Consider the following 56,856-nt stretch of genomic DNA (forward strand, 5'->3'; position numbering starts at 1 on the left):
CCCCCCGCCCGCCTGGGGGGGGGGGGCCGGGGGGGGGGGGGGGCGGGGGGCCCCCCCCCCCCCCCCCCGCTTTTCTGCGACCGGGCACCTGGGTGCCCGGTGGACTCAGCTCAGAAGTCCCAATCCTCGTCCTCGGTGTTCACGGCCTTGCCGATCACATAGCTCGAGCCGGAGCCGGAGAAGAAATCGTGGTTCTCGTCCGCGTTGGGGCTCAGCGCCGAGAGGATCGCCGGGTTCACGTCCGTGACGGAGGACGGGAACATGGCCTCGTAGCCGAGGTTCATGAGCGCCTTGTTGGCGTTGTAGTGCAGGAACTTCTTGACGTCCTCGGACAGGCCGACGGAGTCGTAGAGGTCGTGCGTGTACTGGACCTCGTTCTCGTACAGCTCGAAGAGCAGCTCGAACGTGTAGTCCTTGATCTCCTGGCGCTTCTCCTCCGAGACCTTCTCGAGGCCCTTCTGGAACTTGTAGCCGATGTAGTAGCCGTGGACTGCCTCGTCGCGGATGATGAGGCGGATGAGGTCGGCGGTGTTCGTGAGCTTGGCACGGGACGACCAGTACATCGGCAGGTAGAAGCCCGAGTAGAACAGGAAGCTCTCGAGCAGGGTCGAGGCGACCTTGCGCTTGAGCGGCTCGTCGCCACGGTAGTAGTCCATGACGATGTGGGCCTTGCGCTGGAGGTTCTCGTTCTCGACGCTCCACCGGAACGCGTCGTCGATCTCCTTGGTCGAGCACAGGGTCGAGAAGATCGACGAGTAGCTCTTGGCGTGGACCGACTCCATGAACGCGATGTTCGTGTAGACGGCCTCCTCATGCGGCGTGACCGCATCGGGGATGAGGCTCACAGCGCCCACCGTGCCCTGGATCGTGTCCAGGAGGGTCAGCCCCGTGAAGACCCGCATCGTGAGCTGCTGCTCCTGCGGTGTGAGGGTGCCCCACGACTGGACGTCGTTGGAGAGCGGCACCTTCTCGGGCAGCCAGAAGTTGTTCACGAGGCGGTTCCACACCTCGACGTCCTTGTCGTCCTGGATCCGGTTCCAGTTGATCGCCTGGACGTGGTCGAGGAGCTTGAGCTTCTCGGCGGTCATGGCCTGTCCTTTCGAAGAGTGTGAGATCCGACTACCACTAGAGCATGCAGCTGACGCAGCCCTCCACCTCGGTCCCCTCGAGGGCGAGCTGGCGGAGGCGGATGTAGTAGAGCGTCTTGATGCCCTTGCGCCACGCATAGATCTGGGCCTTGTTGATGTCGCGCGTCGTGGCGGTGTCCTTGAAGAACAGGGTGAGCGAGAGGCCCTGGTCCACGTGCTGGGTCGCGGCCGCGTAGGTGTCGATGATCTTCTCGTAGCCGATCTCGTACGCGTCCTGGTAGTACTCGAGGTTGTCGTTCGTCAGGTACGGCGCCGGGTAGTACACACGCCCGATCTTGCCTTCCTTGCGGATCTCGATCTTCGAGGCCACCGGGTGGATCGAGGACGTGGAGTTGTTGATGTAGCTGATCGAGCCGGTCGGCGGGACCGCCTGGAGGTTCTGGTTGTAGATGCCGTGGGCCATGACCTCGGCCTTGAGCGCGCGCCAGTCCTCCTGCGTGGGGATGTGCACGTTAGCGAAGAGCTCCCGGACCTTCTCAGTCTGCGGCACCCACTCCTGGTCCGTGTACTTGTCGAAGAACTCGCCGGAGGCGTACTTCGACTGCTCGAACCCACCGAACGCCTGGCCGTGCTCCTTCGCGAGCAGGTTCGAGGCCCGAAGCGCGTGGTACAGCACGGTGTAGAAGTAGATGTTCGTGAAGTCCAGGCCCTCCTCGGAGCCGTAGTGGACCCGCTCGCGGGCAAGGTAGCCGTGGAGGTTCATCTGCCCGAGGCCGATCGCGTGGGACTGGGAGTTGCCCTCCGCCACCGACGGCACCGACTCGATGTAGCTCATGTCCGAAACGGCCGAGAGCGCGCGGATGGCGGTCTCGATGGAGAGGCCGAAGTCCTCCGAGTCCATCGTCCTGGCGATGTTCATCGACCCCAGGTTGCACGAGATGTCCTTGCCCACCTGCGCGTAGGAGAGGTCCTCGTTGTAGAGGGACGGAGACGAGACCTGGAGGATCTCCGAGCACAGGTTGCTCATGGTCACCTTGCCGGCGATCGGGTTGGCCCTGTTCACCGTGTCCTCGAACATGATGTACGGGTAGCCCGACTCGAACTGGATCTCGGCGAGGGTCTGGAAGAACTCGCGCGCGTTGATCTTGGTCTTCTTGATCCGCGCGTCGTCCACCATCTCGTAGTACTTCTCGGTGACGGAGACGTCGGAGAACGGCATGCCGTAGACGCGCTCAACGTCGTACGGCGAGAAGAGGTACATGTCCTCGTTCTTCTTCGCGAGCTCGAACGTGATGTCTGGGATCACGACGCCGAGCGAGAGGGTCTTGATGCGGATCTTCTCGTCCGCGTTCTCGCGCTTGGTGTCGAGGAAGCGGTAGATGTCCGGGTGGTGCGCGTGGAGGTACACCGCGCCGGCGCCCTGACGGGCTCCGAGCTGGTTCGCGTAGGAGAAGGAGTCCTCGAGGAGCTTCATGACGGGGATGACGCCGGAGGACTGGTTCTCGATCTGCTTGATCGGTGCGCCGTGCTCGCGGATGTTGGTCAGCGAGAGGGCCACGCCGCCGCCGCGCTTGGACAGCTGCAGCGCGGAGTTGATGCCGCGGGCGATCGACTCCATGTTGTCCTCGATGCGCAGCAGGAAGCACGAGACGAGCTCGCCGCGCTGCTTCTTGCCCGCGTTGAGGAAGGTGGGCGTGGCCGGCTGGAAGCGGCCGGCGATGATCTCGTCGACGAGCTGGACCGCGAGCTGCTCGTCGCCGCGCGCGAGGTGCAGGGCGACCATGCACACGCGGTCCTCGTAGCGCTCGAGGTAGCGCTTCCCGTCGAACGTCTTGAGCGTGTACGACGTGTAGAACTTGAACGCGCCGAGGAACGTCTCGAAGCGGAACTTCTTCCGGTACGCCCGGCTCCAGAGGTCGCGCACGAAGTTCATCGTGTACTGGTCGAGGGTCTCGCGCTCGTAGTAGTCGTTCTTGATCAGGTACTCGAGCTTCTCATCCAGGTCGTGGAAGAACACCGTGTTGGTGTTCACGTGCTGGAGGAAGTACTGCCGCGCCGCGGCCCGGTCGGCGTCGAACTGGATCCGGCCGTCCTCGCCGTAGAGGTTCAGCATGGCGTTGAGCTCGTGGTAGCCCAGGCCCTTGAACTTCGCGGGGAGCTCCTTGGGGTCCACCGGCGCTACGTCCGCGGATGCGAGAGTCGTGTCCAAAATTCGTCCAGTCCCTTCGTGACCCGGGCCACGTCGTCCGGCGTGCCCATGAGTTCGAATCGGTAGAGGTGGGGAACGCCGCACTTGACGGCGACGATGTCGCCCGCTGCGCAGTAGTTGTCCCCGAAGTTCGTGTTGCCCGCGCTGATGACCCCTCGGATGAGGGACCTGTTCTGCGGGTCGTTGAGGAATCTGATGACCTGCTTGGGCACCGAGCCTGCTCCCCCGGTGCCGCCGTAGGTCGGCACGATGAGGACGAACGGTTCCGTCGCGCGGATCGGAGGGTCGTTCGGGTGGAGCGGGATGCGCTCGGCCTCGAGCCCGAGCTTCCCCACGAAGCGGTGGGTGTTGCCCGAGGCGGAGGAGAAGTAGATGAGGCGGCTCGAGACCGGCCGCGCTGCGGGAGGGGATCCCGCAGCCGCGCCGGTCCCCGTCGCAGTGACCGGGGAAGTCATCCCCGCACCCCCTGGGAAGAGACCGGCGGCGGTCAGGCGACCGCGCTCGACGCGGTGGACCCGGCGCCCTGCTGGATCCCCGCGATCTTGTCGGGACGGAAGCCGGACCAGTGGTCCGCGTCCGTCACGACGACCGGCGCCTGCATGTAGCCCATGGCCTTGAGGCGCTCGAGCGCCTCGGGATCCTGGGTGACATCGACGCTCTCGTAGGCGATGCCCTTCTTGTCGAGGGCTCGGTAGGTCGCGTTGCACTGGACGCACGCCGGCTTCGTGTAGACCGTGACGTTCATGGTTGTGTTCCCCTCCTGCGAAAAGTCCTTCTCGGCCGGGCGATCACTGCACCTCTCCCGCTCTGCGGGCGGCCCATAGTCCGGAGCACCTCGGCTGCCTCGATACTACATCTTGTGCGCGTCGCAGCTTGGAACCCCTAGATGTTGTCTTACAAGTATGTCATTACACGGCGTCTGAGTCCACACGAAACCCACAGGGACCGTGCTTTCCCAGGCCCGGATTCACGCGGTTCGCAGACCGTGGTCCACAGGCTGTGGAGGCGTGGATGCACACTCGGATCCGCCGGTGTGTCGTTAATCTCCCGGCGTGTCGTGGCGTGTCGTAGGCTGAACCGCGTGCCGGGCACGAACCGGCCGCGAGAGGAGGCCGCACATGGTCAGCCCCATCCACCTCACGACCCTCCTCGAGGTCGTGAGGCAGGGCTCATTCGCCGCAGCGGCCGAGCGGCTCGGCTACACGCCTTCGGCCGTCTCACAGCAGATGGCGGCGCTCGAGCGGGAGACCGGCGTCGCCCTCTTCCAGCGCAGCGCGAGGAGCATCGTCCCCACCGAGGCCGCCGTGGTGATGACCCGGCATGCCGCCAAGGTCCTGACCGACATCGACGCTCTCCTGGCCGCCACCGCGCGCGCAGCGGAGGCTGCGGGCCGCGAGCTGAGGCTGGGGACCTTCCCCAGCCTCGCGACCTACGTCCTCCCCGCGGTGATGCGCAGCGAACGGTGGCGGCGCCTCGGGATCGACCTGCACGTCTCGGTCGCGGAACCGGGCCAGGCCATCCAGGGCCTCCGCGCAGGCGGGGAGCTCGACGTCGTCCTCGTCTACCAGGTCGGACAGACCGGGCTCGCATGGCCCCACAGCATGGACCGCCAGTGGGTCGGCGACGACGCCTTCCGCGTCGTGGTGCCGGCGGGGTGGGGCATCGCCGAGGGCTCGACCGTCACTGCGGACCAGCTCGGCGGGATGCCGTGGATTGTGCACCATCCGGGCACGGCCGACGCGACGGTGATCGACCGGCTCTTCGCGAGCTTCGGGATGCATCCGCGGATCGTCGGCTACAGCGACGACTTCAACGCAAGCCTCGGCCTCGCCGCGGCGGGGCTCGGGGCAGCGCTCGTGCCCGAGCTCGCCCTGCGGGCCAGGCCGGAAGGGGTGGCCGTCATCGACGTTCCCGAGATCCGCCTCGCGCGCAACATCTTCGCACTCCGTCTCTCGGGCCAGCGCGACACGCATGTGGGACTCTTCCTCGACCTGGTCGCCGAGACGCTCGCCGCCCTCGCCCCCTACGGGGCCAGAAAGTAGGGCCGGCAGCATGGGACACCGCGACGGCTCGGGCCCCGGGTCAACCGTGGGTGATGTGGGCACGGCGGGCGCAGAGGGCCTGGGGACCACTGGACGCGGCCGTGCCTGGGTCGGTGTGTCCGGCTGGAGCTACCGCAGCTGGCGCGGGGACTTCTATCCGGCCGGGCTCCGCCAGGCCGACGAGCTCGCCTACGCCGCCGAGCGGATGACCTCAGTAGAGCTCAACGGATCCTTCTACTCGCTCCAGCGTCCGTCCTCCTACCGCACGTGGCGCGACGCGACTCCCGCACGGTTCCCTCTGGCTGTCAAGGGAGGCCGCTACATCACCCACATGCTCCGGCTCCGCGACCCCGGGACCGCCCTTGCGAACTTCTTCGCCTCCGGGGTGCTCGCGCTCGGCGACCGGCTCGGGCCCATCCTGTGGCAGCTCCCGGAGACCCTGCCGTTCGACCCGGACCTGGTCGGCGCCTTCACCGCCCTCCTCCCCCGGACGACCGCAGCGGCGGCAGAGTCGGCGTCAGGCCACAGCGACAGGCTCCCCGCCGAGCGCGCCCTCACGACCGCCGAACTCGACGTCCCGGTCCTGCACGCCCTCGAGCCGCGCCACGCGAGCTTCGACTCCGAAGAGGCCCGCTCCTTCCTCGCCGAGCGAGGCCTGTGCACCGTGGTGGCCGACAGTGCCGGGAGGTGGCCGACAATGCGGGACGAGACCGGCCCGTTCCGGTACGTGCGGCTCCACGGAGAGCGGGAGCTGTACCGCGGCGGGTACTCTCCCCAGGCCCTCGAGGCCTGGGCGGGGCGCATCCGGGAGTGGACCGCGGAGGGCCTCGACGTCTACGTCTACTTCGACAACGACGCCGATGGGCGGGCCCCGTACGACGCGATGGCGCTCATCGGGCTCCTCGCCTGAGCCGCCCGCATCCGCGCCGGGCATGCTGGCCACCCGCGCAGGCCGGGGCTATCTTTTAGTCATGGAGACGGCAGTGAGCAGGCATTTCGGCGAGATAGCCCTCACACCGGCAGGTGAGCGGCTCATCTCGGGCAGCTACGAGTTCGACGGGCGCAGGATCGACCTCGACCTGTGCCTCGGCGAGCACGACCACCTCGACGAGGCAGCCCTGCACAAAGTCGACTACCGCCTCCGGTTCCTGCCCGAGCTCGTCGAGTCGGCACGGGAGCGGATCGGCCAGACCCTCGAGGACGAGGAGTCGGCGGCGCTCGAGTACATGCACTTCCACCGGGAGAACCTCAAGAACGGCAGGGTCCGCGAGGTGTTCGGCGTCGACACGCCGGCGGAGATCGACGAGGACCGCTTCGTCTCTGCGCTCAGGCTCGCGAGGATCGACATCTTCCCAGGCCAGCCCGAACGCTACTTCGTCCTCGGCTTCACCCTCGGCGAGGGCTTCACGGACGAGGTCCTCGAGGCAGCGGCAGACGAGGACGGGGTAGTCGACGACGAGGTCGTCTGGAGCTGACGGCACCTCCCGCGCGCCGCCCCTTCGCATGGCCGAGGCCCTGCGCGTCCGACGCGCAGGGCCTCAGCTGGCGGGGGCTGGCTCAGGCCTTGGCGGCCAGGCCGTCCTCGGCCACGTGCGCGCGGGCCGTCTTCGCAGCACCCACGAGATTGCGCAGCGAGTCCTCGGTCTCCGCGTAGCCACGGGTCTTGAGGCCGCAGTCCGGGTTGACCCAGAGCTGGCGCGCGGGGACGTGCTCGACAGCGGTCTTGAGCAGTTCCTCGATCTCGCCCTGGCCGGGGACGCGCGGCGAGTGGATGTCGTACACGCCCGGTCCGACGCCGCGGCCGAAGCCGTGGGCCTCGAGGTCGTTGACCACCTCCATGCGCGAGCGGGCGGCCTCGATCGAGGTCACGTCGGCGTCGAGGCCGTCGATCGCGTCGATGATGACGCCGAACTCCGAGTAGCACAGGTGCGTGTGCACCTGCGTCGAGTCCTGGGCGCCGGCCGTGGCGAGGCGGAAGGACTTGACCGACCAGTCGAGGTACGCCGGCTGGTCCGCCTTGCGCAGCGGGAGCAGCTCGCGCAGGGCCGGCTCGTCGACCTGGATGACCTTGATGCCCGCGGCCTCGAGGTCGGCGATCTCGTCGCGCAGGGCGAGGGCCACCTGGTTGGCGGTCTCCGCGAGCGGCTGGTCGTCGCGCACGAAGGACCAGGCGAGGATCGTCACCGGGCCGGTGAGCATGCCCTTCATCGGCTTGTCCGTGAGGGACTGGGCGTACTCGGCCCACGGGACCGTGATCGGGGCCGGCCGGGAGACGTCGCCCCAGAGGATCGACGGGCGCGTGCAGCGCGAGCCGTAGGACTGGACCCAGCCGTGGACCGTGACGTCGAAGCCGTCGAGGTTCTCGGCGAAGTACTGGACCATGTCGTTGCGCTCGGGCTCGCCGTGCACGAGGACGTCGAAGCCGAGCTCCTCCTGGAGGTCGACGACACGCTTGATCTCGTCCTTCATGAGCTTCTCGTACTCGGCCGCGTCGATCGCGCCCTTGTTCAGGCGGGCGCGGGCGCCGCGGACCTCGGCGGTCTGCGGGAAGGAGCCGATCGTCGTCGTCGGCAGCGGCGGGAGGTGGAGGACGGCGTCCTGCGCCGCGGCGCGCGTGACGAAGGCCGGGCGGGAGAAGTCCGCGTCGGTGAGGGCGGCGGTGCGCTCGCGGACCTCGGGGCGGCGGACGTCGGGGGCCTCGGCGCGCGATGCGATGACCCGGGTGGCCTCCTCGATGGCGCCTGCGGCGGAGGCCGGGTCGGCGAGGTACGAGGCGAGGACGGCGACCTCACGGACCTTCTGGTCGGCGAACGCGAGCCAGCTGCGCAGCTGGGCGTCGAGCTGGGTCTCCTCCTCGACGTCATGCGGGACGTGGAAGGTCGAGGTCGAGGTCGCGACGGCGACCGCGAAGCCGTGCTCGGCGCCGGCAGCCTTGAGGGCGTCGAGCTTCTGGGCCGAGGCGGCGAGGTCGTTGCGCCAGATGTTGTGGCCGTCGACGAAGCCGGCGACGACGGTCTTGCCCGCGAAGGCGGCCAGCTCGGCGGCCGAGGGCAGTGCGCCCTTGAAGAGGTCGAGGGCCACGGCCTCCACGCCGGTCGCGGCGACGGCGGCGGTCTGCTCGCCGAGGCCGCCGTAGGGGGCGGAGAGGAGGATGGCCGGGCGGCCCTCGCCCACGGCGGGAGCCGTGAGGGCGGCGTAGGCGCGCTCGACGGCGGCGCTCAGCTGGGCGCTGGTGGTGCCGGCGGCGTCGTCGCCGTCCGCCACGAGCACCGGCTCGTCCAGCTGGACCCACTCGGCGCCCGCGGCGGCGAGGCGCTCGAGGAGCTCGGCGTAGACCGGGAGGACGTCCTCGAGGCGGGACAGCGGCGAGAAGCCCTCCGGGGCGTCGTCGGAGGCCTTGGAGAGAGCCAGGAAGGTCACGGGGCCCACAAGGTACGGGCGGGTCACGGTGCCATTGGCCTTGGCGAGGGCGAACTCGTCGACGACGCGCTCGGAGGAGAGCGAGAAGGAAGTCTCCGGGCCGACCTCCGGGACGAGGTAGTGGTAGTTCGTGTCGAACCACTTGGTCATCTCGAGCGGCTGCTGCTCGGCGTTGCCGCGGGCGAGCGTGAAGTAGGCGTCGAGGCCGAGGCGGCCGTCGGCGTCGTGCAGCGCGCCGAAGCGGGCGGGGACGGCGCCCAGGGCGACGGCGGTGTCGAGGACCTGGTCGTAGAAGGAGAAGGTCCCCGGGACGGCGGAGGGCTCGGTGAGGCCGAGCTCGGTGAGGCGGGCGGCGGTGCCCAGCTGGATCTGCTCGGCGGCGGCCTGCAGCTCCGCGGCGCTGCTCTTGCCGGCCCAGTAGGCCTCGACGGCCTTCTTGAGCTCGCGGCGGCGGCCGATGCGCGGGTAGCCGAGGATGGTCGCGGACGGGAAGGCAGGGGTCTGCACAGACATGGGTGTGGATCCTTTTGGTCGGAAGTGGAAGTCAGGAGAGCGCGCGGCGGCGCGCGGCGAGCGACGGCCGGGCAGGCCGGGGAAGGTCGAGCCGCGCGAGGACCTCCAGGGCCGCGGCGTGCTCGTTGAACGTGTAGAGGTGGAGGCCGGGTGCTCCCGCCGCGAGGGCCGCCTCGGCGAGCGCTGCGCTCGCCTCGGTGCCGATCCGGCGGACCTCGGCGTCGTCGTCGCCAGCGGCGCGCAGTCGGTCCACGAGGACGGGATCCGGGGAGACGCCGCTCAGGGCGGCGAGCTTCTCGATCCGGCGCAGCGACGTGAGCGGCATGATGCCCGGGATCAGCGGGATGGTCACCCCGGCGCGGCGGGCGCGGTGGACGAGCCCGGAGTACTGCTCGGGGTGGAAGTACACCTGAGTGATGGCGAAGTCGGCACCCGAGCGCTGCTTGGCCAGCAGCACCTCCACGTCGTGGACCTCGCTCGGCGACTCCGGGTGCCTCGTGGGGTACGCGGCGACGCCGATCGCGACCTTCCCGGCGGCGAACTGCGCCGAGCGCCGCAGCTCCACCCGGCGGATGAGCTCGATCAGGTCCTGCGCGTACCGCAGGGCGCCGGCAGGCAGGTGGCCGTCGCGCGGCGTGTCGCCCCGCAGGGCGAGGATGCCGCGCACCCCGCGGTCCAGGAGCTCGTTGACGACCCGGCTGAGCTCCTCCGGGGTGCCGCCGACGCAGGTGAGGTGCGCGAGGGGCCGAAGGGTGGTCTCGAGCTGGAGGCGGTCCACGAGCTCGAGCGCCGTGTCATGGTTCGACCCGCTCGCGCCGTAGGTGACCGAGACGTAGTCCGGGTCCGTGGCCTCGAGCTCGCGGATGGTCGCCCAGAGGGTCGCCGAGGCGGCCTCGCTGCGGGGCGGGAAGAGCTCGTAGGAGAGCGCGACGGGGGCCGTCGACACGGTCGAGGGTGCGTCGATGAGGGTAGGCGGAGACATTTGCATCCTTGGCAGTCCGGTCCGACCCGGGGCCAGGCGGCAGGCCTGGACCGGGCGGTGCGATGTTCAAGAGAGGCAGGGGGCCACGCTGTCCCCGGGCTCCGCCGCGGCTGGACCCGGCACGGGACAGTGGCCCTCTGCGGCAAATGTCAGGCCCGCACGGGGGCACCCACATCCCCAGGAGCGGGGATCGCTGACACGTTGCGAGAGGCAACTTCGGTACGACCCTAGGCCGGGCTCCGATCGGGCATCAAGCGCCCGGGCGCAATATGCAGCAATGTGTCCGAGCATGACGCTGCATGACCCCCGCCGTGCCCGGCTACCAGGGGCGCTCGACCGGGGCATCGGGAGGGCTGTCGAGATAGTCCCGCATCTGCTCGCCCTCGGCCCGCTCCTGCTCCCCCGCGTCCGACTTCCGCTCGAGCTGCTCGAGCAGCTCGCGGCGGGCGCGCTCCTCGTCGCTCTCCCCGGCAGTCCCCTCCCGGGGTGCCGCCTCCCCGGTGGCGGGGGCGTCCTGTCCCGGGCGCGGAGACGGCTCCTGGGAAGGCTCTTGGCCGTTCTGGCCGCCAGAGGGGGCCGGGGCGGCGTCCCCGGCCCCGCTCTTGCCCTCGAGCCGCTCCCCGGCCTCCTCGAGCCGTTCCCCCTGCCCCTGCTGGTTCTGCGGACTCTGAGGTTCGAAGCACCCCTCGGGCGCATCGTCCACGACCGCGGAACCCTCCCCGAAGAGCCGTTCGGCCCCGACGGCGTCGCCGGCTGCCCGGGCGGAGTCCCCCAGCTCCTCGATCGCCAGGACGAGGTTCACGCGGACCGTGCACTCGTCGTCGGCGTCGGTGCGGCGCAGGGCCTCCTCGAACGCGGCGCGGGCCTGCTCGTGCTCGCCGGCAAGGACATGGGCGTCCCCGCGCGCGAACCACGACTTGTGGGTCTCGACGACGTCAGCGAACCCCATGCCGTCCGCGGCGAGGGAGACGCCCGGCCCGTCCTCGGCGTCGAACGCCCAGATCGCCTGCTGCGCGAGCCCGGTCATGAGCAGGAGCTTCGCGGCGACGGCGAGCGCAGCGAGCGAGGGCACCGCGCCCCACGCGAGGAGCACGCGGCGCCGGCGGAGGCGTCTGCTGCGGGCGGCGGGGGGCTCGTTCATGGCCGCCTCCTCGTGGGGAGCGCCTGGGCGAGCGCACGCGCTGAGCGGGCGATCTCCACGAGGGCGAGCCCGAATCCGGCGAGCGCGAACATCCAGTAGAACTCGAAGCGGCCGAACAGCCCGGATTCCTCGGTGGCCCGCAGCTGGCCCGGCGCCGCGGCGGCAAGCGCCTCGTCGACGGGGTCGCCGGGGGCGCGGTGGGCGTAGGGGACCCCGAGCTCCTCGGCGATCGTCCGCAGGGCGGCCTCGTCGATGCGGGACAGCGCGTCCGTGTCCGTAGCGGGGTCCTGGATGAAGTCCTCGCTGCCGTCGGCGAAGGGCGGGTTCTCCCGCATGCGCCCGCCCGAGGACGTCCCGTAGCCGAGGACCGCTCCCCCCTGGACGAGCGCGCGGTCGATGCCGAGCGCCGTGGCCGGCTCCGCGCTCGTCTGCTCGCCGTCGCCGAGGTAGAAGACGATCCGCGGCCGTTCGGGCGCCTCCCGCGCGGAGGCCTCGAGCCGCTCGCGGAGCGCCTCGCCCCCCGCGGAGATGCTCGAGCCCTTCGAGTAGAGCCAGTAGCCGGGGCGCATGACCTCCGCCGCGCTCTCGAGGGCCGAGGGGTCAGAGGTGAGGGGCATCCGCACTGTGCCGCGCGTGTCGAAGGTGACGAGGGCGAACTTGGCGCCCGCGAGGCGTTCGCCGATCGCCGCGATGTCCGCACGCATCCCCTCGAGGCGCTGGGCGCCGGCATAGTCCTCGGCCGTGGAGCTCGTGGAGAGGTCGACGGCGAAGAACACGTTGACCTCGTTCACGGCGGCCTTCGCCTCGGCCCCCGGGACCCCCGGCCGCCATGCCGCCGTGAGGAGGCAGAGCACGAGGGCGGTGCGCAGGATCCAGGCCCGGCGGTCCCGCCCCGCACGCACGGCGCGCCACGCGGGAACCGCGAAGGCGGCGAGGACGAGGACCGTGGCGGCGAGCGTTGCCGCCGCGCCGAGGGCCGGGTGGAGGGTCATGAGCGGATCCTCGCGAGACCCACGGCGAGGACCGCGCCGGCGGCGAGCGCGATGCCGAGGGGCAGGTCCGGCCGGTCCGCGACGAGTCCGCGCGCCGGTCCCTTGGTGGCGGCCGACTCGGTGGCCTGGATCTCGCCGATGATCGTCCGGGCCGCCCTGGGGCTGCGCAGGGGGAAGTACTGCCCGCCGGTGGACTCGGCGGCCCGGCGCAGCTCGAGGGCCTCGTCCTCAGCCGAGGGGCTGCCGAAGTCCGCGGGGTTGAGCGCGTACACCCGCACGCCCTTCGAGGCGGCGAGGTCCGCGGCCTCGGGCAGGGTGAAGACGGGCGTGCCGGCCAGATAGTTGTCGGTGGAGAAGACGATGGACCGGGAGCGCTGCTCCGTGTCCAGCCGGGGGAAGTCCTGGACGCACGCGGCCAGTCCGTCCCCGATGAGCGAGGTGCCGTGGCCGGCCTGCGTCCCCTCGAAGAAGGCCGGGTCGCCTCCCCGCCGGTCGAAGGCCTCCTCGGCGCGCGCGAGCTGCTCCTCGATGTAGGCGTAGTCGTCGGTGAGCGGGAAGACCTGGATGCCGCTCGCGTCGAAGACCGTCATGCCGATCCGCTCGCCGCGGAAGTCCCTCACCATGGACGCGAAGACGTCCACGATAGCGGCGTCTGCCCGGCTCATGGACCCCGAGGCGTCGAGGCACAGCATGATGTCGCGGCTGCGCTGCTCGGGGCGCTGGGCCGAGGTCAGGGCCGGGCGGGCGGCCGCTGCGAGCAGCGCCCCGGCCACGGTGAGGGCGGCGAGCACGACGACGGCGAGCCAGGCGCGCTCGCGGCGCACCAGGCGCTGGTAGCTCGGCAGGGACGCAAGGCGCTCTCCGTGCGCGACCGGGGCGGCGTCGTCGTGCGCGCGCCTGGCCCTGTGCAGCGCGAGGCCGAGGACGGCCGCGGCGGCGAGCGCCCCGGGGACGAGGACCCACGGCTGGATCAGGTCCATGTGCGCACCACCGTCCTGGCGGTCTCGAGCGCGGCGCGGGCGTCTTCGGGCCCGGCAGCCGAGAACTCGCCCGGGTAGAGGCTCTCGACCGCGGCGGCCGCCGCCGGGATGCCCTGGTCGCGCAGTTCCTCGAGGGTCATGCGCGAGGCGCGGATCCCGGTCGCACCCTGGACGAAGTCCCGCACTGCGCCGGAGACCTCCTGGATGGCGCTGCGGGGGCTGATACGGCCCGAGGCGAGGAGCCCCTCGACCTCGTCGATGCGGGCCAGGCACGTGCGGCGGAGGCCCGGCGGCGCGTGGTACAGCGGCACGGGGAGGTCTCCCGTCCTCGGCGCCCGGGTGCTCAGCACCGCATACGCAAACCACACGGCCGCCGCTGCCGCGAGCGCGAGCCCGAGGAACAGCCAGAAGCCCGAGTACCCGAGGGGCCCGTAGAAGGGCTGGTCAGCGGGCACGGCGATGCCTCTCCAGGAGGCGGAAGAGGGCCGGGATGACGTCCTCCGGGGTGTCCGCGTGGACCTCGGCGATCCCGAGCCGCCGGAGCGCCCCGGCGCGCGCCGCGGTCCGCTCGGCCATCAGGCGGCGGTAGTCCTCTTCCACCTCCGGGGCGCGGGCCAAGAGGCTCAGGAGGAGCCCGCCGTCGGCCACGTCCCGCGCGCGTCCGGGGGCGCCCGCGCCGGCGAGCTCGGCGTCGCGCACGGTGAGCCAGAGGATCTCGTGCTGCACGGCGAGGCGGCGCACGAGGGCGGCGTCGCGCTCGTCGAACGCCGCCTCGTCCGCGACGACGAACATGAGGCCCCTCGCGCGCACGGTCCGTACCGCATGGTCCAGCTGGGCGGTGAGGTCGCTGGGACCGGAGCCCGGCCCCGCCGCGCCGTCGAACGCGCGCAGGAGCCGCTCGAGGTGCGCCTCGCCCGAGCGCGGCGCGACGGACTGGGACGACGCCGCGTCCCCGGCGACGAGCGCGACCCGGTCGCCGTGGCGCTGCGCGAGCCAGCCGATCACGCCGAGGGCGAGCAGGGCGATCTCCTTCTTGGGGCCGCCGCCGCGCGCGAGGGCGGACATGTTCCGCCCCGTGTCCGCCACGAGGAGGACGTTCTGGCGGCGCAGGGCCTCGTACCGGGTCACGAGCGGCGCTCCGACGCGGGCCGTGGCCTTCCAGTCGATGTCGCGGACGTCGTCGCCGGGGATGTAGGCCCTCAGGTCGTCGAAGTCGAGGCTGCGCCCGCGGAACGCCGAGCCGTACTGGCCGTCGAGCATGGTCCGCGCCCGCCGGTGGGCGAAGAGGGCCATCGTCGTCCTGACCCGCGTCACGAGGCTCCCCATCACGGTGCCTACGGGGTCGGGACGGCGGCCACGGCCGCGTCGATCACGGACTCGACCGGGACCTGCTCGGCGACCGCCTCGAAGCCGAGGATGACGCGGTGCCGGAGGATCCGGTGGGCGAGGGACTTGACGTCCTCGGGCACCACGTAGTCGCGGCCGGCGAGGAGGGCGGCGGCCCGTGCGGCGGCGCTGAAGGCGATGCTCGCCCGGGGGCTCGCCCCGAACTCGACGAGGGAGGCAAGGCGTGCGTCGATGTACTGCGCGGCGTGGCGCGTCACGTAGGCGATGCCCACGATGTAGCGCACGATCGCGGGGTCGAGGTAGACGCGCCTCGCCGCGTCCTGGAGCGCGCGCACGTCATCGAGCGACGCTGCCGGCGCGGGCTGGCGGCCGGCGTCGAACACGCCGCGGTCGATCCGGGCCAGGACCTCGGCCTCCTCCTCGGGCGTGGGGTAGTCCAGGACGTCCTTGAGCATGAAGCGGTCCATCTGCGCCTCGGGCAGCTGGTAGGTGCCCTCGTGCTCGATCGGGTTCTGCGTGGCGAGCACGAGGAACGGCTCGGGAAGGGGGTGGATCTCGCCGCCGATGCTCGTCTGGCGCTCCTGCATGGCCTCGAGCATGGCGCTCTGGGTCTTCGCGCTGGAGCGGTTGATCTCGTCCAGGAGCACCACGTTGGCGTGGACGGGTCCGAGCTGGGTCCTGAAGACGGCGTCCCGGGCGTCGTACACCTGGGTGCCGACGATGTCGCTCGGCAGGAGGTCCGGCGTGCACTGGATGCGGCGGAACTGCGCCCTGACGGAGTGCGCCAGGGCGGAGGCGGCGGTCGTCTTCGCCAGGCCGGGGACGGACTCGAGAAGGATGTGGCCGCCCGTGAGCAGGCCGATGAGGAGGGTCTGCCGCAGGCGGTGCTGGCCCACCACGACGGCCTCGAACTGTGCCTTGACGGCCGCGACCGTGTCCTGGCTCCAGGCGAGCTCGGCGGCTCCGAGGGGCTCCCTCTCCTTCTGCTGCAGCACCGTCTCCCCCTCCTGTGCGCGGGCGGCAGGCGCCCACCGCGCTGGGGCCGCGCCGGACGCGCAGCCCGCTGAAGGCCATGCTACCGGTGGATGCTAGGCGTCGAGCAGGAGACGGTCAGCACGCGGCGCGAGCGCACGCTCGAGGACGAGGCACGCTCCACCGACGGCGCCGACGTCCTGGCCGAGCGACGTGCCGGCAAGCTCCACGCGGTGGATGCCGCCGGTCGCAAGGCGCCCGTTGACCATGTCCGGCATGACGCGCAGGCAGAAGGCCGCCACGGGCTCCCAGTACGGCCCCCCGAAGACCATCCGCTCGACGTCGACCAGGTTTCCGACCACGCCTGCCGCGTGGGCCATGCTGCGGGCCGCCTCGCGCAGGACCCCGACGGCGGCCGGCTGGCCCTCGTCCGCAAGCGCGCACAGGCGCAGGAAGCCGGTGTGGAAGTCCGCGGCCGTCGGCTCGGCAGGTAGGGGTGGGAGGGCGCCGAGCGAGATGGCCTGGGCGAGGAGCCGGACCGGCTCGAGCACCGTGCCGATCGTGCCTCGCAGTCCGCAGCCGTCGAAGCACTCGGGGCCGTCCGGGTCCACGATGATGTGCCCGATCTCGCCGGCGTTGCCGGAGCTGCCCCTGTACACCTCCCCGCCCAGGACGAGGCCGCAGCCGAGCCCCGTGCCGAGGTAGAACACCGCGAAGCTCCCGGAGGCCTCGGGTCCGCCCGCCCAGGTCTCCGCGACCGCGACGGCCGTGACGTCCTTGTCCATGACAGTCTCGAGGCCGGTGGCCGTCTGGAGCATTGCCTGGAGGGGGACGTCGCCCCATCCGCGCAGGAGGGGCGCTCCGACCACGGCCCCGCGGACAAGGTCGATGGGGCCCGGCGCCGCCACCCCGGCCCCCGCGACCAGCTCGCGCGGGACGCCCGAGGACGCCAGGAGGGCTTCGACGCATTCGGCGATCGCTGCGACCACCTCGTCGGGACGGTGTCCCTCGGGGGTCGCGAAGGCATCCTTGGCCACCACGGCGCCCACGAGGTCCAGCAGGACGACGGTGACGATGCTCGGGTCGAGGTGGACGCCGACCGCGTACATCCCGGCGGGGTTGAGCCTGAGGATCGTGCGGGGCTTGCCGGGCCCGGAGCCCTCCTTGCCTGCCTCGACGATGAGCTTCTGGTCCAGCAGGCGACGGGAGATGTTCGAGATGGTCTGGGGCGAGAGCCCCACGATCCGGGCGAGCTCCACCCGGCTCAGGCCGTTCTCCGAGCGCCTGATGGCATCGAGGATGACCGTGAGGTTGAAATCGCCCATGCGCGGCAGGTTGGTCCCGCGCCGGGCGGCGTGCTGGCGGGGCTCGGTCACGGTCCTCTCCTCTCATGCGGCGGGGGCTCGGCGCCCCGGTGCCGACGCCGGCTGTCCCGGTGACAGGCGCCGTCGGACTCTGGGGGATGCATCACGCACAGGGTACGTTACTCCCTGCCGCCGCCGTTCCCCTGCAAGGGGCGGTGGAAGCCCGGGCGCGGCGGGGCGGCCGCCGGCGGCGGCTGCTCAGCGGGCGCGCCGGACGGACCGGGTCACGGTGAACTTCCTGGCGCGTCCGGCTGTCTCGGTACGGCCCACCTCGCGCACTAGCGCTGCGCGGTAGTCCAGGTGGCTGTTCGCCACGCACCACAGCTCGCCGCCCGGCCTCAGGAGCCGACCGGCCGCCTCGATGAGGCGGATCCCGGCCCCCGCGTGGACGCTCGCCCCGAGGTGGAACGGAGGGTTGAGGAGCACGACGTCGGCGGCCGCCTCGGGCAGCGACCCTCCCGCGTCGTCGTGCTCGACACGGACGCGGTGGCCGATCCCATTGGCTTCAGCCGTGGCACGGGCCGAGCGGACGGCCGCCGCCGAGCGGTCGGTCGCGACGACCTCGGCGTCGGGGTGCCGGAGCGCGTAGGCCGCCGCGAGCGCGCCGGTCCCGCAGCCCAGGTCCACCGCGCGGCCGGCCGGGATGCGGTCGAGGAACCCGAGCAGGTACCTCGTGCCGAGGTCGAGGCGGGGTCCGGCGAAGGCGCCGCCGTGGGCGCACAGCGTCAGGGCCACGTCGTCGTGCCGCGCGCACACGGGGAACGCGCGGTCGGGCGGCACCGGGAGCGCCCCCTGGGCGGTGAGGACCCGCGACTTGTGGGCGGCGAGCCCTGCGGTCACGGAGGCGAAGCGGGCGGCGAGCACGTCGTTCATGGCCAGGGCCATGTGCTTGACGCGGCCTCCGGCAAGGAGGAGCACGTCCGGCTCCGCCCAGCGCGCCACCGCGTCAGCGGTCTCCTCGAGTTCCGCGAGCCCGCGGGGCAGCTGGGCGACGACGAGCCGCACCCCGGCGAGGAGGCCGGCATCGAGCTCGTGCACGGTGAACGTCCCGGCGAGGCCGAGCCGCGCGGCGTTGGCCGCGAGCGCGGCGCGACCGGTCGCGAGGTCCTGGTGGACCCGGACCCCGGTCAGGCCCGCGGCGGCGAGCTGGAGCGCAAGGGCCCCGTAGGCGTCGCCGATGACCGCGATCTCGCTGCCCGCGAGCGCGCGGCCCGGCGCAGAGACGTGCTCGAGCGCCCGTGCGGCCAGAAGCCGGTCGGTGGCGTCGTGCGCCTGGAGGTTCGGGGCCTCGACGTCGGGGAAGCGCCCGAGCAGCTCGAACGGGAAGGCGCCTCCCGGGCCGGGAGGATCGGTCTCATGCACCCGTCCACCTTAGCGGCGGGCGAGCCACGCGAGGGCGGCCGCGGCGGCCCGGTAGCCCGGCATGCCGTGCGCGCCTGCCCCGGGCGGGGTCGCGGCGGAGCACAGCCACGCTCCGGGGACGCCGGTCGCGTACGGGTCCGCAGTGAGCCGGGGCCGTGCCAGGAGCTGGAAGCCATCGTTGGCACCCGTGCCGATGTCCCCGCCCACGTAGTTCGCATTGTGCGCCTCGAGGGCCGCTGGCCCGCGGACCGCGGTCGCCCGGATGCGGCCGCGGAAGCCGGGCGCGAACCGCTCGATCTGCGCGATGAGCGCCTCCGTCGCGTCGCCCGCGTACGCGTGGGGGACGTGGGCGTAGGCCCATACCGGATGGATGCCTCCGCGCGAGCGGCCCGGATCGTCGAGGTACTGCTGGCCCACGAGGACGAAGGGACGCTCGGGCATACGCCCCCGGACCGTGTCCGCCTCGGCTGCCGCGATCTCCTCGAAGGTCCCGCCCACGTGGACCGTGCCGGCCTCGCGCGCGTGCTCGCTCCGCCACGGGATTCCGCCCTCCACGGCGAAGTCCACCTTGTACGCGGCCGGGCCGTGGCGGTAGCGGCGGTACGCGGCCGCGGTCCGCCGCGGCTGGCGCGGGCCGAGCAGGCGGGCGGCGGCGCCCGGGGCGAGGTCGAGCATGGCCACGTCGGCGCCGTCGAGCTCCTCGAGCGAGGTGACGCGGCGCCCTGTCTCGATCGTTCCCCCGAGCGCGCGCAGGCGCGCGGCGAGCGCGTCCGTGATCGCGCGCGAACCGCCCTGGGCGATGGGCCACCCGACCGCGTGCGCCGACGCCCCGAGGACCAGGCCCACCGAGGCCGTGAACGGCGCGTCGAGCCGTGCGAAGGCGTGCGCCGCGAGCCCGCCGAAGAGCGCGCGGGCCTCGTCGCCGCGCCACCGGCGCACCACCGCCGAGGCCGGCAGGACGGCGTCGAGCCCGAACCGCGCGAAGCGCACCGGATGGGAGGGGACGCGCAGGTGCGGGCCGAGGAGGTCGTCCAGGAGCGGGCCGAAGCCGCGGGCCACCCGTCCCACGAGGCCGTCCCACGCAGGGCCGTCCGCCCCGAGGCCTTCCGCGGTGCGCGCGGTGTCCTTCCAGAGCACAGCCTCGCGGCCGCCGTCGAGGACATGCGCGAGCTGGACCCGCGGCCACAGCCAGCGCAGGCCCTCGGCCTCGAGGCCGAGTCCGGCCAGGAAGGGGGACGCGACCGCGAGGGGGTGGATCGCGGAGCAGTCGTCGTGCAGCAGGCCCGGGAGCGTGAGCTCGCTCGAGCGGCATCCGCCCCCGATCGTGTCCGCCGCCTCGAGGACGCGCACGGACACCCCGTTCCCGGCCAGGTGCACGGCGGCGGCCAGCCCGTTGGGCCCGCTCCCCACGACGACTGCGCTGCTCACCCGTCCATCTTGCCACCGCCCCTCGCGCCCTGGCCCGGGTTCGCGGGATGATCCGTCCATGGAACGGTCCGAGGGAGCGGGCGGGGCGGCACGGGGCGGGGCCCCGGGAGCGGGTCCGGGCGGCTCCGGGCGGTCGGGCGCGCCCGCGAAGGCCGCGCCAGCGTGGCCCGCACGCTGGCTCCTCCCGTGGCTCGCACCGTGGCTCGGCCGGTACGAGCGGGCATGGCTGCGGCACGACCTCCTCGCTGGCGGCGCGCTGTTCGGCCTCCTCATCCCCTCCGGCATGGCCTACGCCCAGGCCTCCGGCCTGCCGCCCGTCGCGGGCCTCTACGCGACGATCGTGCCCATGGCCGTGTACGCGGTCGTGGGGCCGAGCCGGGTCCTCGTCCTCGCCCCGGACTCGGCGCTCGCACCCATGATCGCCGCGGCAGTGCTCCCCCTCGCCGCCGGCAGCGGTGAGCGGGCGCTCGCGCTCGCCGGCCTGCTCGCGGTGCTCATGGGCGCGGCCATGGTGCTCGGCTCGGCGCTGCGCCTCGGGGCGGTGACCGGCCTGCTCTCGCGCCCCATCCGCCTCGGGTACCTCGCCGGGATCGCGTTGGTCGTCATCGCCTCGCAGCTGCCCACGCTGCTCGGGGTGGAGGCCGATGGCGGCAACTTCTGGGAGCGGTTCGGCGCAACCGCCGCCGCGGTCGCCTCAGGCGGGGTGAACGCGGCCGCGGCCGGGATCGGCGCCGGCGTCCTCGCCGTCATCCTTGCCGGACGGCTCATGGGGCGCCGGCTCGCCGGGGTGCTGCCCGGCGTCGTGCTCGCGACCCTCCTGACCTGGGCCGCGGGCCTCTCAGACCGCGTGGAGGTGGCTGGCGCCCTGCCGTACGGGCTCCCGGCGCCGGCCCTCAGTGGCATCACCGCGGAGGATGTGCTGGCCCTCGCGGCGCCTGCGGCGGGGATCGCGCTCATGTCCTTCGCGGACACGGGCGTCCTCTCGCAGAGCCTCGCACGGCGGCGGGGCGAGCGCGTCTCGGGCAACCGCGAGCTCGCGGCCGTGGGGATCGCGAACGCCTCGGCAGGCCTGCTGGGCGGGTTCCCCATCTCGGGCAGCTCCTCGCGGACGCCCGTCGCAGTCGAGGCCGGAGCAAGGAGCCAGCTGGCGGGGCTCGTCGCGGCCGGGCTCGTCGTCGTCTTCATGCTCGCCGCCCCAGGAACCACCGCGCACCTGCCGACCGCGGCGCTGGCCGCCGTCGTGATCGCCGCCGTGGTGGGCCTCATCGACTTCGGGGCGATCGCGAGGCTCGCCCGGGCCAGCCGCAGCGAGACCGTGCTCCTGGGCGTGGCGTTCCTCGGCGTGACCACCCTCGGGGTCCTCACCGGCATCATCGTGGCAGTGGGGCTCGCCCTGCTCGAGTTCGTCCGCCGCGCCTGGAGCCCCTACCGTGCCGAGCTGGGCGACCTGCCGGACGTGCCCGGCTACCACGACCTCTCGCGCCATCCCGAGGGCACGAGGGTGCCCGGGCTCGTGATCGCGCGCTTCGACGCCCCGCTGTTCTTCGCCAACGGCGCCGTCTTCACGGAGTTCGTCCGCTCCCTCGTCGAAGACACGCTCGGCGACGGCGGGGCGGACGGCGCCGAGGAAGGAGGCACGGCGCGCGGGGTCCGCGGCGTGACGCATGTGGTGCTCGCAGCGGAGCCCATCACCGGGATCGACACGACCGCCTTGGACGACCTCGTCGATCTGGACGAGTGGCTCGCGGACCGCGGCATCGAGCTCGTGTTCGCCGAGCTCAAGGGGCCGGTCAAGGACCGGCTCAAGCGTTTCGGGACGCGGGCCCGATTCGGGCCCGACCACTTCTATCCCACCGTGAGCGCCGCCGTGCGTGCGCTGCGCGCCGACCGCGACGAGCCCACGGACGGCGAGGAGCGGCAGGAACACTCCTGACGCCCCGCGCGGGGGCCGCGCCCTTCAGCCCGCCGAAGGCGCGTCGAGCTCGAGGGTGCGCAGCCAGCCGCTGGGGCCGGGATAGCGCCACAGGAGGCCCTCGAACGTGAACCTCATGGCCGGCCGGCGCCGAGGAAGCGGGCGGCGGGGACGGCCAGGCCGGCGCCGATCTCGCACGGCGTGCGCTTGAGTCCCTTCACCGCGAAGGAGTGGTCGGCGCCCTCCTGCCACTCGAGCGCCGCGGTCGGGAGCCTGGACACGACTCCCTCGAGCAGCTCCGGGGTGGCGAGCGTGTCCCGCGTGCCCTGGAGGAAGAGCATGGGGAGGGTGAGCCCGTAGAGGTGCTCGTCGCGCACCTTCTCGGGCTTTCCCGCAGGGTGCAGCGGGTAGCCGAGGAACACGAGCCCCGTGGGGGCCATCGCGCCTTCGGCGACCGCCATGGAGGCCATCCGGCCCCCGAACGACTTGCCGCCGGCCCACAGCGGCAGCCCGGCAGCGCGGCGTCGTGCCTCTGCGAAGGCGGCTGCCCAGACCGGGATGGCCCTGGGCGCGCGGTCCGGGAGCTTCCTGCCCGCCTCCATGTAGGCGAAGTTGAACCGCAGCGTGGCCACACCGAGCCCTGCGAGGGCGTCGCAGAAGCCCACCATGAACGGGTGGTCCATCCCGGCCCCCGCGCCGTGGGCCACAACGAGGGCCGTCTCCGCGCCCGCCTGCAGGGTCCAGACGCCGGAGACATCCCCCGCGGGCGTCGCGATCGTGATCCGTGTGCCGTGCCCGCTCATCCCCCCATGATGCCTGCGCGAGCGCGTCCCATGTGCCTACAGTGGCGTCCATGTCCGACCGCCGCGCAGAAGACCTGCCCCGCATCCTCGCCAACACGCGCGATCTCGCGCGCGACGGCACCGCGTCTGGGGCCGTCTGGAAGCTCGCCATGGGCGAGCGGGACCTCGATGCGAACGTCATCGCCCTCGGGCCCGGGGACGGCATCGGCGAGCACGCGGGCCCCGGCCTCGACGTGATCCTGCACGTCGTCTCGGGCTCCGGACTCCTCGCCACCGAGGGAGGGGACGTCGAGCTCGAGCCGGGCGGCATCGTCTGGCTCCCCCGGCGCACGCGTCGGGCCTTCACGGCCGGGCCGGAGGGCCTGGCCTACTTCTCCGTGCACCGGCGCAAGCCAGGCCTCGGGCTTTCACTGCGGCCCGACGGCTCCTGAGACTTCCGTCGTTTTGATACATCTTATTTCGCGGATTGATATATTAGGTCACACTGGAGGTGGGTCCGCCGGAGGACCGATCGTCAGACTCGATGAGGAGTGAAGCATGCAGCAATTGGCGCACCGGCTCGAACGCCTGGGCACCGAGACCGCCTTCAGCGTCGCGCAGGCCGCGGCCGCGTGGAAGGCCCAGGGGAACCGCGTGTACCCCTTCCACCTCGGCGACATCAACATCCCGACGGCCCCGCACATCGTCGAGGCGATGAACCGGGCCATCGCGGACGGCTACACCGGCTACTGCCCCGGCCCCGGCATCCCCCAGCTGCGCGAGGCCCTCGCCGACGATCTCGGCTCGCGGCGCGGCATCAGCTTCACCCCCGACAACGTCGTCGTGATGACGGGCGGCAAGCCGGTCATCACGAAGTTCCTTCAGGCGGTCATGGACCCGGGCCAGGAGGTGCTCTACCCGAACCCCGGCTTCCCCATCTACGAGTCGCAGATCGAGTACCTCGGGGGCACGGCGGTGCCGTATCGCTACCTGCCCACGAGCGGGGGCTTCGCGATCGACCTCGACCAGGTCCGCGCGTCGATCACCCCGAACACGGTCGCCATCATCTACAACGACCTGCAGAACCCCATCTCGGCAGAGTCGACGGCGGCCGAGCGCGAGGCCATCGCACAGCTCGCCCAGGAGCACGACCTCTGGGTGCTCTCCGACGAGGCCTACTTCGAAACGCGCTACGAGGGGGTCTCGAGCTCGATCGCGTCGCTCCCCGGCATGGCTGAGCGCACCGTGATCCTCTACACGTTCAGCAAGAAGTTCGCGATGACCGGCTCGCGCCTCGGCTGCGCCGTGGCCCCTGTGGAGATCGCCAAGGTGCTCAGCACGCTCAACACCAACGACGAGTCGTGCACGACGCACTACGTGCAGTGGGCCGGCATCGAGGCCCTCCGCGGTACCCAGGAGCCGGTCCAGCAGATGCTCGACGTCCTGCGCGAGCGCCGGGACGCCGCCTGCGGGCTCCTGAACGCGATCCCCGGCATGCACGTCGCCGTGCCGCAGTCGACGTTCTACCTGTTCCCCGACGTCACCGACGCCATGTCGCGGCTGGGCTTCACGGCCGTCGGCGACTTCGCGGCGGAAGCCCTGTACAAGACCGGCGTCTCCTTCTGCACGCGTGAGCACTTCGGACGGCGCCAGCCAGGCGAGGATCGGCAGTACATCCGGCTTGCCTACTCGGGGATCGACGTCGCCGACATCCGCGAGGGCCTCGGCCGCCTGCACGCGTGGATCGAGACGGCATGAGCCGGGTCGTCGTCACGGGGCGCATCCCCGACGCCGCCATCGAGAAGCTCCGCGCCGAGCACGAGGTCGACGCCTGGCAGGGTCCGGAGTCGATCGGCCGCGACGAGCTCCTGCGCCGTGTGGCCGGCGCCGAGGCGATCGTGAGCCTGCTCACCGAGCGGGTCGACGCCGAGCTGCTCGACGCCGCCGGCCCCCGGCTCAAGGTGGTCGCGAACGTCGCGGTCGGCTACGACAACATCGACGTGCCCGCCTGCACCGAGCGGGGCGTCGTGGCCACCAACACGCCCGGCGTGCTCACCGACGCCACCGCGGACATCGCGCTGGGCCTCATCCTCATGGCGACGCGCCGGCTGGGTGAGGGCGAACGGCTCATCCGCTCCGGCCAGGCCTGGAAGTGGGGCATGTCCTTCCTGCTCGGCAGCAGCCTGCAGGGCAAGAAGCTCGGCATCGTCGGCATGGGCGGCATCGGCCAGGCGACCGCCCGCCGGGCCAAGGCCTTCGGCATGGAGATCGTCTACCAGTCGCGCAGCGGGATCGACCACGCGATCGCCGCCGAGCTGGGCGCACAGCGGGTCGATCTCGACGAACTGCTGGCCGTCTCGGACGTCGTCTCGCTGCACTGCCCCTACGGGCCTGCCACGCACCATCTGATCGGAGCGGAGCAGCTCTCGGCCATGAAGGGCTCGGCGTTCCTGGTCAACACCGCGCGGGGACCGATCGTCGACGAGGCGGCGCTCGCGGCCGCGCTCCGCGACGGCGCGATCGCCGGCGCCGGGCTGGACGTCTACGAGCACGAGCCGCAGGTGCACCCCGCCCTGCTCGAGCTCGAGAACGTGGTGCTCCTTCCGCACTTGGGCTCCGCCACGGTGGAGACCCGCACTGCGATGGCGATGCTTGCCGCCGACAACGCGCTCGCCGTCCTCAGCGGCGCACGGCCCCCGACGCCGATCGGCTAGCGGGCGCCTCGGCGTCCGCGAGCAGCGCGGCACCCGCGCGACGAGCACGGGCCCCGTCCAGGACCACGGGGTTCGTGCTCGTTCGTCCTCAGGCGGGCGTCACGGAGCGAGGTTGTCGATCATCGCCTCGAGGGCGCGGACCGTCCGTTCGTACTCGCCGTCGTCGAGCCCCCGGACGGTGACCGAGCGCAGTCCCTCGACGGCCTCCCGCGCGGACCGCAGCTCGGCCCTGCCCGCATCGGTGAGCCGGTACATGCCGCCCTTCTCCGCAACGAGTCCGCCGCTGAGGAGCGGCTCGAGATGCCGTTCGGACGTCTCGCCCGCCTGCGCATCGAGGAAGGGGGCAATGGCCTCGTCGAGCTGTCCGACCGTCTCCTGGCCGTCGGCGAGGACGTTCAGCAGCTGCCACTGGCGCCTGCTGAGCCGGTGGCGCTCGAGGGCCTCCTCGAAGCGTTCCTCGAGCAGTCGGTCAAGGGTGCGGAGCAGTAAGCCCAGAGGCTTCTGGGGTGCGTCCATGGCGTCCTCCTTGGGGCGGCAGGTCCACTGTGCCCGACGCCCGCCGCCCGGTCTAGGGGCCTTCGGTCCGCTGTCGGATCCCATGGCTGCGCCTGCGCAGGTGCCCATGACGAAAGAAAGCGATGGGACGGTCTCATCGACCGTCCCATCGCCTTCTGTCTTGCGTGGTGGAGGTAAGGGGATTCGAACCCCTGACCTTCTGCATGCCATGCAGACGCGCTACCAACTGCGCCATACCCCCGTGGAGCTGAGGGGACTCGAACCCCTGACCCCCTGCATGCCATGCAGGTGCGCTACCAGCTGCGCCACAGCCCCGAGAGTGCATCCCAGACGCTTCGAAGGACCTCAAGATCGCTTCTCCGGCGCCCGGAGCAACTCGAACATCTTAGAACGTGCGGGCCCCTGCGCACAAATCGGAACGGGTCCCGGCCTCAGCCTTCCTCGAGCGTGATCGGCACGGGCAACGTCCCCGCGTTGTGCTCGCCGAGGCGCCAGCGCACGGCGCCGTCGTCGGCGGGGCGCCGCTCCTCGAGGACGGACCACGAGCAGTTCGACAGCCCCGAGAGCGCGCCCCACAGGCCGTGCGGCAGGCCGAGCAGCTCGGCGAGTCCCACGCGGATCGCGCCTCCATGGCTCACGACGACGAGCGTGCCGTCCGCGGGCAGCACCCCGAGCGCTCGGGTGACGGCCGCGCGGACCCGGGCAGCGACGTCGAGCCTCGTCTCCGCACCTCCGGCGGGGACCTCGACGTCGCCCTCCTCCCAGCGGTGGAGGGCATCGCCATCGAGGGCACGGATCGCGTCGAACGTGTGGCCCTGCCAGTCCCCGGCATTGGTCTCCCGCAGCCCGGAATCGAGGGCGACCGCGAGCCCCGTGACGGCCGAGAGCGCCTCAGCGGTGTCGCGGGTGCGGGACAGGTCCGAGGACACGATCGCGTCCGGGGAGAGCGCCGCGAGGCGCAGGGCGGCCTCGGCTGCCTGCTGCCTGCCGACCTCGTTGAGCGGGATGTCCGTCTGGCCCTGGAAGCGGCCCGCGGCGTTCCAGTCGGTGCGGCCGTGGCGCCAGAAGACGATCCGGCGTCCGCGCGGCCTCCCGCCGCTCAGCTGACGGCCGGGGACCCGGCCCCGGTTCCGTCGAGTCCCAGGTCCACCGCCGGGCAGTCCTTCCACAGTCGCTCGAGGGCGTAGAAGGCACGGTCCTCCTCGTGCATGACGTGCACGACGATGTCGCCGAAGTCGAGCAGGACCCAGCGGCCCTCGGACCGGCCCTCGCGCCGGACGGGCCGGCGGTCGAGCTGGGCGATCAGCTCGTCCTCGACATTGTCGACGACCGCGTTGACCTGGCGCTCGGTCGGGGCCGAGGCGATGACGAAGACGTCGGTGATCGCGAGGCGCTCGCTCACGTCGACGGCCACGATGTTCTCCGCGAGCTTGTCCGCGGCGGCCCTGGCCGCCGTACGCGCCATCTGGACGGCGGATTCTGTTGCGCTCACTCTTCTCCTTGGTGGGCTGGGGTGGTGATCGCCCGGTGTCCGCTCACGGGCACTCGAGCATGGTCACAGGACGATGATGAGGATGGCGATGATGAGTGCGAGGACGCCGGCTGCGCCGATCGCCAGCAGGATGAGCCGCTCGCGCTCCGCGCGTCCCACGCCCGCCTGCTCGGCGTCCAGGACGTCGAGCCCGTGGGCGGTGCTGGCCGCCACGGGGGCAGCTTCCCGGCCCGTAGGGGACTCGGCCTCCTCGCCGCCGGCCTGCGCCCGGATCGCCGAGAGCGGCAGGTGCGTCGTGGACGGCGGCTTCATGACCGGGTGGGGCACACCCGGCACCCGCACGAATTCGAGCGGGGTCACCATGGCCAGGTTGTCCGTCGACGCCGGTGCCGGCGCCTTGCGCGCCGAACTCGCCTCGCGCCTGTTCTCCTCCGCGAGCCGCTGCTTTGCCTGGGCGCGTCGGTTGAGCACTGCCGCGCGCTCGGCCATGGCGACCTGCTCGGCGAGCACCGCCGGGTCGATGTCCGTCCCCACGCGGCTCTGCCCCTCGAGCATGGCCGCCTGGTTCTTGGCCTGCTCCTTGAGCAGCTCTCGCGCCTGGGCAATCTGCTCGTGGCTCAGACGTCGGAAGGAGCCGGTCTCGGGTCCGATGGGCAGCGGGACCGTGAGCCCGTCAGGGACCACTCCCTGCATCGCGGTGGGCGGCGCCGGGTCCACGCCGGGCACGGGAGCGCTCGGCGCTGCCTTCGCCTCCCGGTCCTCTCCGGGGCGCGGTGCCGAAGGCTCCCCGGGAATCGGCACCACCGGGATGGGCCCTGCCGCCGGCGATGCCTGCGGGGCAGCGGGGGCCGGACGCCCGGAGGGCCCGGGTTCGGGACCGGGGCGACTGCTCGGTGCGGGAGTCCGCCCGCCGGACTGCTCGGGGCCCGGGGCCCCGGTGGGCCCGGACTGGGCCTGCTCGCGCAGCGTCCGCCGGCTCGGGAGCGTCGCCGCGCTCTGGACGGCCTGCTCCTTCTCGGCCAGTTCGCGGAGGGCCCTGCGCGCCGCACGGTCCCGCGCGCGGGCCTGCGAGCTGCGCTCCGCTGCATCCTCCCGACCGCCCTCTGCGCGGACGGCGTCCGCGGGGGCGTCGAGCGCGCGGCGTGCGCGGACGGCACGGGTCCGGGCCGTGACGGCCTCTCCAGGGCCCGGGCCGCCGGCTCCTTCGGGGCCACGGCCGTCTCCAGCGCTCCCCTCACTGCGTGCAGCGGCATCCGCTGCAGCATGCGCGGCCGCCAGCCCTTCGGCGTGGGCGCGGACCACATCCTCCTCGGCCTGCGCCTTGGCCTGGGCCTCGGCGGCAGCCTGCTGGGGACGGAGCACGGCGTTCTCCGCGGTCTGCGCCGCTTCCGCGCGCCGCCGTTCGCGCCTGCTGAGCGGCTTGTCCTCGGCGCTCATGGCTGCGGCACCCCCAGGCCATCGGCCCGGCGGGTGGCATCCGGGGCACCGTCGTGCCGCCCGTGCCCGCGGTACAGGCCGTACTTGGCGATGTACTGCACCACACCGTCCGGCACGAGATACCACACCGGTTCGGCGGCGGCGACGCGCGCCCTGCAGTCCGTCGAGGAGATTGCCATGGCCGGGACCTCGAGGAGGCTCACGTCCTTGCGGCCGAGGTCGTGCAGTTCGTGTCCCGGCCGCGTCACGCCGACGAAGTGGGCAAGGGACCACAGCTCGTCGACGTCCTTCCAGGACACGATCTGCGCCATGGCGTCGGCGCCGGTGATGAAGAACAGGTCCGCTTCGGGCCGCAGCTCGTGCAGGTCCCGGAGGGTGTCGATCGTGTACGTGGGCCCGGGCCGGTCGATGTCCACCCGGCTCACGGTGAAGCGCGGGTTGGAGGCGGTCGCGATGACCGTCATCAGGTAGCGGTGCTCAGGAGTGCTGACACGCCGCTTCGACTTCTGCCATGGCTCGCCCGTCGGGACGAACACCACCTCGTCCAGGTCGAACTTCGAGGCGACCTCGCTCGCGGCCACGAGGTGGCCGTGGTGGATCGGGTCGAAGGTGCCGCCCATGACGCCGAGGCGGACCCGTCGTCCGCCTCGGTCGGTCTGCGCCGGGGCCACTGCGTGAGGGCTCAGTGGCCCTGGCCGCGGTCGTGCTTGTTCGGGTGCTGGCGGTGCGGGTCCGCGTGCTCCTCGACGGCCTCGTGGCGGCGGCCGAGGCTCGTGAACGACATCGTGACGAACATCATGGCCACGAGCAGCGCGAACATCACCACGCCGACAACCCACGGCTCGGCAATCAGGGGCGCCTTCTCCTCGTGCGCTGCGGCCTCCCCGCCCACGGCCAGTGCAGTGCTGATCAGCGATGCCAGCATGGTCTCCCTTTCGATCGGATCTGGGACGGCCCCGGCCGGCAGCGGACGCCCGTCCCCGGCCGGCCAGGCCGTCATAGTGCTTGGTTCATCCTACCCCGCAGCTCAGCCGCGGACCTGACCCTCGCCCTGCACGATCCACTTCGTCGTCGTGAGCTCGGTGAGGCCCATCGGACCGCGCGCATGGAGCTTCTGGGTGGAGATCCCGACCTCCGCGCCGAGGCCGAGCTCGCCGCCGTCCGTGAACCGTGTGGAGGCGTTGACGATCACGGCCGCCGAGTCGATCTCGGCGATGAATCGTTCGGCGTTGGCGAGGTCGTTGGTGATGATCGCCTCGGTGTGCCCCGTGCTCCAGCGCCGGATGTGCTCGAGCGCCTCGTCGAGCGAGTCGACAGTCGCGACCGCGAGGTCGAGGTCCATGTACTCGGTGGCCCAGTCCTCGTCCGTGGCGGCGGCCGCCTCGACGCCGGCCGGCAGGGACGCCCGGGTCCGCTCGTCCACGTGGAGGCGGACACCCTTGGCCGCGAGGGCCCGCACGACCTCCGGCAGCGCCGTGCTGTCCCGGTGCACGAGGAGCGTCTCGACCGTGTTGCACACGCTCGGGCGCTGGGTCTTCGCATTGACCAGGATGTCCACGGCCATCTCCTCGCCCGCGCTCGCGTCGAGGAAGATGTGGACGTTGCCCTCTCCGGTCTCGATGACCGGCACGGTCGAGTTGAGCACGACGCTCTGGATGAGGTCGCGGCCACCGCGCGGGATGAGGACGTCGACCCGGCCGCGGGCCTTCATGAGCACGTTCGCGCCCTCGCGCCCGTAGGCGTCGATGCTCTGGACGGCGTCCTCCGGCAGGCCCACCGCCGCGAGGGTGTCGCGCAGGATCCCGACGAGCGCCGTGTTCGTGTGGGCGGCGGCGGTGCCGCCGCGCAGGACCACCGCGTTGCCGCTCTTGAGGGCCAGCCCCGCGATGTCCACCGTGACATTCGGGCGCGCCTCGTAGATGGCCGCGACGACGCCCATGGGGACGTTGACCTGGCGCATCCGCAGCCCGTTCGGCAGGGTCTGCCCGCGTACCACGTTGCCCACGGGGTCGGGCAGCCCGGCGAGGTTCTCGAGGGCCGCCACGAGGCCGTCGATGCGTGCGGGGGTGAGCGCCAGCCGGTCCAGGAGCGCCTCCGACGTGCCAGCGGCACGGCCGGCCTCGAGGTCCTTCTCGTTGGCGGCGAGGACGGCGGCCTGACGCTCCTTGAGCGCTGCCCCGATCGCCCTCAGGGCGCGGTCCTTCCAGGCGCGGTTCGCGCGGGCCATCTGGCGCGACGCCCGGCGGGCCCGGTCGCCGACCGCGTGGACCGCCGCCTCGACGTCCGACGGCGAGGGCGCCGGCTGTGCCCCGGCAGGCGCCGCCGTGGCAGCGGTGGTCTCGGCGTGGACGGTTTCGGGCGCAGCCTCGCGCGCGGTGTCAGTCATGCATCAAGTCTACCGAGGGCCGCCCGAGGAGGATGCCGTGCGCGTCACATCTGCCCGCACGCACCCGCCCGACCGGCCCTGCCGGGAACGGCCCCGACGGCTCATACGAGGACGAGGTCGTCCACGTGCACCACGACCCGCTCGTACTCGCGGCCGAGCTCCGCGCCGAGTTCGCGCGTCGAGCGTCCGAGCATGGCCGGAAGCTCCTCGGCCGAGAAGTTCACGAGGCCACGGGCGATGACCGTCCCCGCGGCGTCGGCGAGCTCCACCGGGTCCCCGGCCTCGAACTCCCCGCGCACCTCCGTGATGCCCGCAGGGAGCAGCGAACGGTGGCGGTCCCGCACTGCCCGGACGGCGCCGTCGTCAAGCACGAGAGTGCCGCGCGTCGCCGCGAGGTGGGCGAGCCACAGGAGCCGCACCGGCTTCCGCCGGCCGTTGACGCTGAACCACGTGCCCACATCCTCGCCGGCAAGCGCGCGCCTGGCCGCCGCCGTCGAGGTGACGAGTGCTGGGATGCCCGAGCCCGCCGCGATCCCGGCCGCCTCGACCTTGGTGGCCATGCCGCCGGTGCCCACCCCGGCCTTGCCCGCCGTGCCGATCCTCATCCCCGCGAGGTCCTCGGGGCCGCGCACGTGCTCGATCCGCACGCCGCCCTCCGAGGGCGGGCCCGTGTACACGGAGTCGACATCCGAGAGGAGCACGAGGGCATCCGCGTGGACGAGGTGGGCGACGAGGGCCGCGAGGCGGTCGTTGTCGCCGAAGCGGATCTCGTGCGTCGCCACCGTGTCGTTCTCGTTGACCACGGGGACGACGCCGAGGTTCAGGAGCCGCTCGAGCGCACGGTGCGCGTTGGCGTACTGGGTGCGGCGGACGAGGTCCTCGGCGGTGAGCAGCACCTGGCTGACCGTCACACCGTGCGCACCGAAGGCCTGCGTGTACCGGGCCATGAGCAGTCCCTGGCCCACGCTCGCGGCCGCCTGCTGGGTCGCGAGGTCCCGTGGGCGCCGGGCAAGGCCGAGGGGTGCGAGGCCGGCCGCGATCGCCCCGGAGGAGACCAGCACGATCTCCGTCCCTGCGTTGGCACGCTCGGCGAGCGTGTCGACAAGCGCCGCGAGTGCCTTCTCGGAGATGCCGCCCCGGATCGTGGTGAGCGAGGACGAGCCCACCTTGACCACGATCCGCTGGGCCTCGGGCAGCCATTCACGGCCTGCCTCGGCCGGCCGGAGCGCCTCAGAGGCCATCGCCATCCGCAGTCTCCCCCTCGGCTCCGCCGGCACCCTCAGGGCCCCGCGCGCCGCGTCGCGAGGACTCGGTCCAGATGCCCGCACGCCGCTCGGCCTCGAGTTCGTCGCGCGCGGCGGCCCTGGCCGCCTTGCGGTCCTCGTAGTCCTCGCGCTTCTGGGCGCGCGTCGGGCGCTCCCAGTCCGCGAGCCGCAGATCGGTGCCGCGCGGTCCCGTGAGGATCTCCGCGCCGGTCATGAGAGTGGGCTCCCAGTCGAACACGACGCCGTCCTCGCCGCCGATCACGACCGTGTCGCCGGCCTTCGCGCCCGCCTTGAAGAGGGCGTCCTCGACGCCGAGGCGCGTGAGCCGGTCCGCGAGGTAGCCGATGGCCTCCTCGTTCGCGAAGTCCGTCTGCTTGACCCAGCGCTCGGGCTTCTCGCCGCGGACGCGGAAGAGCGGCTCGAGCGCGCGCTCCTCGCGCTTGACCGTGAAGCCGGCCTCGTTCACGGCGCGGGGGCGCAGGACGGCGGGGGCCACCTTGGGCGGGGCCGCCTCGACGGCATCGCGCGCGCCCTGGACGATCTCCGCCATCGCGAAGCCGAGCTCCTTGAGCCCCGCGCGGCTCGTCGCGGAGACCTCGAAGACCCGGTAGCCGCGGCGCTCGAGCTCAGGGCGCACCATCTCCGCCATGTCGCGGCCGTCGGGGAGGTCCACCTTGTTGAGGGCAATCAGCTGCGGGCGCTCGTTGAGCGGCACGGCATCCCCCTCCGTGCCCGCGAAGCCCATGTCCACGGAGTACTTCTCGAGCTCGCGCTCGATCACCGCGAGGTCGTCGAGCGGGTTCCGGTCCGCCTCGAGCGTGCCGCAGTCCAGGACATGGACGAGCGCGGCGCAGCGCTCGACGTGCCGCAGGAAGTCGTGGCCCAGGCCGCGGCCCTCGCTCGCGCCCTCGATGAGGCCCGGGACGTCGGCGATCGTGAAGCGGACGTCGCCGGCCTGCACCACGCCGAGGTTGGGGACCAGGGTCGTGAAGGGGTAGTCGGCGATCTTGGGCCGGGCCGCGGACATGGCGGCGACGAGGCTGGACTTCCCGGCGGAGGGGTAGCCGACGAGCGCGATGTCCGCGATCGTCTTGAGCTCGAGCACGATGTCGCGCTCGTCGCCCTCGAGCCCGAGGAGCGCGAAGCCCGGGGCCTTGCGCTTGGCCGAGGCGAGCACTGCGTTGCCGAGGCCGCCCTGGCCGCCCTCTGCGGCGACGTACTCGGCGCCCTCCCCCACCAGGTCGGCGAGGACCTCGCCGTCGCGCGTCTTCACGACTGTGCCGTCCGGGACCGGGAGGACGAGCGTCTCGCCCTGGTGGCCGGCGCGGAAGTCGCCCATGCCCGGACCGCCGTTCTCGGCGTGGCGGTGCGGCGAGTGATGGTAGTCGAGCAGCGTGGTGGTCTGCGAGGAGACGCGGAGGACGACGCTCCCGCCGTTTCCGCCGTTTCCACCGTCAGGGCCCGCTAGCGGCTTGAACTTCTCGCGCTTGATCGAGACGCACCCGTGCCCCCCGTTCCCGCCCGAGACGTGCAGCACGACGCGGTCAACGAAGCTCGCCACGGTATATCTCCTTAATCGCCGGGTCATCCCCGAGTCTAGTGGTCGTGCCGGGACCCCGCCCTGACACGGCAAAGGGTGGAGCGGACCTCTGGCCCACTCCACCCTCTGCGCGGTGCGCCCCCGTCAGGGGCGCTGTGCAGCTGCTGCCAGCTGCTCGGTTCTGTCTGCGTCCCTGAGACGCTACGCGGTGACGATGTCCACGACGCGGCGGCCGCGGCGCGTGCCGAACTGCACGGCCCCTGCCTCGAGCGCGAACAGGGTGTCGTCCTTGCCGCGGCCCACGCCGTTGCCGGGGTGGAAGTGCGTGCCGCGCTGGCGGACGAGGATCTCGCCGGCGTTGACGGTCTGGCCGCCGAAGCGCTTGACGCCGAGGCGCTGCGCGTTCGAGTCGCGGCCGTTGCGGGTGGAGCTTGCGCCCTTCTTATGTGCCATGAGCTATGCCTCCCTGGGGAATTCTGGAAATCTGGGATGAACCGGGATGGTTCAGGCGGAGATGCCGGTGATCTTGACCTTGGTCAGCTCCTGGCGGTGGCCCTGGCGCTTCTTGTACCCGGTCTTGTTCTTGTACTTCTGGATGACGATCTTCGGGCCGCGCAGGTCCTCGAGGACCTCGGCCGTGACCTTCACCTTGGCCAGCTCGGAGGCAGCGGAGGTGACCTTCTCACCGTCGACCAGGAGCAGCGCAGGCAGCTCGATGGTGCTGCCGGCGGCGCCGGCCACGCGGTTGAGGGTCACGAAGTCTCCGACGGAAACCTTCTCCTGTCGGCCGCCAGCGCGGACAATCGCGTACACCACTTGGGAACTCACTTCTCTCGACAATATTTCTAAGCTCTTTGCGCGCAGCGCCTCCCGCCGTGCCGTGCACGGGTTCTGGCGCCAAACTGTGCTTCGTGCCGTGAGTCCGCGAGGGGAATCCCTGGGAATGAGACCCAAGTGACGGCGAAAGCACCGAGGATCAAGAATACGCTAGTCCTCTGTCCGGCTGCAAATGGGCGGATTCGGCCTCGACGGCCGGGAACCACTGGCACCGGAAAGCACGCGTCCTCAAGTCTAGCCCACGAAGGGGGCCCTTCCGGTCACGCGAACCGGCGCGGCGCGTCGAAGAACTCCCTCTCGTACACCGCCGAGGCCCCGAAGGCTTCGCGCATGGCCGCCCGCTCGGCGCCCGACCCCGACCGTCCGGCCGCGTCGGTGAAGGCGACTGCGCGCCGCGTGGCCTCGGCGAACGCCTCATCGGCGTAGGTTCCGATCCACGCGCCGTAGGGGTGGTCGCCCGGGTCCGCGCGCGCCGCGTGGCGGCCGCTGAGGGCAGCCCCCACCTCGGCGTAGATCCAGTAGCACGGGAGCACCGCCGCGGCGAGCACGGCGTAGCTTCCCGAGGCGGAGACGGCGAGCAGGTGGTCCGTGTAGGCCTTCGTGACCGGCCCCATGGCACGCTGGGAGGCCTCGGCGGGGTGATGCGCGAGCCAGGTCCGGTGCAGCTCCGCCTCGACCTCCAGGCACACCCGCGACCCCTCGGCCCAGAAGGCCTGCTCGGCCTCGCTCGGCGCGAGGGCACTCGCCCTCGCGAGGACACGCGAGTAGGCGTTGAGGTAGAGGGCATCCTGGGCGAGGTAGTAGGCGAAGTCCTCCGGCGAGAGGGTTCCCGCCGAGAGCTCGGACACGAAGGGCAGCGCTGCGATCTCGGCCCGCACCTTCTCGGCGTCGCGCCACAGTGACTCGGCGAACTCCCCCGGCGCGAGCGGCACCGCCGCCCTCGCATGGTGGAAATGGTGCACGGGTCCGTGCCCGTGGCCGACCTCGAGCTCGTCCGAGGCCTCGAGAGCCCCACGCAGCCACTCCTTCACCACTGCGAGGGAACGGGCCCAGTCGCCCGTCCGCGCCTGAACCGTCGCAAGGGCCGACGAGAGCGAGCAGCCCGTCCCGTGCGTGTTGCGCGTGTCCACACGGGTCCCGGGCAGCTCGACAACGCTGCCACTGCCGGCCACGCGGGCGTCCACGAGCGCGTCGGGGCATGCCGCGCCCTCGAGGTGGCCGCCCTTGACGAGCACCACCGCACCGGTCCGCTCCGAGAGCCGGCGCCCCTGGTCGAGTGCTTTGTCCCACGAGGCCGCGGTCGGCTCGCCGAGCAGTGCGGCGAGCTCGGGCAGGTTCGGCGTCACGAGGTGCGCCTGGGCGAGGAGACAGCGCAGGGCGTCCTCGGCGTCGGGCGCCAGGAGGCGGTCACCGCTCGTGGCGACCATCACCGGGTCCAGCACGACGACGCCGGGCCGGGTCCGGGCGAGCCACTCGCCGACCGTGCGGATCACCTCCGTGTCGGCGAGCATCCCGATCTTGACGGCGTCCACCGTGATGTCGCTGCCGACCGCCTCGAGCTGGGCCGCCAGGAACTCCGGCGGGGGCGTGTGCACGGCGGTGACCCCGCGCGTGTTCTGCGCCGTGAGCGCCGTGATCGCGCACATGCCGTAGCCGCCCATCGCGGCGATGCTCTTGAGGTCGGCCTGGATGCCGGCTCCGCCCGACGGGTCGGAGCCGGCGATGCTCAGCACCCGGGGGATGCCCGGGCCGCGGCCTCCGGCGTCGGCCGCCACTACAGTTCCGAGGCCGGGACGCCGACCCCGAGGATGAGGGGGCCGTCGTCGGGGCCCTCGTCGGTGGCGGGCCGGGCGTCGCCGGCCGCGGCCGGGGCGCTGGCGGTCCGGGTCTGGCCCCCGACGGCGCCTGCGGACGCGTCCACGCGCGTCACCTCCGCCGAGCCCTGGCCGCTGCGAGCGCCCCTGCTGCGGCGGCGCCGCGTGGGCCGCTCGTCCTCGGCGGCGGAGCGCTGCTCCCCCGTCAGGGCGTCGAACGCCTGGGCCAGGACATCGAGGCTCAGCGCCGGCTGCGGCGCCGGTTCCGGGGCCGGTACGGCCTCGCCGTGCGGCAGCTCGATCTTCTCCCCGCCGATCGTCAGGACAGCCCGGCCGCCGGCATCGACATGGGGCACCGGGAGCCCGAGCACGGGCTGCTCCGCAGGAGCCGGCGCGGCGAAGGCCGCGGGCACCTCCTTCTGCCCTGTGGCATCCGTGCGGCGATCCTCAGGGCGGCGCGCCCCCGTCCGCGGCGCACCCGTCGCGGCGGCTGCGGCCTCCGGCCCGCGGACCGGGCGCATGGACGGGGCGACGGGGGCGGATTCCGGACCGGGCTGACCGTCGGCTGCGGAATGCGCAGCGAGCGCCGCCACCTCGTCATCGTGGGCGTGGGCAGCGTGCGCCGCGGCCGCCACGGCGGCGAGCGCCGCACGAGTGGCCTGAGCCCGGGCCTGGCGGTCGGCGTCGTCCTGCTGCGGAGCAGGTGCCGGCGCCGCCGGCGCCTCGCCGTTCTGCGCCCCGCCGCGGCGGCGGCGCTTGCGCCCGCTGGCACCGCCGGATCCCTCACCGCGCGGCTGCTGGGCCTCCGGGGACGGCGGGGCCGCGCGGACGCCCCGCTCGACGGGCTCGTCGTGGGTGATCACGCCGCGTCCGCCGCACACCTCGCAGTTCTCACTGAAGACCTCGAGGAGGCCCGTGCCCATGCGCTTGCGCGTCATCTGCACGAGGCCCAGGGAGGTCACCTCGGCCACTTGATGCTTGGTCCGGTCCCGGCCCAGGCACTCCACGAGGCGCCGCAGCACGAGGTCGCGGTTGGACTCGAGCACCATGTCGATGAAGTCGATGACGATGATGCCGCCGATGTCCCGCAGCCGCAGCTGGCGGACGATCTCCTCGGCGGCCTCGAGGTTGTTCTTCGTCACAGTCTCCTCGAGGTTGCCCCCGGAGCCCGTGAACTTGCCTGTGTTGACGTCCACCACGGTCATCGCCTCGGTGCGGTCGATCACGAGGGAGCCGCCCGAGGGCAGGAAGACCTTCCGGTCCAGCGCCTTGTGGATCTGCTCATCGATCCGCCAGCTCGTGAACACGTCGTCCTCGCCCTGGTACTTCTCGAGCCGTCCGAGCAGGTCCGGGGCCACATACGTCACGTAGGCCTCGATCGTGTCCCAGGCTTCCTCGCCGCTGACGATCAGCTTCGAGAAGTCCTCGTTGAACACGTCCCGGACGACCTTGATGGTCAGGTCCGGCTCGCCGTAGAGCAGTTCGGGGGCGAGCGTCTTGGTCGAGGTCGCCTGCGACTGGATCGACTCCCACTGGGCGCGGAGCCGGTTGATGTCATGCGTGAGCTCTTCCTCGCTCGCGCCCTCCGCGGCCGTGCGCACGATCACGCCGGCGTCCTCGGGCAGCCGGTCCTTGAGGATGCGCTTGAGCCGGTTGCGCTCCACGTCCGGCAGTTTGCGGGAGATCCCCGTCATCGAGCCTCCCGGCACATAGACGAGGTAGCGGCCCGGCAGCGAGATCTGGCTCGTCAGGCGGGCACCCTTGTGTCCCACCGGGTCCTTCGTGACCTGCACGAGGACCGCGTCCCCGGACTTGAGGGCGTTCTCGATCCGGCGCGGGGCACCGTCGAGGCCCGCGGCGTCCCAGTTCACCTCGCCGGCGTAGAGCACGGCGTTGCGCCCCCGGCCGATGTCGATGAAGGCCGCCTCCATCGACGGCAGCACGTTCTGGACCTTGCCGAGGTAGACGTTGCCGATGAGCGAGTCCTGCTGCGTCTTGGACACGAAGTGCTCGGCGAGGATGCCGTCCTCGAGCACCGCGATCTGGATGCGGTCCTCCTTCTGGCGGACCACCATCTGCCGCTCGACCGACTCGCGGCGCGCGAGGAACTCGGCCTCGGTGATGACCTGACGGCGGCGGCCCGACTCCCGCGACTCGCGGCGGCGCTGCTTCTTCGCCTCGAGGCGCGTGGAGCCCTTGACGCTCTGGACCCGGTGCGACGTAGGCTCCGACGAGCGCGGCGCCCGGACCTTCGTGACCGTGTTCGGGTCGTCGTCCTCGCTCAGTTCGAGGTCCGCGTCCCCACGGCGGCGGCGACGCCGACGGCGCGAGACGATCCCGTCGGCGCTGGCCCCGGACTCGGCCTCGGCACCGCCCTCGTCCTCGTCCTCGTCGCCGTCATCCGGGCCCTCGCCCTGCCCTGCGTCCTCGCCGGCACGCGCGCGCCCACGGCGGCCGCGGCTGCGGCGGCGCCTGCGCGAGGGCGTCTCCTCCTCGTCCTCGTCCTCGTCCTCATCGGCGCCTTCGGGCTCGGGCCGGGCGATCGCGCTGAGGTCCGGGGCCTGGAAGATGACCGAGGTCGGCGACACGGCGTCGCTGAAGAGCGCCGCGAAGCCGCTCCGCTCAGCCTGCCGCGCCTGCGCCTGCTCGGCGTCCTCGGCCTGCTGCGCCTCCTCGGCAGGCGCGGTCCTGCCGGTCGGCTCGGCTCCGCGGGCGACCTCGGCAGGGGTGGACCCGGCCTGGGCTGACTCAGCCGTCGCGGCTTCTGCGCTGGCAGAGGCCGGCTTCGATCCGCGCCGACGGCGTGCCGGGGCGGCCTGCACCTCCGCGGCTGCCGGCACCTCTGCAGCTGCGCCCCTGCGCGGCTCGGGCGCCGGTGCCGCGGCCTCTTCCGCCGCTGCGCTCGCTCCGGGAGCAGCGGCGCGGGCGGGAGCCGCAGCTGCACTCGCACGACGCCGGGCACGCACCGTGCTCTTCGCGCGCGTCACCGGGGCAGCCTCCTCAGCGGACTCAGGGGTGGGTGGGGCCTCCACGGCCGCGGGCTGCTGCGCCGAGGCCACCGGCTCGGCTGCGCTCCCGGAAGCGGACTTCGAGTCCGCCTTGGCCGCCGCGGCGCGGTTCGCACGACGGCGTGAACGCGCCGGCGCCGTGGCCTCCGCCGGCGCTGCCTGTCCAGCGTCTGCCTGTCCTGCGTCTGCCTGTCCTGCGTCTGCCAGCGCAGCACCTGCCGGTGCTTCTGCTGCCGGCGCTGCCTCTGCAGCGTCTCCGGCTGCCGCTTCCGGAGCCCCGGCGGAGGCGGCGGGCTCTTCGCGGTCCTCCTCCATCGCAGGCGCCTTCTTGCGGGAACGCGTGGCGCGCTTGGGCTTCTCGGGTGCGGCCGCCTCCGTGGCGCGCTGCTCTTCGCTCGAGGCGCCCTCCCCGGCCGACGGGCTGTCGCTGGGCGGGATGGCCTCGCTGGCCGGGATGGCCTCGCTGGCGGTCTCGGACGCGGGGGACGCTTCCACGGCTGCTGCCGTGGCCTCGGATGAAGCCGCCCGGCGCCGGGTCGCGCGCTTCCGCGGTGCAGGGGTCTCCACGGCGGGTGCTGCTTCAGGGGCCGTCTGTTCGGCCGACTGCTCGTTATCCATCTGTACGTGCTCCAAAAGGCCGCCCCGGCAGCCCCCACATCCGGCGCCGCGACGGCTCCACGAGCCGGCACCCGCAGGCGCCGGCAGAAGTCAGTCCTGTACCCGCGCAGCGTGAGCCGCGCGAGCCGGTGCCGCGTACAACCCGCCTCCCGTCAGGGCCGGCCAGGTGCCGCTCAGACCCGTTCCCCGCGCTGATCGGAGGATCGCTGCGGAGACTCACGGTGGGCCGGCGGTCTTTCTCGCTGTGCACCGGACCGTCCGCCGCATGTGGGACAGCGTCCGGCCACTCGCATTGTCTCACACGGCTCCCCTGCCCGCTCGGAAGCGCGGGTGTCCGCGGGGTGCATCCTGTGGGCTGCCTCCAGCCTCAAGGCCTACAATGCGAGGGCGTCAGTCGAGGAAGGACCGCTTCACCCCATGACACCACAGACCAACGCCGCACCCGCGAGCGCGAGCACGGGCAGCGGCTCCCCCGAGCCCGATCTGTCGCTGCCGGGAGCCCTCCGCCGCATCCCCTTCGCCTGGACCCTCGCCGCACTGAGCGTCGTCGGATGGCTCGCCTCCGGCGCCCTCGTCCTGGAGAAGATCGAGAAGCTCAAGAACCCCGAGCACGTGACCGTGTGCGACGTGAACCCCTGGGTCTCGTGCGGCGAGGTGATGGACACCTGGCAGAGCTCGGTGTTCGGGTTCCCCAACATGTTCATCGGGATCGTCGCGTTCGCCATCACGCTGACGACCGCGATGGGCATCCTCGCGGGCGCCCGGTTCGGGCGCTGGTACTGGATCGGCCTGCAGGTCGGCGTGACAGCTGGCTTCGCATTCGTCGTGTGGCTGTGGAGCCAGGCGCTCTACGCGATCGGCATCCTGTGCCCCTTCTGCATGGTCGTATGGGCGGCCATGATCCCGATGTTCGTCCTCACGACCGTGCGCAATGCGGTGCACGGCATCATCCCGGTGCCCCCGGCATTGGCCAGGGCGCTGCGCGACTGGACCTGGGTCATCGTGGCCGTCCTCTACCTCGGCGTGATCGCCTCGGTCTTCTTCCGCTTCATCCACATGTTCGTTCCCTCGACGATGTAGCACCGGCCCTGGGCAGACCGCCTCACGGGCTGCCTACCGCCTGTGCGGCGCGGCCTGGCCGAGGCGCATTGCGGACGACGGCGGCCGGTGACTCCCAACTGGGAGTCACCGGCCGTCATCGTCCGCGTACCCGGAACCTCGGAACAGCGGCGCGATCTGTACCCGAGACGTCACATCGCCGAAGCGATCTGTACCCGGAACGGGTGGGTCAGGCGCCGAACCAGATGCCGATCTCGCGGGCGGCCGACTCGGGCGAGTCCGAGCCGTGCACGAGGTTCTGCTGCACAGCCAGGCCCCAGTCGCGGCCGAAGTCGCCGCGGATCGTGCCGGGAGCCGCCGTGGTCGGATCCGTGGCGCCGGCGAGGGACCGGAAGCCCTCGATCACGCGGTGGCCCTCGAAGACCGCCGCGACGACCGGGCCGGACGCCATGAACTCGAGGAGGGGCTCGTAGAAGGGCCGTCCCTCGTGCTCGGCGTAGTGCTCGGCGAGGAGCTCGCGCCCCGGCACGAGCTGGCGCAGGTCCACGAGGCGGTACCCCTTGGCCTCGACCCGGGCCAGGATCGTCCCGGTCAGGCCGCGGGCAACGCCATCCGGCTTCACGAGGACGAGGGTGCGTTCAATGCTCACAGATGCTCCTGGGTAGACGTGCTGGGGGTCAGGGGCCAGTCTACTGACCGGCGGACGCCCCCGCGTCACCCTCCGGCTGCTCGGGGGCGGCAGTTGGCCGGGCGGTCGACTCCTCTGGGTGGTCGGCCTCCCAGACGGCCTGGGCGCGGTCACGCTCGGCGTTCTCGCGGTCCAGGCGCATGCCGGTGCGGACGGCGTACCACCAGGTCAGTGCGAAGACCGCGCCGACCACGAACATCATCGGCTCGAAGATGCCCAGGGCGATGAGCACGCCCTGGAGCGCCCATCCGAGGCCCATGCCCCACGGGCGCCTCAGGACCGCGCACGCGAGGACGAACAGCACGGCGAGCGTGAGGCCCGTGCCGAGTACCGCGACCGCGCCGAGCTCCCTCCCGCGCAGGCCGAAGACGACGAGCGTGGCGAAGAAGACCACGAACGCCTCCGTGGCCAGGGTCAAGGACGCGAACATGACCTTGATGCTCCGCCGCTTCCGCGGCATCCCGGGGCGCCACTCGCGCTGGGCCTTCGACAGCCGCGCCATCACTCGCCGCCCTTCAGGAGCAGGCGGGCCTCGCCCACCACCGTGATCGATCCCGTGATGAGCACGCCCCCGCCGAAGTCGCCCACGGCCTCGGCGCGCTCCACCGCGTACTCGATCGCGTCGTCGAGCTTCTCCGCGACATGCACCGCGTCCTCGCCGAAGCCGAGGTCGATGGCGAGCTCCGCGAGCTCCTCGGCGGGGATGGCGCGCGGCGAGCCGGACTGCGTGAAGCAGTACTCGACAGGAAGGTCGGCGAGCTCCTCGGCGAGGGCACGGAGCATCTGCTCCGCGTCCTTCTCCCGCAGGACCCCGATGACTGCCACGAGCGTCGAGAAGTCGAACGCCTCCTTCAGCGCGGCGGCGCTCACGCGGATCCCGTCCGGGTTGTGCGCGGCGTCCAGGACGATCGTCGGGGCGGTGCGCACCACCTCGAGCCGCCCGGGCGAGGAGACCTGGGCGAAGGCCTCCTGGAGGACCTCCCGGTCCAGCTCGCGCTCCCCTCCGCCGAGGAAGGCCTCGAGCGCGGCCACGGCGACCGCCGCGTTCTGGGCCTGGTGCTCGCCGTGCAGGGGCACGGCGAGCTCCTCGTAGCGCCCGGCGAGCCCCCGGATGGTGACGACCTGGCCGCCCACGGCCACGGCCCGAGACTCGACGCCGAACTCGACTCCCTCGAAGCGGAAGGCGGCGCCCACCTCGCGCGCCTTCTCGAGGAGCACCTGCGCCGCCTCGGGCGGCTGCGCGGCGCTGACGAGGAACCCGCCGCGCTTGATGATGCCGGCCTTCTCCCGCGCGATGTCCTCGACCGTGTCGCCGAGGAGGTCCGTGTGGTCGAGCGAGATCGGGGTCACGACGGAGACTGCGCCGTCGGCGACATTCGTCGCGTCCGTGATGCCGCCTAGCCCCACCTCGATCACGGCGACGTCCACGGGCTCGTCCGCGAAGACGGCGAAGGCGAGGATGGTCACGCACTCGAAGTAGGTCAGGCGGGGCTGGGCCGCGGCGACCAGCTCGGCGTCGACGATCGCGAGGTAGGGCGCGATCTCGTTCCAGATCCGCACGAACGTCTCATCGGCGACCGGCTCGCCGTCGATGCTGATGCGCTCCGTCACCTTCACGAGGTGCGGGCTCGTGTACCGGCCCGTGCGCAGGCCGTGGGCGCGCAGCCCTGCCTCGATCATGCGTGCCGTGGACGTCTTGCCGTTCGTCCCCGTGAGGTGCACGACCGGGAACGCGCGGTTCGGCTCGCCCAGGACGTCCATCGCGCGGTAGAGCGGCGCGAGGCGCGGCTCCATCCTGTTCTCCGGCGCCCGGGAGAGGAGCTCGGCGTAGACCTCCTCGACGGTGGCCAGCTCGGGCAGCTGCTCGGTCACAGGGCCTCCTCCCCCGTCACAGGGGCGGACGACGCCGGGCTCGCAGCGACGGCGACGACGGTCGCCGACGGGTCGGCGTCGGCCTCCACGAGGGCGAGCGCGACGCTGAGCGTCTCGCCGACGATCAGCGGCTCGTGGGCGCGCGCCGCGGCGAGCACCCCGGGACGGGCCGAGACGGTGGTCCGGACGCGGTCGCTCACGTTGAGTCCGGCGTCCTTGCGCGCCTGCTGGACGAGCCGCACGAGGTCGCGGGCGGTGCCCTCGGCCTCGAGCTCGGGCGTCACGAGCGTGTCCAGGACGACGAACCCGCCGCCGGGCAGCATCGCGACCGCAGCCGCCTCCCCCGCCCTCGCCGGGTCGACGACCGTCTCGAGCGTGTACTCGTGCGGCTCGAGGGCGAGGCCGCCGGAGGTCACCGTCCCGTCCTCGGCCACCGACCAGTCGCCGGACTTCGAGCCCTTGATGGCCTGCTGCACGCCCTTGCCCAGACGGGGTCCCGCGGCACGGGCGTTGACCACGAGCCGGCGCTCGATCCCGAACTCCTCCTCGCTCGCCCCGGAGGCGTCGAGGATCCGCACGGACTTGAGGTTGAGCTCGTCGGCGATGACGGCCTCGCTCCCGGCGAGTGCCGCGGCATCGGGCACGACGACGGTGAGCCCGGCGAGCGGGAGGCGCACCCGCAGCTTCGCGGCCTTGCGGAGGGATGAGCCCGCCGAGCACACGGCCTGGGTGCGGTCCATCTGGGCGACGAGCGCGGCGTCCTGCGCGAAGAGCGAGGCGTCCGGCCAGTCCGTCAGGTGCACCGAGCGGCCGCCCGTGAGTCCGCGCCAGATCTCCTCGGCCACGAGCGGCAGGAGCGGCGCCGCGACGCGGCACACGGCCTCGAGCGCCGTGTATAGGGCGTCGAACGCATCGCGGTCCTCGTCGAAGAAGCGCTGGCGGGAGCGGCGCACGTACCAGTTCGTGAGCATGTCCAGGTACTCCCGCAGCGCGTCGCACGCGCTCGAGATGTCGTACGCGTCCAGCTGCTCCTGGGTCTGGGCCACGAGCCGACCGGTCTCGGCCAGCAGGTAGCGGTCCAGCGGGTCGGAGTAGCCCTCGTGCCTCAGCTCCGCCTCATAGCCGGAGTCCCCCGCGGCGTTCGCATACAGCGTGAAGAAGCTGTACACGTTCCACAGCGGCAGGATCACCTGGCGCACGCCGTCCCGGATGCCCTGCTCGGTGACGATGAGGTTGCCGCCGCGGAGGATGGGGCTCGACATGAGGAACCAGCGCATCGCGTCCGAGCCGTCGCGGTCGAGCACCTCGGAGACGTCCGGATAGTTCTGCAGGCTCTTGGACATCTTCTGCCCGTCAGAGCCGAGCACGATCCCGTGGCTCACCACGTTGCGGAACGCGGGCCGGTCGAACAGCGCGGTGGCGAGGATGTGCAGCGTGTAGAACCAGCCGCGCGTCTGGCCGATGTACTCGACGATGAAGTCGCCCGGGTTGTGCGTCTCGAACCAGTCCTGGTTCTCGTGCGGGTAGTGCACCTGGGCGTACGGCATCGAGCCCGAGTCGAACCACACGTCCAGGACGTCGGGCACTCGGCGCATGGTCGAGGCGCCCGTCGGGTCGTCCGGGTTGGGACGGGTGAGCTCGTCGATGAAGGGGCGGTGCAGGTCCGGCTGACCGTCATGGTTGAGCGGCAGCCTGCCGAAGTCGCGCTCGATCTCGGCGAGCGAGCCGTACACGTCCGTGCGGGGGTACTCGGGGTTGTCCGAGACCCACACCGGGATGGGGCTGCCCCAGTACCGGTTGCGGCTGATAGACCAGTCCCGCGCGTTCTCGAGCCACTTGCCGAACTGGCCGTGCTTGACGTTGCCGGGGATCCAGGTGATCTGCTCGTTGAGCTCGATCATGCGGTCCTTGATCTTGGTGACCTCGACGAACCAGCTCGAGACGGCCCGGTAGATGAGGGGATTCCGGCAGCGCCAGCAGTGCGGGTAGCTGTGCACGTAGCTCGACTGTCGCAGGAGCCTGCCCTGCTCGCGCAGCACCCGCGTGATGGGCTTGTTCGCCTCGAAGACCTGCAGGCCGGCGATCTCGGCCAGCGGGGCGGAGCCGTTGGCGTCGTTGGCGAAGAGCGGCAGGAACCGGGCGCCCTCGTCGACGGAGAGGATCACGTCGATCCCCGCAGCCTCGCAGACCTTCTGGTCGTCCTCGCCGTAGGCCGGGGCCTGATGGACGATCCCGGTGCCATCGGTGGTCGTGACGTAGTCCGCGACCACAATCTGCCATGCGTTCCGGGTGCCCCACACCTCGGCATCTGCGAAGTAGTCCCACAGGCGCTCGTAGCGGATGCCCGCGAGCTCGGTGCCCGCGAGCGTGCGCTCGACCGCCGCGGCGGCGGCAGCGGCGCCGTCGGCCCCGTCACCGTAGCCGAGGTCCTTCGCGTAGGCGGGAACCAGGTCCTCGGCGAGGAGGAAGCGCGCGTCGGGGGCGAACTCGGAGACGCTGCTCCCGGCGGCCTTCCCGCCGGCGCCGCCAGGGCCCGCGGGCACGACGGCGTAGCGCACCTCGGGGCCGACCGCGAGCGCCGCGTTGGTCGGCAGGGTCCACGGCGTGGTCGTCCAGGCGAGGGCGAGGACGCCGGCGAGCTCGCGCGAGAGCTCCGAGTCTCCGGCGAGCAGCGGGAACGTCACCGTGACGGTCTGGTCCTGACGGTCCTTGTAGACGTCGTCGTCCATGCGCAGCTCATGGTTGGACAGCGGCGTCTCGTCCTTCCAGCAGTAGGGCAGGACGCGGTAGCCGTTGTAGGTCAGGCCCTTCTCGTAGAGCGTCTTGAAGGCCCAGATGACGCTCTCCATGTACTCGACATTGAGCGTCTTGTAGTCGTTCTCGAAGTCCACCCAGCGGGCCTGGCGCTTCACGTACGCCTCCCACTCGTGGGTGTACTTGAGCACCGAGGCGCGGCACGCATCGTTGAACGTGTCGATGCCCATCCTCTCGATGTGGGCCTTGTCGCTCATGCCGAGTTGCTTCATCGCCTCGAGCTCGGCGGGCAGGCCGTGCGTGTCCCAGCCGAAGCGGCGCTCCACGCGGCGGCCCCGCTGCGTCTGGTAGCGGGCCACGAGGTCCTTGGCGTAGCCGGTGAGGAGGTGGCCGTAGTGGGGCAGCCCGTTGGCGAACGGGGGGCCGTCGTAGAAGACGAACTCATTGGCGCCGTCGCGCCCCGCCTCGCGGTTGTCGATCGAGGCCTGGAAGGTGCCGTCCTCGTCCCAATAGGTGAGGATGCGCTCTTCCACCTCGGGGAAGCGCACCGCAGTCGGCACGGCTGCGCCGGGCGCCTGCGCGCCATCAGCTGTTGTAGTGGCCTTGGGGTACACGCTCACTCGGATCCTCGCTCGAGACTCCACGGATGCGAGGACGGCCGACGCCCGGATCCGCCGGACGGCACCGCGGTACCACCTCACTTGCCCCTCCCCGCAGCGGGGACAGGCCTCTCATTCACGGCTGTGACGGGCCGCCCGTCCGGTTCTACTGGGCGCCGCCCGCACGGGGCGCGCGCTGTTCTTCCGGAAGCTCGCCGGTGATGGCCGGGTCTGCGCTTTGCACACCATCCTACCTGCGCGCGGGCGCCGGGCGCGAGGCGGCGCGCTCGTGCGGAAAGGCGCTCGGGAGCGGCCCGCGATCAGGGATCGCGCACAGGGACGGCCCGCGATCAGCGGCCGTCGAGCAGGCCCAGCAGCACGACGGCCTGGTTGTGCTGCGAGTCACGGGCAGAGTAGACGAGGTCTACGGCGTCGTGGTCGCGGACAGCGCGGACCAGCACGGCGAAGGCCTCCGACCCTTCGAGCTCCCCGCGGTACCTCCGGGCGAACTCCTCGAAGCGCGCGGGGTCGTGGGCGAACCACGTCCTCAAGGCCGCCGAGGGCGCGGCCTCCTTGAGCCAGAGGTCCACGCCGGCGTCCTCCTTCGAGAGCCCCCGCGGCCAGAGCCGATCGACGAGGATCCTGAAGGTGCCGGGCGGAGACTGCTCGTACACCCGCCGCACCCTGCACGCGCCCATGCCCCCCATGCTAGGACGGGGCCGGCCCCGCGTCCCGCCACGTCCCACCGCGAGTGCCGATCCATGGAAGAATTGGGGCCATGCCTGAAGCAGAGACCACGGGTACAGACACGCCCGGAGCCACGAGCCAGATGCCGACCAGCGTTCCCGACAAGCCGGCCCTCGAGGGCCTCGAGCCCAAGCTCACCGAGCGCTGGCTCGCGGAGGGGACCTATCGGTTCGACCCCGAGACAACGCGGGAGCAGGTCTACTCGATCGACACTCCCCCGCCCACAGCCTCGGGCTCGCTGCACGTCGGCCACATGTTCTCCTTCACCCAGACGGACCTCCTCGCGCGCTACCAGCGCATGACGGGCAAGAACGTCTTCTACCCCATGGGCTGGGACGACAATGGCCTCCCGACCGAGCGCCGCGTCCAGAACTACTACGGAGTGCGCTGCGATCCCAGCATTCCGTACGACGCCGACTACCGGCCTCCAGCGCAGCCGGCCAAGAACCAGCGCGACTTCGATGTCGTCTCGCGACGGAACTTCATCGAGCTCTGCGAGGAGCTCGCGGTCGAGGACGAGAAGGTCTTCGAGCACCTCTTCAAGACCCTCGGCCTCTCGGTCGACTGGGACCTCACCTACCGCACGATCGACTCGACGTCCCGCGCTGTGTCCCAGCGGGCCTTCCTCAAGAACTTCGCCGACGGCGACGCCTACCTTGCCGAGGCCCCGACCCTCTGGGACGTGACGTTCCGCACGGCCGTGGCGCAGGCCGAGCTCGAGGACCGCGAGGTCCCGGGCGCGTACTACCGCTATGCCTTCACGACGCCCTCCGGCGAGCCCGTGCACATCGAGACGACGCGTCCTGAGCTGCTCGCGGCGTGCGCGGCCCTCGTCGCGCACCCGGACGACGAGCGCTACCAGCCCCTCTTCGGCACGAAGGTCGCCTCGCCGCTCTTCGGCGTCGAGGTCGAAGTCAGGGCGCACCCGCTCGCGAAGCCGGACAAGGGCTCCGGCATTGCCATGGTGTGCACGTTCGGCGACCTCACCGACGTCACGTGGTGGCGCGAGCTCCAGCTGCCGACCCGCGCGATCATCGGCCGCGACGGCCGCATCCAGGGCGAGACCCCGGACTGGATCACCTCCGAGGAGGGCCGGGCGGCCTACGCGGAGATCGCAGGCAAGACCGCGTTCTCCGCGAAGGAGGCGGTCGTCAAGATGCTCTCCGAGCGCGGCCTGCTGGACGGCGAACCCAAGAAGATCCTGCACCCCGTGAACTTCTACGAGAAGGGCGACAAGCCGCTCGAGGTCGTGACGAGCCGGCAGTGGTACATCCGCAACGGCGGGCGTGACGAGGACCGCCGCGCGACCTTCATCACGCGCGGCCGTGAGCTCGAGTGGCACCCGGCGTTCATGCGCTCGCGCTACGAGAACTGGGTCGAGGGCCTCAACGGCGACTGGCTCATCTCGCGCCAGCGCTTCTTCGGCGTCCCGATCCCCGTGTGGTACCGCCTCGACGAGGACGGCAACCCGGACTACGCCTCGCCGCTCGTCCCTGCCGACGACGCGCTGCCCGTGGATCCCGTCGCCGAGCCGGCACCCGGGTACGACGAGTCCCAGCGGGACGTGCCCGGCGGCTTCACGGGCGACCCGGACATCCTCGACACGTGGGCCACGTCCTCGCTGACGCCGCAGATCGTCGGCAAGTGGAGCCGCGACGACCAGTTCTACGGCAAGGTGTTCCCCTTCGACCTGCGCCCGCAGGCCCACGAGATCATCCGCACCTGGCTCTTCGCGACCGTGGTCCGCGGCGAGGAGCTCCACGGCGAGGTGCCGTGGAAGCACGCCGCGATCTCCGGCTGGGTCCTCGACCCGGACCGGAAGAAGATGTCCAAGTCCAAGGGCAACGTCGTGGTGCCGACCGACATCCTCGAGGAGTACGGGGCGGACGCCGTCCGTTACTGGGCCGCTTCCGCCCGGCTCGGCGCCGACACGGCCTTCGAGGTGGCGCAGATGAAGATCGGGCGCCGCCTCGCGATCAAGATCCTCAACGCCTCCAAGTTCGTCCTCGGCCTGGGTGCCACGGAGGCGGACGTCCTCGCCGACGGTTCCGACCCGGTCCTCGTCAATGCGCTCGACCGCGCCCTGCTCGCGCAGCTGGCCGGCGTCGTCGAGGAGGCGGGCGCCGCTTTCGCCGCCTACGATCCCGCGAAGGCACTGCAGCTCACCGAGTCGTTCTTCTGGCAGTTCACGGACGACTACGTCGAGCTCGTCAAGGACCGCGCCTACGGCGCCCAGGGCGAAGAGCAGAAGGCCTCCGTCCTGGCGGCGCTCGCCACGACGCTGGACTCGCTCCTGCGCCTCTTCGCGCCGATCCTGCCGTTTGCGACCGACGAGGTGTGGAGCTGGTGGCGCTCGGGCTCGGTCCACCGCGCCGCGTGGCCGGCCCCCGTGGCCGTGCCCGACGGCGACACGACCATGCTCCCCACGGTCGGCGCCGCGCTCTCCGGCATCCGCAAGGCAAAGTCCGAGGCCAAGGTCAAGCAGCGCACCGAGGTGCTCTCCGCCGTCGTCTCCGCGCCGGCCGAGCAGCTCGCCCAGCTTCAGGGGGGCCTGGGCGACCTGCGCGCGGCGGCCAATGCGCGCGCGATCGAGCTCGTGGACGGTGCCGAGGAGCTCACCGTGAGCTCGGTCGAGCTCGCCCCGGCCGAGGCCTAGGCACACTGAAACGGCGGCCAGCCTTCCGGGCTGGCCGCCGGATCGGGCACCTCCGAATCCGGGCACATCCGAATCCGGGCACATCCGAATCCGGGCAAAGGGGAAGCCCCATCAGCGAGAACGTTGGTGGGGCTTCGACTTTTCGGCTGCGCGGTGACGTTCTTGCAGTCTGGTGGAATCCTTGGCATCCAGGTCTTACCGACCCGTCACTGGCGGTCAGTCGCCGGCTATGCCTGAGGCTGCGTCGGACGACTGTCACTGAATCTTCGGTTTCCACGTCCTCATCCTCTCGGATGAGGTATCTACGATTGTGGCCCACGCCACATCCGGGCGCAAGGGGGTCGGCGGAACTACAGGACTGTAGTTCCGCCGGCGGTCACTGGGCCTTGGGACGCTCCGTCCGCGTCCGCTTGATCTCGAAGAAGTGCGGGTACTCCGCGAGTGCCACCGAGGCGTCCCAGATACGCCCTGCGTCCTCGTCCCGAGGCACCCTGGTGAGGACCGGGCCGAAGAACGCCGTCCCATTGAAGGCGACGATCGGGGTGCCGACCTCCTGGCCGACCTTCCCGATCCCCTCCTTGTGGCTTGCACGGAGCTGCGGGTCGTACTCGTCCGAGTCGGCGAACCGGGCGAGCTCGGCCGGGAGTCCAACGCGATCGAGAGCGGTGCGGATCACCTCGGGGCGGTCACCCACGCCCTCCTCATGGATGAGCGTGCCCATGGCATCGTAGAGGGGTTTGATGTGCTCGCGGCCGTGGAGCTCGGAGGCCGCGACGATGACCCTCACCGGCCCCCAGTTCTCGTCGAGGAAGCGCTGGTAGTCGTGCTCGAGCTCGCGGCCCTCGTTCAGCACCGACAGGCTCATCACGTGCCAGTCCATCTCGATGCTGCGCACCTTCTCGACCTCGCCGATCCAGCGAGACGTGACCCACGCGAACGGGCAGGCAGGATCGAACCAGAAATCGGCCTTCTGCTTCGGCGACTCATCGGACATGGAAGTGCTCTCCTTACGTCGGTGCAGGGGCATGCCCCAGCGGAGCGGCCCTCACGGGAACCGTCCTGGGGTCAGGCGGACTTGGTCCGCCGCTTCGTGACGACGCTGTGCGGGATGAGCGTCGGTTCGGCCTTGCCGAGGACGACGTCCTTGGTCACCACTGTTCCGCCGATGTCGTCACGGCTCGGGAGGTCGAACATGACCGGAAGGAGCACCTCTTCGAGGATTGCGCGCAGGCCGCGCGCCCCGGTCCCCCGCTCGAGGGCGAGGTCCGCAATCGCCTCGAGGGCCTCCTCCTCGAAATGGAGCTCGATGCCGTCGAGGTGGAACATCTTCTCGTACTGCTTGACCAGGGCGTTCTTGGGCTGGGTGAGGATCTGGATGAGCGCCGCACGGTCCAGGTTCTCGACCGTGGTGATGACGGGAAGCCGTCCGATGAACTCGGGGATGAGGCCGAACTTGAGCAGGTCCTCGGGCATGACATCCGCGTAGGTGCTCTCGTGCTTGGTGATCGAGCTCAGCGGCGCGCCGAAGCCGATGCCCTTCTTGCCGGCCCGCTGGCCGATGATCTCCTCGAGCCCAGCGAACGCGCCGGCCACGATGAAGAGCACGTTCGTCGTGTCGATCTGGATGAACTCCTGATGCGGGTGCTTCCGCCCGCCCTGCGGGGGCACGGACGCGACCGTCCCCTCGAGGATCTTCAGGAGCGCCTGCTGGACACCCTCGCCGGAGACGTCCCTCGTGATCGAGGGATTCTCGCTCTTGCGCGAGATCTTGTCGATCTCGTCGATGTAGATGATGCCCTGCTCGGCCTTCTTGACGTCGTAGTCGGCCGCCTGGATGAGCTTGAGCAGGATGTTCTCGACGTCCTCGCCCACATAGCCCGCCTCCGTGAGGGCCGTCGCATCCGCCACGGCGAACGGGACGTTCAGGCGCCGGGCGAGCGTCTGCGCGAGGTAGGTCTTGCCGCACCCTGTAGGCCCGATGAGGAGGATGTTCGACTTGGCGACCTCGACGTCGTCATGCGCGTCGGCGAGCGATCCCGGCTTGGACGACTGCGCGGACTGGATCCGCTTGTAATGGTTGTAGACCGCGACGGCGAGGGCGCGCTTCGCGGGCTCCTGGCCGATCACGTACTCCTGGAGGAAGTCGAAGATCTCCCGCGGCTTGGGAAGCTCGAACGAGCCGAGGTCCGAGACCTCGGCGAGCTCCTCCTCGATGATCTCGTTGCAGAGCTCGATGCACTCGTCGCAGATGTAGACCCCGGGCCCGGCAATGAGCTTCCGGACCTGCTTCTGGCTCTTGCCGCAGAAGGAGCACTTCAGCAGGTCTGCGCTCTCGCCAATCCGCGCCATTCGTCGTTTCCCTTCATGCCAGAAGCTGTGACCTTCCCACTGTAGGCCACTGGGGCCCCGCGCGCAGGAAGAACGACGCCGGTGTCCGGGATCATTCCCGGGCACCGGCCGTCCTGCCTGCCCCAGCGGAGGGTCAGCGCGTGATCGCGCTCTGACGGATCTTGCGGGACTGGAGCACCTCGTCCACGAGGCCGTACTGCTTCGCCTCTTCGGCCGTGAGGAACTTGTCGCGCTCGATGTCCGCGCTGATCTCCTCGGGCGTCTTGTTCGTGTGCTTCGCCCACGTCTGCTCGAGCCACTCGCGCATGCGCAGGACCTCGCGCGCCTGGATCTCGAGGTCCGAGGCCTGCCCGCCCGCTCCGCCGGAGAGGGCCGGCTGGTGGATCATGACCGTCGAGTTCGGCAGGGCGAGCCTCTTGCCCGGGGTTCCGGCTGCGAGGATCACCGCCGCCGCCGACGCGGCCATGCCGAGGCACACCGTCTGGATCTCGGGCCGGATGAACTGCATCGTGTCGTAGATGGCAGTCATCGCGGTGAACGACCCGCCGGGCGAGTTGATGTACATCGTGATGTCGCGGTCGGGGTCGTTGGCCTCGAGGACGAGCAGCTGCGCCATGATGTCGTCGGCGCTCGCATCGTCGACCTGGACGCCCATGAAGATGATGCGGTCCTCGAAGAGCTTCGTGTACGGGTCCTGCCGCTTGAAGCCGTAGGGGGTGCGCTCCTCGAACTGCGGGAGGACATAGCGGCTCGTGGGCAGGTGCGCAGGGTTGACGCCCATGCTGTAGTTCATCTCTTGCTCCTAGGTGTTCCGGGCGTCTCGTTACTTGTCGGTGCCGCCGCCACCGGACACGTGCCCGGCCCGTTCGGCGATCTTGTCGAAGAAGCCGTACTCGAGGGCCTCCTGCGCCGTGAACCACTTGTCGCGGTCGTTGTCCTTGAGGATCGTCTCGACCGGCTGGCCCGTCTGTTCGGCCGTGAGGTCTGCCATGACCTTCTTCATGTGCAGGATGAGCTCGGCCTGGATCTTGATGTCGGAGGCCGTGCCGCCGATCCCGCCGGAGGGCTGGTGCATGAGGATGCGCGCGTGCGGGGTCGCGTACCGCTTGCCCTTGGTGCCGGACGAGAGGAGGAACTGGCCCATCGAGGCCGCGAGCCCCGTGGCGACCGTCACGACGTCGTTCGGGATGAACTGCATCGTGTCGTAGATGGCCATGCCGGCCGTCACCGATCCGCCGGGCGAGTTGATGTAGAGGTAGATGTCCTTCTGCGGGTCCTCTGCCGAGAGGAGCAGGAGCTGGGAGCAGATGGCATTGGCGTTCTCGTCCCGGACCTCCGACCCGAGCCAGATGATCCGCTCCTTGAGGAGCCGCTGGTACACGTAGTTGTCCTGGCCGTTCGCCTCGACGGGCGTGGCCAGCCGGGGCGTGCTCTCCTGCTGGGTGGTCATGGTGCGATCCTTCTCCATCTGCTGCAGTGTGCGATTGCTGCTACTGGGACACTAGCCGCTTTCCGCGGCGCGGTGGCACGGCGGGGGCGGCTGTTCGCTGACGGCGCATACCCCAGCCCGCCACGGAAAGCGCGACGGCCGCCGCGCCAGGAGACCTGGTCGCGGCGGCCGTCGTGGACGCTCCCGGGGGCGCGCCCCAGGATGCGCTGGCTCGTGCCGTCCTAGAACTTGACGGCGGCCGGGTCGTCGCTCGGGACGACGTCGGCGGCCTCGGCCGTCTCGTCCTCGGCACCGGCGCCGGCGGGACGGACGAACTCGCTGAGGTCAACGGCGTTGCCCTCGGAGTCGGTCACCTCGGCCTGGCCGAGGACGGCCGCGAGGGCCTTGCGGCGGCGGACCTCGCCGACCATCATCGGGACCTGGCCCGACTGGTCCATGATCTGGGCGAACTGGTTCGGGTCCATCCCGTACTGGCTGGCGGTCGTGACGAGGTACTCGATGAGCTCGGACTGGGAGACGCCGATCTCCTCCTTGTCCGCGATCGCGTCGAGGATGACCTCGTTCTTGAAGGCGCGCTGGGTGTTCGCGGCGACCTCGGCGCGGTGCTCCTCAGTGTCGTGGTCCTCGCCCTCGGCGTGGCCCCCGTTGGCCTGGTTGAAGTGGGCCTCGACCTGCTCGGTGACGACCGACTCGGGAACCGGGACCTCGATGAGCTCGACCAGCTTGTCGAGCACCTTGTCCCGGGCCTCGACACCCTGGGTGACGACCTTGGACTGCGCTGCCTGCTTCGCGAGGTCCTCGCGGAGCTCCGCGACCGTGTCGAACTCGGAGGCGAGCTGGGCGAAGTCGTCGTCGGCCTCGGGGAGCTCACGCTCCTTGACGGCGCCGACCTTGACGGTCACCGAGGCGGTCTCGCCCGCGTGCTCGCCGCCGGCCAGCTTCGTCTCGAACACGGACTCCTCGCCGGCGCTCAGGCCGGTGACAGCCTCGTCGAGGCCCTCGAGCATCGTCCCCGAGCCGACCTGGTACGAAAGACCGGCAGCCGAGTCGACCTCTTCGCCGTCGACCGTCGCGGTGAGGTCGATCGTGAGGAAGTCATCGGCCTGCGCCGGGCGGTCGACGGGCTTGAGGGTGCCGAAGCGCCCGCGCAGCTCGTCGAGGGACTTCTCGACGTCCTCGTCGGACGTCTCGGCGGCCGCGACCTCGACCTTGAGGCCCGCGTAGTCGGGCAGCTCGATCTCGGGGCGGACGTCGAGCTCGACCGAGAACTTGAGCGTCCCGTCAGTCGAGGCGGGGTCGGGAACCTCGGAGATCTCGACCTCGGGGCGGGACAGCGGGCGGATGCCGGTCTCGGCCACAGCCTGCTGGTACCAGCCGTTGAGGCCCTCGTTGATCGCGGTCTCCAGGACGTAGCCGCGGCCGACGCGCTGGTCGATGAGGGCTGCGGGAACCTTGCCCTTGCGGAAGCCCGGGACCTGGATCTGCTCGGCGACGGCCTTGTAGGCGGCATCGATGTTCGGCTTGAGTTCGTCGAAGGGAACCTCGACGTTGAGCTTGGCCCGGGTGGGGCTGAGGTTCTCGACAGCGCTCTTCACAGCGTGGCTCTCCTGGGTGGTCGGTGGAGGGGTGCCGCCCTGGGCGAATGCCTCAGGACGCGACTGTCGGGGTGACAGGATTTGAACCTGCGACTTCCTGCTCCCAAAGCAGGCGCTCTAGCCAAGCTGAGCTACACCCCGTCTCTAAGTGCAGGCTCCACGATACAGTGCCGCGACAAGCCAATGCACATTGGGCCCGGGGACGGAAGTGGGCCCCTTCCCGACGGGAGGAGCCCACTGCGCGAGAGGGGACGACGGGAATCGAACCCGCGTAATCAGTTTGGAAGACTGAGGCTCTACCATTGAGCTACGTCCCCGAGCGCCTTCCACTAAAGCCGCCTTGGGCACCCCCTGTCAAATTCGCCTGCGCCGTGAAGAGCCAGCACCCTCGAGGGCCAGCGCTCTCGAAATCGCCGGCACCGGCGGATTCGCCAGGACCGTCAGGAACCAGCGCCGGGCCCCCGCTCAGGACTGGCAGCGGGCGCACCAGTAGAGCCTGCGGCCGGCGGCCACCGCAAGGGACACCGTCTGGGCGCACGAGCGGCACGGCAGGCCATGCCTGCGGTACACGTAGTGGGCCTCGTCCGGGTGGGGAGGATGAGAGGGGTCGGCCCAGTGCTCGGGCCCCGTCGTGATGATCCGGCCGTCCCGTACCCCCTGGGCCAGCGCCCGCCGCGCATCCTCCCAGAGCTCGAGTGCCCGTTCACGCCCAAGCCCGGAGCCGGGAGTCGACGGGTCGAGCCCGGCGCGGAACAGCAGCTCGGCCCTGTAGACGTTCCCGATCCCCGCCACGGTCCCCTGGTCCATGAGGAGCTGGGCGACAGGAGTGCGCCGCCGCAGGATGCGCCTGGCGAACTCGTCCCCCAGCTGCGCGGCATCAGCCGCGAGCGGATCGGGGCCGAGCGCGGCCCGGACCGCCGCAGCCT

General features: G+C 71.5%; 49 protein-coding genes and 4 tRNA genes (1 of these 53 cut by a window edge). 9 read left to right on the top strand and 44 right to left on the bottom strand.

Annotation, left to right across the window (positions count from 1 at the left end):
* Positions 1-110: 110 nt before the first annotated feature.
* Genes nrdF through nrdH form a run of 4 tightly spaced genes read right to left on the bottom strand, consistent with a single transcriptional unit; the run spans position 111 to position 4,042 of the window.
* Positions 111-1,088 carry a class 1b ribonucleoside-diphosphate reductase subunit beta gene (gene nrdF / locus ABCQ75_RS08850; protein ID WP_345884816.1) on the bottom strand — a complete coding sequence of 326 codons (978 nt, stop codon included), beginning with the start codon at positions 1,086-1,088 and terminating at the stop codon, positions 111-113.
* Between the two features lie 37 nt (positions 1,089-1,125).
* Positions 1,126-3,297, bottom strand: coding sequence for a class 1b ribonucleoside-diphosphate reductase subunit alpha (nrdE, locus tag ABCQ75_RS08855; protein WP_427916071.1), 2,172 nt, complete (start codon positions 3,295-3,297; stop codon positions 1,126-1,128).
* A complete protein-coding gene (nrdI, locus tag ABCQ75_RS08860; RefSeq protein ID WP_345884817.1) occupies positions 3,267-3,752 on the bottom strand; it encodes a class Ib ribonucleoside-diphosphate reductase assembly flavoprotein NrdI in 486 nt (161 codons plus the stop codon). The genes nrdE and nrdI overlap by 31 nt, the downstream gene beginning before the upstream one ends.
* 32 nt (positions 3,753-3,784) lie before the next feature.
* The gene (nrdH, locus tag ABCQ75_RS08865; protein WP_345884818.1) at positions 3,785-4,042 is read right to left on the bottom strand and encodes a glutaredoxin-like protein NrdH; all 258 of its coding nucleotides are present in this window, start codon (positions 4,040-4,042) and stop codon (positions 3,785-3,787) included.
* Between the two features lie 373 nt (positions 4,043-4,415).
* On the opposite strand from nrdH, the gene ABCQ75_RS08870 reads away from it, so the two are divergent.
* The 3 genes from ABCQ75_RS08870 (at position 4,416) to ABCQ75_RS08880 (ending at position 6,814) form a co-directional block, all read left to right on the top strand.
* Positions 4,416-5,339, top strand: coding sequence for a LysR family transcriptional regulator (locus ABCQ75_RS08870; RefSeq protein ID WP_345884819.1), 924 nt, complete (start codon positions 4,416-4,418; stop codon positions 5,337-5,339).
* Between the two features lie 10 nt (positions 5,340-5,349).
* Entirely contained in the window at positions 5,350-6,249 is a 900-nt protein-coding gene (locus ABCQ75_RS08875; protein WP_345884820.1) for a DUF72 domain-containing protein, read from the top strand.
* A 61-nt stretch (positions 6,250-6,310) separates the two neighbouring features.
* Positions 6,311-6,814, top strand: a complete 504-nt coding sequence (locus tag ABCQ75_RS08880) for a DUF2004 domain-containing protein (protein ID WP_345884821.1) — start codon at positions 6,311-6,313, stop codon at positions 6,812-6,814.
* An 82-nt stretch (positions 6,815-6,896) separates the two neighbouring features.
* Here the strand turns inward: ABCQ75_RS08880 and metE are convergent, their stop codons facing one another.
* The 11 genes from metE to ABCQ75_RS08935 all read right to left on the bottom strand — a co-directional run bounded on the left by metE (position 6,897) and on the right by ABCQ75_RS08935 (position 19,840).
* Entirely contained in the window at positions 6,897-9,272 is a 2,376-nt protein-coding gene (metE, locus tag ABCQ75_RS08885; RefSeq protein WP_345884823.1) for a 5-methyltetrahydropteroyltriglutamate--homocysteine S-methyltransferase, read from the bottom strand.
* A 31-nt stretch (positions 9,273-9,303) separates the two neighbouring features.
* A complete protein-coding gene (locus tag ABCQ75_RS08890) occupies positions 9,304-10,254 on the bottom strand; it encodes a methylenetetrahydrofolate reductase (RefSeq protein ID WP_345884825.1) in 951 nt (316 codons plus the stop codon).
* A 319-nt stretch (positions 10,255-10,573) separates the two neighbouring features.
* Positions 10,574-11,395, bottom strand: a complete 822-nt coding sequence (locus ABCQ75_RS08895; RefSeq protein ID WP_345884826.1) for a tetratricopeptide repeat protein — start codon at positions 11,393-11,395, stop codon at positions 10,574-10,576.
* The gene (locus tag ABCQ75_RS08900; protein ID WP_345884828.1) at positions 11,392-12,387 is read right to left on the bottom strand and encodes a VWA domain-containing protein; all 996 of its coding nucleotides are present in this window, start codon (positions 12,385-12,387) and stop codon (positions 11,392-11,394) included. Before ABCQ75_RS08900 ends, ABCQ75_RS08895 begins: the two co-directional genes overlap by 4 nt.
* Positions 12,384-13,367 (bottom strand): vWA domain-containing protein, encoded by a 984-nt coding sequence (locus tag ABCQ75_RS08905; RefSeq protein WP_345884829.1) that lies wholly within the window; start codon positions 13,365-13,367, stop codon positions 12,384-12,386. The genes ABCQ75_RS08900 and ABCQ75_RS08905 overlap by 4 nt, the downstream gene beginning before the upstream one ends.
* Positions 13,358-13,822: a hypothetical protein gene (locus tag ABCQ75_RS08910; protein WP_345884831.1), complete on the bottom strand. Its 465-nt coding sequence runs from the start codon at positions 13,820-13,822 to the stop codon at positions 13,358-13,360. Before ABCQ75_RS08910 ends, ABCQ75_RS08905 begins: the two co-directional genes overlap by 10 nt.
* Positions 13,812-14,693 carry a DUF58 domain-containing protein gene (locus ABCQ75_RS08915; protein ID WP_345884833.1) on the bottom strand — a complete coding sequence of 294 codons (882 nt, stop codon included), beginning with the start codon at positions 14,691-14,693 and terminating at the stop codon, positions 13,812-13,814. The genes ABCQ75_RS08910 and ABCQ75_RS08915 overlap by 11 nt, the downstream gene beginning before the upstream one ends.
* Positions 14,694-14,701: 8 nt before the next feature.
* The gene (locus ABCQ75_RS08920; RefSeq protein ID WP_345884835.1) at positions 14,702-15,709 is read right to left on the bottom strand and encodes an AAA family ATPase; all 1,008 of its coding nucleotides are present in this window, start codon (positions 15,707-15,709) and stop codon (positions 14,702-14,704) included.
* A gap of 93 nt (positions 15,710-15,802) precedes the next feature.
* On the bottom strand, positions 15,803-17,062 hold the full coding sequence (locus ABCQ75_RS08925) for an ROK family transcriptional regulator (protein ID WP_345884837.1): 1,260 nt from the start codon (positions 17,060-17,062) through the stop codon (positions 15,803-15,805).
* Positions 17,063-17,248: 186 nt separating this feature from the next.
* Positions 17,249-18,412: a class I SAM-dependent methyltransferase gene (locus tag ABCQ75_RS08930; protein WP_345884838.1), complete on the bottom strand. Its 1,164-nt coding sequence runs from the start codon at positions 18,410-18,412 to the stop codon at positions 17,249-17,251.
* A gap of 9 nt (positions 18,413-18,421) precedes the next feature.
* Positions 18,422-19,840 carry a phytoene desaturase family protein gene (locus tag ABCQ75_RS08935; RefSeq protein WP_345884839.1) on the bottom strand — a complete coding sequence of 473 codons (1,419 nt, stop codon included), beginning with the start codon at positions 19,838-19,840 and terminating at the stop codon, positions 18,422-18,424.
* Positions 19,841-19,898: 58 nt separating this feature from the next.
* Here ABCQ75_RS08935 and ABCQ75_RS08940 point away from each other — a divergent pair, with 58 nt between their 5' ends.
* Positions 19,899-21,773, top strand: coding sequence for a SulP family inorganic anion transporter (locus ABCQ75_RS08940; RefSeq protein WP_345884841.1), 1,875 nt, complete (start codon positions 19,899-19,901; stop codon positions 21,771-21,773).
* Positions 21,774-21,886: 113 nt separating this feature from the next.
* Here the strand turns inward: ABCQ75_RS08940 and ABCQ75_RS08945 are convergent, their stop codons facing one another.
* Positions 21,887-22,555 carry an alpha/beta hydrolase family protein gene (locus tag ABCQ75_RS08945; RefSeq protein WP_345884842.1) on the bottom strand — a complete coding sequence of 223 codons (669 nt, stop codon included), beginning with the start codon at positions 22,553-22,555 and terminating at the stop codon, positions 21,887-21,889.
* 50 nt (positions 22,556-22,605) lie between these two features.
* Between ABCQ75_RS08945 and ABCQ75_RS08950 the strand changes: the two genes are divergently transcribed.
* The 3 genes from ABCQ75_RS08950 (at position 22,606) to ABCQ75_RS08960 (ending at position 25,248) form a co-directional block, all read left to right on the top strand.
* Positions 22,606-22,986, top strand: a complete 381-nt coding sequence (locus ABCQ75_RS08950) for a cupin domain-containing protein (protein WP_345884843.1) — start codon at positions 22,606-22,608, stop codon at positions 22,984-22,986.
* Between the two features lie 106 nt (positions 22,987-23,092).
* Positions 23,093-24,292, top strand: a complete 1,200-nt coding sequence (locus tag ABCQ75_RS08955) for a pyridoxal phosphate-dependent aminotransferase (RefSeq protein ID WP_345884844.1) — start codon at positions 23,093-23,095, stop codon at positions 24,290-24,292.
* Positions 24,289-25,248, top strand: coding sequence for a 2-hydroxyacid dehydrogenase (locus tag ABCQ75_RS08960; RefSeq protein ID WP_345884847.1), 960 nt, complete (start codon positions 24,289-24,291; stop codon positions 25,246-25,248). The genes ABCQ75_RS08955 and ABCQ75_RS08960 overlap by 4 nt, the downstream gene beginning before the upstream one ends.
* Before the next feature lie 99 nt (positions 25,249-25,347).
* Here the strand turns inward: ABCQ75_RS08960 and ABCQ75_RS08965 are convergent, their stop codons facing one another.
* From ABCQ75_RS08965 to ABCQ75_RS09035, 15 genes are all read right to left on the bottom strand, one after another.
* Positions 25,348-25,764, bottom strand: coding sequence for a MarR family transcriptional regulator (locus ABCQ75_RS08965; RefSeq protein ID WP_345884849.1), 417 nt, complete (start codon positions 25,762-25,764; stop codon positions 25,348-25,350).
* A gap of 165 nt (positions 25,765-25,929) precedes the next feature.
* Positions 25,930-26,005 (bottom strand) — tRNA-Ala (locus tag ABCQ75_RS08970).
* A gap of 1 nt (position 26,006) precedes the next feature.
* Positions 26,007-26,079, bottom strand: a tRNA-Ala gene (locus ABCQ75_RS08975).
* A gap of 116 nt (positions 26,080-26,195) precedes the next feature.
* The gene (locus ABCQ75_RS08980; RefSeq protein WP_345884850.1) at positions 26,196-26,933 is read right to left on the bottom strand and encodes a histidine phosphatase family protein; all 738 of its coding nucleotides are present in this window, start codon (positions 26,931-26,933) and stop codon (positions 26,196-26,198) included.
* Complete coding sequence (rsfS, locus tag ABCQ75_RS08985; protein WP_345884852.1) at positions 26,864-27,256, bottom strand: ribosome silencing factor; 393 nt, start codon at positions 27,254-27,256, stop codon at positions 26,864-26,866. The genes ABCQ75_RS08980 and rsfS overlap by 70 nt, the downstream gene beginning before the upstream one ends.
* Before the next feature lie 63 nt (positions 27,257-27,319).
* Complete coding sequence (locus tag ABCQ75_RS08990) at positions 27,320-28,693, bottom strand: hypothetical protein (protein ID WP_345884854.1); 1,374 nt, start codon at positions 28,691-28,693, stop codon at positions 27,320-27,322.
* Positions 28,690-29,364: a nicotinate-nucleotide adenylyltransferase gene (gene nadD / locus ABCQ75_RS08995; protein ID WP_345884855.1), complete on the bottom strand. Its 675-nt coding sequence runs from the start codon at positions 29,362-29,364 to the stop codon at positions 28,690-28,692. The genes ABCQ75_RS08990 and nadD overlap by 4 nt, the downstream gene beginning before the upstream one ends.
* A gap of 11 nt (positions 29,365-29,375) precedes the next feature.
* Complete coding sequence (locus ABCQ75_RS09000) at positions 29,376-29,618, bottom strand: hypothetical protein (RefSeq protein ID WP_345884857.1); 243 nt, start codon at positions 29,616-29,618, stop codon at positions 29,376-29,378.
* Between the two features lie 102 nt (positions 29,619-29,720).
* The gene (locus tag ABCQ75_RS09005; RefSeq protein WP_345884859.1) at positions 29,721-31,079 is read right to left on the bottom strand and encodes a glutamate-5-semialdehyde dehydrogenase; all 1,359 of its coding nucleotides are present in this window, start codon (positions 31,077-31,079) and stop codon (positions 29,721-29,723) included.
* A gap of 101 nt (positions 31,080-31,180) precedes the next feature.
* Complete coding sequence (proB, locus tag ABCQ75_RS09010; protein ID WP_345884860.1) at positions 31,181-32,326, bottom strand: glutamate 5-kinase; 1,146 nt, start codon at positions 32,324-32,326, stop codon at positions 31,181-31,183.
* Complete coding sequence (gene obgE, locus ABCQ75_RS09015; protein ID WP_345884862.1) at positions 32,310-33,905, bottom strand: GTPase ObgE; 1,596 nt, start codon at positions 33,903-33,905, stop codon at positions 32,310-32,312. The genes proB and obgE overlap by 17 nt, the downstream gene beginning before the upstream one ends.
* A gap of 180 nt (positions 33,906-34,085) precedes the next feature.
* Entirely contained in the window at positions 34,086-34,337 is a 252-nt protein-coding gene (rpmA, locus tag ABCQ75_RS09020; protein ID WP_345884864.1) for a 50S ribosomal protein L27, read from the bottom strand.
* 51 nt (positions 34,338-34,388) lie between these two features.
* A complete protein-coding gene (gene rplU, locus ABCQ75_RS09025) occupies positions 34,389-34,700 on the bottom strand; it encodes a 50S ribosomal protein L21 (RefSeq protein WP_345885024.1) in 312 nt (103 codons plus the stop codon).
* Between the two features lie 281 nt (positions 34,701-34,981).
* The gene (gene thiD, locus ABCQ75_RS09030) at positions 34,982-36,496 is read right to left on the bottom strand and encodes a bifunctional hydroxymethylpyrimidine kinase/phosphomethylpyrimidine kinase (RefSeq protein ID WP_345884866.1); all 1,515 of its coding nucleotides are present in this window, start codon (positions 36,494-36,496) and stop codon (positions 34,982-34,984) included.
* Positions 36,496-40,038 carry an Rne/Rng family ribonuclease gene (locus tag ABCQ75_RS09035; RefSeq protein ID WP_427916072.1) on the bottom strand — a complete coding sequence of 1,181 codons (3,543 nt, stop codon included), beginning with the start codon at positions 40,036-40,038 and terminating at the stop codon, positions 36,496-36,498. Before ABCQ75_RS09035 ends, thiD begins: the two co-directional genes overlap by 1 nt.
* Positions 40,039-40,578: 540 nt before the next feature.
* Between ABCQ75_RS09035 and ABCQ75_RS09040 the strand changes: the two genes are divergently transcribed.
* Positions 40,579-41,241 (top strand): vitamin K epoxide reductase family protein, encoded by a 663-nt coding sequence (locus ABCQ75_RS09040; protein ID WP_345884868.1) that lies wholly within the window; start codon positions 40,579-40,581, stop codon positions 41,239-41,241.
* A gap of 208 nt (positions 41,242-41,449) precedes the next feature.
* On the opposite strand, the gene ndk is transcribed toward ABCQ75_RS09040, so the two are convergent.
* From ndk to ABCQ75_RS09065, 5 genes are all read right to left on the bottom strand, one after another.
* On the bottom strand, positions 41,450-41,869 hold the full coding sequence (gene ndk, locus ABCQ75_RS09045) for a nucleoside-diphosphate kinase (protein ID WP_345884870.1): 420 nt from the start codon (positions 41,867-41,869) through the stop codon (positions 41,450-41,452).
* Positions 41,870-41,909: 40 nt separating this feature from the next.
* Entirely contained in the window at positions 41,910-42,410 is a 501-nt protein-coding gene (locus ABCQ75_RS09050) for a DUF4233 domain-containing protein (RefSeq protein ID WP_345884872.1), read from the bottom strand.
* Positions 42,410-43,780: a bifunctional folylpolyglutamate synthase/dihydrofolate synthase gene (locus tag ABCQ75_RS09055; RefSeq protein WP_427916073.1), complete on the bottom strand. Its 1,371-nt coding sequence runs from the start codon at positions 43,778-43,780 to the stop codon at positions 42,410-42,412. The genes ABCQ75_RS09050 and ABCQ75_RS09055 overlap by 1 nt, the downstream gene beginning before the upstream one ends.
* Entirely contained in the window at positions 43,777-47,154 is a 3,378-nt protein-coding gene (gene ileS / locus ABCQ75_RS09060) for an isoleucine--tRNA ligase (protein WP_345884874.1), read from the bottom strand. The genes ABCQ75_RS09055 and ileS overlap by 4 nt, the downstream gene beginning before the upstream one ends.
* Before the next feature lie 329 nt (positions 47,155-47,483).
* The gene (locus ABCQ75_RS09065) at positions 47,484-47,831 is read right to left on the bottom strand and encodes a DUF488 domain-containing protein (protein WP_345884875.1); all 348 of its coding nucleotides are present in this window, start codon (positions 47,829-47,831) and stop codon (positions 47,484-47,486) included.
* A gap of 80 nt (positions 47,832-47,911) precedes the next feature.
* Between ABCQ75_RS09065 and valS the strand changes: the two genes are divergently transcribed.
* Complete coding sequence (valS, locus tag ABCQ75_RS09070; protein WP_345884877.1) at positions 47,912-50,536, top strand: valine--tRNA ligase; 2,625 nt, start codon at positions 47,912-47,914, stop codon at positions 50,534-50,536.
* A 376-nt stretch (positions 50,537-50,912) separates the two neighbouring features.
* Here valS and ABCQ75_RS09075 read toward each other — a convergent pair whose 3' ends face one another.
* From ABCQ75_RS09075 to ABCQ75_RS09110, 8 genes are all read right to left on the bottom strand, one after another.
* Entirely contained in the window at positions 50,913-51,530 is a 618-nt protein-coding gene (locus ABCQ75_RS09075; RefSeq protein WP_345884879.1) for a mycothiol-dependent nitroreductase Rv2466c family protein, read from the bottom strand.
* 71 nt (positions 51,531-51,601) lie between these two features.
* Complete coding sequence (clpX, locus tag ABCQ75_RS09080) at positions 51,602-52,885, bottom strand: ATP-dependent Clp protease ATP-binding subunit ClpX (protein ID WP_345884880.1); 1,284 nt, start codon at positions 52,883-52,885, stop codon at positions 51,602-51,604.
* 133 nt (positions 52,886-53,018) lie between these two features.
* On the bottom strand, positions 53,019-53,678 hold the full coding sequence (locus tag ABCQ75_RS09085) for an ATP-dependent Clp protease proteolytic subunit (RefSeq protein WP_345884882.1): 660 nt from the start codon (positions 53,676-53,678) through the stop codon (positions 53,019-53,021).
* Positions 53,679-53,708: 30 nt separating this feature from the next.
* The gene (locus ABCQ75_RS09090) at positions 53,709-54,335 is read right to left on the bottom strand and encodes an ATP-dependent Clp protease proteolytic subunit (protein WP_427916074.1); all 627 of its coding nucleotides are present in this window, start codon (positions 54,333-54,335) and stop codon (positions 53,709-53,711) included.
* 221 nt (positions 54,336-54,556) lie between these two features.
* The gene (tig, locus tag ABCQ75_RS09095; protein ID WP_345884883.1) at positions 54,557-55,930 is read right to left on the bottom strand and encodes a trigger factor; all 1,374 of its coding nucleotides are present in this window, start codon (positions 55,928-55,930) and stop codon (positions 54,557-54,559) included.
* A gap of 66 nt (positions 55,931-55,996) precedes the next feature.
* Positions 55,997-56,071 (bottom strand) — tRNA-Pro (locus ABCQ75_RS09100).
* 105 nt (positions 56,072-56,176) lie between these two features.
* Positions 56,177-56,247 (bottom strand) — tRNA-Gly (locus ABCQ75_RS09105).
* 148 nt (positions 56,248-56,395) lie between these two features.
* On the bottom strand, positions 56,396-56,856 hold the 3' portion of the coding sequence (locus ABCQ75_RS09110) for an Fpg/Nei family DNA glycosylase (protein WP_345884885.1). 448 nt of this gene lie beyond the right edge of the window; the window shows 461 of its 909 coding nt (coding positions 449-909); the start codon falls outside the window, past its right edge — the gene reads right to left on this strand; the stop codon is at positions 56,396-56,398.

Origin of the sequence: Sinomonas halotolerans (genome assembly GCF_039615075.1) — a bacterium.
Lineage (GTDB): Bacteria > Actinomycetota > Actinomycetes > Actinomycetales > Micrococcaceae > Sinomonas > Sinomonas halotolerans.

Excerpts from the sequence above, each read along its gene's own strand:
- nrdF (WP_345884816.1), bottom strand. The coding sequence starts at position 1,088 with ATGACCGCCGAGAAGCTCAAGCTCCTCGACCACGTCCAGGCGATCAAC.
- nrdI (WP_345884817.1), bottom strand. The coding sequence starts at position 3,752 with ATGACTTCCCCGGTCACTGCGACGGGGACCGGCGCGGCTGCGGGATCC.
- nrdH (WP_345884818.1), bottom strand. The coding sequence starts at position 4,042 with ATGAACGTCACGGTCTACACGAAGCCGGCGTGCGTCCAGTGCAACGCG.
- ABCQ75_RS08870 (WP_345884819.1), top strand. The coding sequence starts at position 4,416 with ATGGTCAGCCCCATCCACCTCACGACCCTCCTCGAGGTCGTGAGGCAG.
- ABCQ75_RS08875 (WP_345884820.1), top strand. The coding sequence starts at position 5,350 with ATGGGACACCGCGACGGCTCGGGCCCCGGGTCAACCGTGGGTGATGTG.
- ABCQ75_RS08880 (WP_345884821.1), top strand. The coding sequence starts at position 6,311 with ATGGAGACGGCAGTGAGCAGGCATTTCGGCGAGATAGCCCTCACACCG.
- metE (WP_345884823.1), bottom strand. The coding sequence starts at position 9,272 with ATGTCTGTGCAGACCCCTGCCTTCCCGTCCGCGACCATCCTCGGCTAC.
- ABCQ75_RS08890 (WP_345884825.1), bottom strand. The coding sequence starts at position 10,254 with ATGTCTCCGCCTACCCTCATCGACGCACCCTCGACCGTGTCGACGGCC.
- ABCQ75_RS08895 (WP_345884826.1), bottom strand. The coding sequence starts at position 11,395 with ATGAACGAGCCCCCCGCCGCCCGCAGCAGACGCCTCCGCCGGCGCCGC.
- ABCQ75_RS08900 (WP_345884828.1), bottom strand. The coding sequence starts at position 12,387 with ATGACCCTCCACCCGGCCCTCGGCGCGGCGGCAACGCTCGCCGCCACG.
- ABCQ75_RS08905 (WP_345884829.1), bottom strand. The coding sequence starts at position 13,367 with ATGGACCTGATCCAGCCGTGGGTCCTCGTCCCCGGGGCGCTCGCCGCC.
- ABCQ75_RS08915 (WP_345884833.1), bottom strand. The coding sequence starts at position 14,693 with ATGGGGAGCCTCGTGACGCGGGTCAGGACGACGATGGCCCTCTTCGCC.
- ABCQ75_RS08940 (WP_345884841.1), top strand. The coding sequence starts at position 19,899 with ATGGAACGGTCCGAGGGAGCGGGCGGGGCGGCACGGGGCGGGGCCCCG.
- ABCQ75_RS08945 (WP_345884842.1), bottom strand. The coding sequence starts at position 22,555 with ATGAGCGGGCACGGCACACGGATCACGATCGCGACGCCCGCGGGGGAT.
- ABCQ75_RS08950 (WP_345884843.1), top strand. The coding sequence starts at position 22,606 with ATGTCCGACCGCCGCGCAGAAGACCTGCCCCGCATCCTCGCCAACACG.
- ABCQ75_RS08955 (WP_345884844.1), top strand. The coding sequence starts at position 23,093 with ATGCAGCAATTGGCGCACCGGCTCGAACGCCTGGGCACCGAGACCGCC.
- ABCQ75_RS08960 (WP_345884847.1), top strand. The coding sequence starts at position 24,289 with ATGAGCCGGGTCGTCGTCACGGGGCGCATCCCCGACGCCGCCATCGAG.
- ABCQ75_RS08965 (WP_345884849.1), bottom strand. The coding sequence starts at position 25,764 with ATGGACGCACCCCAGAAGCCTCTGGGCTTACTGCTCCGCACCCTTGAC.
- ABCQ75_RS08990 (WP_345884854.1), bottom strand. The coding sequence starts at position 28,693 with ATGAGCGCCGAGGACAAGCCGCTCAGCAGGCGCGAACGGCGGCGCGCG.
- ABCQ75_RS09000 (WP_345884857.1), bottom strand. The coding sequence starts at position 29,618 with ATGCTGGCATCGCTGATCAGCACTGCACTGGCCGTGGGCGGGGAGGCC.
- ABCQ75_RS09005 (WP_345884859.1), bottom strand. The coding sequence starts at position 31,079 with ATGACTGACACCGCGCGCGAGGCTGCGCCCGAAACCGTCCACGCCGAG.
- proB (WP_345884860.1), bottom strand. The coding sequence starts at position 32,326 with ATGGCGATGGCCTCTGAGGCGCTCCGGCCGGCCGAGGCAGGCCGTGAA.
- rpmA (WP_345884864.1), bottom strand. The coding sequence starts at position 34,337 with ATGGCACATAAGAAGGGCGCAAGCTCCACCCGCAACGGCCGCGACTCG.
- ABCQ75_RS09040 (WP_345884868.1), top strand. The coding sequence starts at position 40,579 with ATGACACCACAGACCAACGCCGCACCCGCGAGCGCGAGCACGGGCAGC.
- ABCQ75_RS09050 (WP_345884872.1), bottom strand. The coding sequence starts at position 42,410 with ATGGCGCGGCTGTCGAAGGCCCAGCGCGAGTGGCGCCCCGGGATGCCG.
- ABCQ75_RS09065 (WP_345884875.1), bottom strand. The coding sequence starts at position 47,831 with ATGGGCGCGTGCAGGGTGCGGCGGGTGTACGAGCAGTCTCCGCCCGGC.
- valS (WP_345884877.1), top strand. The coding sequence starts at position 47,912 with ATGCCTGAAGCAGAGACCACGGGTACAGACACGCCCGGAGCCACGAGC.
- ABCQ75_RS09075 (WP_345884879.1), bottom strand. The coding sequence starts at position 51,530 with ATGTCCGATGAGTCGCCGAAGCAGAAGGCCGATTTCTGGTTCGATCCT.
- clpX (WP_345884880.1), bottom strand. The coding sequence starts at position 52,885 with ATGGCGCGGATTGGCGAGAGCGCAGACCTGCTGAAGTGCTCCTTCTGC.
- ABCQ75_RS09085 (WP_345884882.1), bottom strand. The coding sequence starts at position 53,678 with ATGAACTACAGCATGGGCGTCAACCCTGCGCACCTGCCCACGAGCCGC.
- ABCQ75_RS09090 (WP_427916074.1), bottom strand. The coding sequence starts at position 54,335 with ATGACCACCCAGCAGGAGAGCACGCCCCGGCTGGCCACGCCCGTCGAG.